The following is a 57671-nucleotide window of genomic DNA, read 5'->3' on the forward strand; positions in this document are numbered from 1 at the left end:
GTGACATAATAAACGATCGATACGATAGTTGCAATTAGAAAGACGACACAAATCGAAGTGTAAATACGACCGATCCAGTCCTCAATCCGGTGTTTTTCGAGTGGCAGTCTGCGACGCTGCGCTTCTCTTGGCGTAACCTTGGAATGCTCCATAAATAAAAAACCTCTTTTCTACAAAGCGTTAAAATCCGTTTTTTTATCATTTTTCTTCATTATTACCGAGTCTATATCTGTATGTGTAGGAACAGGGAGAATAGACGTCTTACCAGGAAGTATGTTGTGCTAACGTGAAAAGAGAGGCGGAATGTCCGCCTCTTTGTGCTGCGGTTCACCGACAGCTCATTCTTTTCACTCGTTCTATTGGAAAACAAGACTTATTTTTGAGTTACTTTGCCAGCTTCGTCACGTTCTACTTTCATGCCCGAAATTGGGATGTAGCCCAGTTGTGTTACATCGTTCTTTTGTACGTCATCGCTCATCATGTAGTCGAGGAATGCTTTAGTAGATGCATCCGGCTCGCCTTTTGTATACATATGCTCGTAAGCCCATACTGGATATTTACCGTCTTCTACGTTTTGTACCGTTGGTTCTACGCCGTCATAAGCAATTTCAGCTACAGTGTCATCCAGGTAAGACAGTGCCAGATAACCGATAGCGCCAGGTGTTTCAGCGATCAGCTTTTTAACCGTACCGGAGGAATCCTGTTGGATCGAACCTGGAAGGTCTTCTGTTTTTACGCCAAGTGCGTATTTCTCGAAAGTTGCACGCGTACCGGAGCTGCTTGGACGGTTGATAATAACGATCTTTTGGTCAGCGCCGCCAACTTGTTTCCAGTTGGTTACTTTGCCAGTGAAGATATCAACGAGTTGTTGCTTGGTCAAGCTTTTTACGTTAGCATCTTTGTTAGCAACCGTTGCCATAGCGACAACCGCTACCTTGTGGTCAACGAGTGTAGCTGCTTGAGCAGCATCCAGCTTTTCAGCAGCGAATACATCGGAGTTACCGATCGTTGCTTGACCTGCGGCTACTTGAGTCAGACCAGTACCGCTACCACCACCTTGTACTTGTACAGAGATGTTGGAATATTTGGAGTCTGCCATGAACTTTTGTGCGACTTGATCAACCAATGGTTGCAGTGCAGTGGAACCTACAGCGAGAATTGAAGCACTTGCGGAAGTGTTGGTGGAACCCGCTTCTTCCGAGCTACCGGAACCGGATGAACCTGAACCTGTAGTAGTGGTGCCGCTGTTCGAAGATCCGCAGGCTGCAAGCACCAGGATCATAGTCAGCGTGATAAGCATGAGTGGCAGTTTTTTAAACATTGGTAAAGTCTCCTCCCCCTAATTAAAGGCGCAATACTTGTATGTTTTTGTTGATCACAAAACCTAGTTTAGGATTCCAGTGTTAGCTTTAAGTCGTAGTTTTGTAAACTCTGTATTAAAATTTTCAGAGAATGTTTACGTTGTGTAAGCAGAAATCGCTGTTTCTTCTTTATAAAAAAGTTAGCATCCTATTCGTACAGCATACGTGTTATGATGCAAAAAACGTTTGAGGTGAAGTGGGTGAAAAAGGCAATCCGCCTGCGTTTGCAGACGACGATCACATTGCTCGTCTGCCTTGTCGTTGCTGTTGCACTGCTCTGTGTGTATGTGCTGTACAGCATCGAAGTGTCCGGACAAACCCGCGCAGCGTTGGAACAGCGGGCGATCGCCATCGCGCGTACGGTTGCATATACGCCGCTTGTGTATGAAGCGCTGGATGGGCAGGTCGATCCTCGGCAAGTGCAGACGTATGCAGAGCATGTACGGCGTACTAATGGAGTGGAGTTTGTCGTAGTGATGAATATGCAAGCTATTCGGTTGTCCCATCCTGATCCTACGCAAATCGGCAAGCATTTTCGCGGTGGGGATGAGGTGTCAGCGCTGCATGGGCATGAATCGATTTCGATCGCCGTCGGCTCGCTTGGACGTTCGATCCGGGCATTTGAGCCGATCTTTGACGTGAAAGGGAAACAGGTCGGTGCGGTAGCTGTCGGCGTATCGATCGGTACATTGTTGACGGCGGTGAATGAGAACAAATGGATTTTATACTGGGGCATTGCGCTTGGTGCGCTGCTCGGTACGATTGGTGCTGTGCTGCTCGCTCGTCAATTTAAACGATTGATGTTTGGCATGGAGCCGGAGCAGATCGCCCGTCTGCTAGAAGAACGAAGCGCGATGCTGCAATCCGCCAAAGAAGGCATTTTATCGGTCGATCAGCGGTTTCAGATTACGCTTGCCAATGCCGAAGCGAGCCGGTTGATCGGAGCGGCTGGTGACAGCGATGCCGATGAGCGGCGCTTTCGCGAGTTTTTGCGGGCGTTGCAGATGGAGCGTGCGCTCGCAGGTGAACCGCTCAAAGATGTGGAAATCGCTACAAACGGGCACACGTTGCTCGTCAATGTGGAGCCGATTCGAGTGAACGGACAGACCGAAGGCGCGATTGCAACATTCCGCGATATGACTGAGATTAGCAGGCTGATGGAACGTCTGTCTGGCATTTCGCTATATGCCGAGACGCTGCGCGCGCAGACGCATGAATTTATGAATAAGCTGCATATTATGATGGGATTGCTGCACATGAAACAATATGAGCGGTTGGAAGACTATTTGCGCACGGTCGTGCCCAACTTACAACTGGAAGCGGGTACGGTACGTCAGCAAATTAAAGACCCTGTCGTGGCAGGTTTTTTAATCGGCAAATTAAGCCGTGCGCGCGAGTTACAAGTACGTTTGACACTGCGCGATGATACGTTGTTGCCGGAAGCTGCTGATCCGCATGTCGCTCATGAACTCGTAACGATCGTTGGCAATTTGCTGGAAAATGCGCTGGAAGCGTCGCGTCAGGCAACAGCGCCAGCGATCGAGCTGGGATTTGATTACAATGACGAGGAACTGGCGGTGACGGTAAGCGATAACGGCACCGGCATTCCGACAGCCGTGTTGGAGCGAATGTATGAGCAAGGCTTTTCTACAAAAGGCGATGATCGTGGAATCGGATTGTATTTAGTACGTCGCGGTGTCGACAAACTTGGCGGCGATATTAATGTCACCAGCAGCGAGGTGGAAGGTACGATGTTTGAATTGACAATTCCTTATTTTATCAAGCGTGGTGATTAGATGATTAATGTACTGATCGTAGAGGACGATCCGATGGTGGCGGAGATGAACAAATTTTATCTCGGTCAAGTAGCTGGTTTTCGCTGTCGTGGCTGGGCAAGTTCAACCATACAGGCGCTGGAGTGGCTACAACAGCCGGAACATAGTATCGATCTCGTATTGCTCGATATTTACATGAAGGAACAAAGCGGTCTTGATCTGCTTGCCGACATTCGCCGTGCCCGCATCGAAGTCGATGTAATCATTATTTCGGCGGCAAGCGATAAGACGAGCATCCGTTATGCGCTGCAAAATGGAGCGGTTGACTATTTGATCAAGCCGTTTGAGTTTGACCGATTGCGAGCCGCATTGTCCGCTTATCGGGAACGGCATTCGCTGCTGCACGATCATACGAGTCTGGCACAGTCTGAGCTTGATTTGCTCACTCAACCGAGTCACAGTATGGAAAAAACAGCGCTTGGCAAAGGGCTGACCCGGGTTACGATGCGGCTCATTTGGGAGGCGATTGGCATGCATAAAAGCCCAGGCTTTTCTAGCGAGGAAATCGCTGGGCAGACCGGATTGTCCCGTGTATCGGTAGGGAAATATTTGACGGCGATGGAGGAACTGGGCGTGCTGGAACTGGAGACGACGTATGGCACTATTGGACGCCCGGTCAAACGTTATCATATTGTCTCCGGTGCGGAGGCAATGATCAGCAAGTATATTTGAGTCGTGTTTATCGAGATGTGTCCGCTTCCGCTTATCGCTTGCGCGAACAGCCAGTCGTTGCCGGAACGTATTCAATTGCGTCCCGATCTAGTTTGAACATCAAATAGCTATTGTAAACAAGCGCCTGCATACGCTGTATGGCGCTCGTTGTGATCGGTTGTTCACAAAAAAGAGCAGCGTACCATTTTGCAAACGTCCACTTGAATTCACTTTAAAAAGTTTAAAAAAGATATCTATAATTAGAAAAATATTAAAGCGCTTTCAAGCCAATTAAGATAAGGAGGTAACGAGCAAGCAGATCATATACAAAGAACGCTTGCTTGATGAAGGAGGTAAACAAAAGATGGAAAAGTCAATCCAGCATCCGGTTCACACTCATGTGGAGCAAACACAGGTGGCAGCTAACAAAGGCAAGCTTCCAGCCTGGCTCACACAGCTTAGACAGATTCGAATCGGAGCGATTCCGCTACCGTTATATGCACTGCTGGCAGTGATCGTTTTTGCCGCAGCAGAACTGGGCAGTCTGCCCAACGATATGATCGGTGGGCTTGCGGTCATTATGGTGATGGGCGTACTGCTCAGTGAGCTTGGCTTTAAAATGCCGCTGCTCAAACATATCGGCGGTCCGGCGATTTTGTCGCTGATGATTCCTTCGTTTCTCGTCTTCTGGCATGTGCTGAACCCACCGGTCATCGACTCGGTGAAAACGCTGATGAAGACATCCAACTTTTTGTACTTATATATATCCTGTCTCGTAGCAGGCAGCATTACCGGGATGAATCGCAAAACATTAATTCACGGCTTTGTCCGCATTTTCATTCCGATGATCGCAGGCACGTTAGCAGCAGTTGCGGCGGGTTTGGCTGTTGCGTTGCTGTTTGGTTATACCGCTTATCATGCTTTTTTCTATATTATCGTGCCGATCATTGCAGGCGGTGTAGGTGAAGGTATTTTGCCGCTGTCACTTGCATTTTCGCAAATTCTCGGTGGCGAGTCGGCAGGCTATGTGGCACAGATGATTCCGGCGGCGGTGATCGGCAATGTGTTCGCGATTATCGGTGCAGGTGTTTTGAAAAAAATGGCTGACAAAAACAGTTCCATTACTGGCAATGGTGTACTTGTGCGGGAGAAAGACGGCAAAACGATGAGCGGTAGCGTGTATGACGGGCTGAAGCCTGATTTTGCGCTGATGGGTGCAGGGTTGTTGTTTGCTTGCGGTTTGTTTATTACCGGGCATCTGTTGTCGCCGTTTGTCGGCATTCCGGGTCCGATTTTGATGATCTTCGGTGCGGCACTGCTCAAAGTAACGAATTTGCTGCCTAAGCAAATTGAGCAGGGTGCCTACCAGCTTTACAAATTTGTCTCCGGTACGCTGACATGGCCGATTATGGTCGGGTTAGGCATTTTGTACATCCCGCTTGGCGATGTAGCGGCGATTTTGTCACTGCCGTACATTCTCGTCTGCGCTTCCGTCATTATGGCGATGATCGTTAGCGGTTATATGGTCGGCAAATGGGTGCGCATGTACCCGGTTGAAGCAGCGATTGTGACCGGTTGCCGCGGCGGTCTGGGCGGAACGGGTGACGTAGCGATTTTGTCCGCTTCCGGACGGATGGAACTGATGCCATTTGCGCAAATTTCGACCCGTATTGGCGGTGCGTTAACCGTCGTGATCGCTACATTGCTGCTGTCGATATGGGGAGGGTAATGGAGCGTCAGTGATCGTTTAGAGCGTCTATGAACATTCAGAATAACCTATTCATTTGCGGAGGCAATAATCATGGGAATACTCGGGGATATCATTGAACTGCAACAAGGCGGCAAAATGGAGACGTTGCTCAAGCATCCGCTCGCTACTAAAGACGATTTCGCTAAAGTGTACACGCCAGGAGTAGCGCAAGTATGCGAAGAAATTGCCCGTAACCAGCATAAAGCGTACGAACGGATGGCAAAAAGCAACACGGTTGCTGTCGTATCAGAAGGTACGTTGGTCGTCGGCTGTGGCAATATTCATTTTTCCGGAGGCGGCGATGCCAGCTATGCAGGGCAAAGCGATATTGTTTAAAAGGTTGGCGGGATGAAACGGGAAAATATGGCGTCCCTGCACTGCTTTAAGTTGGAGGCTCGTCTGCACATCTTAGTAAACGTAGCCATAATCTATGAATAAAAACATAATACAAAAAGCAGCCGCGTTCCCAGCATATATCAAATGCTGAGCATGCGGCTGCTTCTTTGTGAATCCGTTTGGTGACTGGATTCATATCGTTACACGGCATTATCAATAAGCTATCGCCTATCGTTTACCGTGATACGATAAGCGCTATCTAAGCATACAAAGTACGGAGCACTGAAGCAGCGTACACTATCGTATGGATCGCCCGCTTATTTGCTTAATGTGCCGACATTAATAATGCTTGGTGCTTGTTCTGCGCGAGAGTGCATAATGTCCGGTGCCGGTTTCAAAATCGGAGCCTGTCCGTATGCTTTTGGTTGTTGTACATATTCAAATGTACCTGTACCGTCCATCGATGGGCCGCTTGCCCAGCGTCCGGCTGCGCTTTCCTCACCGCGCGAGAAATTCATAAACTGATGCACAACTTCGCGTTTTTCCAATTCTGGCGGGAAGGAAGCCGGTGTAATCGTACCTTGCTTCGCTTCAATTTCGGAAATGGCAGCAAGCCACTGGTTCTGGTGCATTGTATCGCGTGCGATCATAAATGATAACAGATCGCGTACACCTGGATCGGTCGTCTGCTCATACAGACGGATCACCTGCAAGCGTCCTTGTGATTCGGCATTTAGATTAGCACGGAAGTCGGATAGCAGATCGCCGCTGGCGACGATATAACGCGAATTCCACGGATAGCCTACGCTATCGGACGGCAGCGCCCCGAGGCTGGATACGATCGCATGTTGCGGGTTCATACCGCCAAGCACCGCGCCAATCGCCGGGTCTTTGGCAGCCGCTTCCACTTGGTCGAGTGGAGCATCGTCGAGCAGTTGTGCAATCATCGTAGCTAGCATTTCGACATGACCGATCTCCTCGGTGCCGATGTCGAGCAGCATATCACGGTATTTACCGTCTGCGCGTGTATTCCAGCCCTGGAACAAATATTGCATCATCACGGACATTTCACCATATTGTCCACCAAGTACTTCTTGTAGCTTACGTGCATAGACGGGATCAGGGCGATCCGGTTTGGCTGTGTATTGCAATTCTTTAATGTGAAAGAACATCATGTAACGCCTCCTTATACTGGATGATGTCGCTTGAAGTTAGGTTAGGATTTGTACTTTTGTTGCGGTTTCACTTAAAGTTCGCTTTGTGTTAGCGGTCGTAGTGTTGGCGGCATAACATGATGACTTTGATCTATTATGTTCACGGAACTTGTCCGTCTTTGTCATAGCACGATGGAACTGAATAAAAAAGCGCGCTATTAACAGAGAAAATAACAGAGAAAAGATCAAACGACACAAGCTGCCAGCTAAGCCAACACAGACTGCCTAACTTATATGTTATTTTTAAAATTGCAGTTTAAGCGTATATCCACAACAATGCTTTCCACGGAAAGACTCGTCACGATGGCCATCGCATAACCCTATTAACCATATCATTTCTGAGATAACCGCATATTTGCTACAAAATTACATTTTATAGTAAAAAATAGGGTAAGCACGCTTTTAGCCGAAGCGAACATAAAATACCGAAGTGACAATGAGCTAGCTCGGTCACTTCGGTATCGGTATAGATCGTAAATTGCTGATTAAAATATCGACTATCAAACGTTTAGCCGCTCACTATTAGCATACATTGTATGTCAATGGCTAGATTAGCGATGCTAATAAACAGCATATGATCATCTGTTCATCGTATGGCAACAGATGTTGCTCAGCTACTGTAGTTCACTGCTTACCTTTTGTTTTAAATACATACGGTACAAATGCACGATGCTAATTTTGGCTGCCATATAAATCGGAATGACGAGCAGCATGCCAAGAATACCGCCCATATCGCCGCCGACAAGCAACAATACGATAATCGTAAACGGATGGATATCGAGCTGATTACCGAAAATGATCGGCTCCAACAGATTGTTTTGGATCAATTGCGCCACAATAACGATAACGATCGACCATACACCCATCATTGGCGACTCGATCAAACCGACAATCGCCACCGGTACAGCCGATAAAATCGCCCCGATATACGGAATAAAATTCAGGAAAAAGGCGAGAAACACAAGCAGCAACGAGTACGGCAGATCAATGATCAAAAACCCGATATATAGCAGCACACAGAGCGCAAAATTGACAAGCACACGACCCGCAATAAAGCTGCTCAGCGCATCATCGATTTCATCCAACATCAGTTTGCCGTCTTCGCGGTATTTGCCTGGGAACAATTGCTGCAAACGAGTAGCGAGCTTGCGATCGTCTTTGAGCAAATAATATAGCATAATCGGAACGGTAGCGACGACGAGCACAAAGTTCGATACAAATGAGAACATACCGGAAATGTGCACAGACAGCCAATCAAACACCGTATTCAAATACTCGGTTAACTTTTGCAGCATTTCCGAGCTGTCGCCATTGCTGCCAGCAGGCATAAACTGTTGCACAAACGGTTTCTGTTCCAGTAGTTGCACTTGAGCGATAATGCTGCGCGTAAAATCTGGCGCGCTCGTAATAAAGCTTTTCACTTGGTCACGCAGCGTCGGCCAGCCAATAATGCTGAATATGACCAAAATGACAATGACGAGTAAATACAGCAGCAAAATCGACCAGGAACGCCGCAGCTTTTTCTTTTCCAAATAATTAACGAGCGGGCGTAAAGGATAATACAAAAACGCTGTAATTAACAGCGGTACAATCGTCAAGCTAATGAGCGAGCGAATCGGCACAAAAATAAAATCGACCAATGTGCCCAAATAAATAATGAGTAAAACGAGCGCAACCCCTGCGCCAAGACGAAAAAAACGGTTCTGCAGCATGCGAAAAATCCCCCTTGAATGAAGTAAGGTGTACGAATAGTTGAGGCTAATAAAGGAATAGTTAAAACGATACAATAGTTACCAATACGTTCGCAGACATGACAAATAGTATGGAACTTAGTCGATTAGACGCTGTTATATATGGTGTCGTCTTAACCTATACCACTATACATATAGAGAGGCATCGTATATCGCATGCTATGCAAGCTGTGGTAGTGATCTGTTAGATTACGCAACTGGCATACATATTCATTGATCTGATCATGCAACAAAGGCAATTCAATCGTTTCCAAGCTTCAGTAACATATGCTTATATACATATAAACACAAGCATCGCTTGCCTAATCGCCACCAGCCGCTCTACAATGAGAAACAAGAAACAATAGTTGCTGTAAGCGTATACTTACTTCGATTAGCTTGTCTTATGTGCAGTCGGTCGATCTAGCCATCGCTTGCTGATGAATACGTTAAGGTATACATGCTAGTATGATGCGAGCAGTGCTTACATCTGCAACTAATTTAATTACATATATAGGAGGGAAAAGCAATGACAATGAACTACAGAAGACTCGGTGGCAGCGGACTCAAAGTAAGCGAGATTAGTCTCGGAAGCTGGCTGACATATGGCGGTTACGTTGAGCGCGACAATGCGGTGCAATCGATCCGTCGTGCGTATGAACTGGGCATTAACTTTTTCGATACTGCTAATGTGTACGAGCGTGGCGAAGCGGAAAAGGTCGTTGGTGCAACACTGCGTGAATATCCACGCGAATCGTATGTGCTCGCGACAAAAGTGTTTGGCAATATGGGCGAAGGGCCTAATGACCGCGGGCTGTCACGCAAGCATATTGTGGAACAATGTCATGCAAGCCTGAAACGACTCGGACATGAGTACATCGATCTGTACTACTGCCATCGCTTCTCTCCGGAAAGTCCAATCGAAGAAACATTGCGCGCGCTGGACGATCTGGTGCGTCAAGGTAAAGTATTGTATGTAGGCGTAAGTCAATGGACAGCCGTGCAAATGCAGGCGGCGATCGGTGTGGCGGATCGTTATTTACTCGACCGCATCGTTGTGAACCAGCCGGTATACAATATGTTCGACCGCTATATTGAAAATGAAGTGATTCCACTCGGTGAAAAATACGGTATCGGTCAAGTCGTCTACTCCCCGTTGGCACAAGGTCTGCTGACTGGCAAATACACGTCCACCACCGACATCCCGGCAGACAGCCGCGCCGCCAAACTCGGCTGGGACGACAAACGCATCGACGCATCCCGATTGGAACGAGTACGCCAGTTACAACATATTGCCGACGAAGCAAGCCTGTCACTCACACACCTCGCCCTCGCCTGGATTTTGCGGCAGGATAATGTTGCCAGTGCACTTGTTGGCGCAAGTCGCCCGGAACAGGTCGAGCAAAATGCAGCTGCATCAGGAGTGAAGTTGAGCGGTGATGTGGTGGCGGCGGTGGAGCAGGTGTTGAGTGGGGAATAACGTTAATAGTTGGACGTAGATTCGGATAAGATGAACTGGATCGTTTATCCATTTGGCTCTATGCTAAATCTCATCCATATACTGTTTTGAAAAAGAGCTTGAACTGTTTGCTTTAACAATCAGTCCAAGCTCTTTTTATCATGCCCATTATGTAGTTACATATTTTATAAAATGGATGAACGATGTAGGATAAGCAAGTAGCAACCTTATAGTTTTTAAACGGAGGAGGTGAGTACCATGCTTAATACAATATGCTCAATAATAGAGATGAAAAAAACACCTTCAACAACGATCCTTTGCGCATCTAGACAAAGGTTCATATCGTTGAAGGTGTACTTATTTAGTTCACTTCCACCTCAGCTCCAACCTCCCCATCCGGCACCGGCACACCAAAATCCGGTGTACCATCTTCTTTCCAGCGAATGACCTGTGCACGTGTATGGCGGTTCGGGTCATATAGCGGGTCACCCTCAATTTCCTTATAGTTCCGTGCATGATAGATTAGAATATCGGTTTTACCGTCAGGTGATACGGTGAAGCTGTTATGTCCGGGGCCGTATTGACTGTTCGTTTCGTTCGTTGCAAAGACAGGCGTCGCCGATTTTGTCCAGCTTGCCGGGTCGAGTGGGTTAGCGTCTTCGTCTGCGGTGAGCAAACCCATGCAGTAATGATGATCGGTAGCGCTGGCGGAATAGCTAATAAATAGCTTGCCATTGCGGTGCAGCACAGCGGCGCCTTCATTGACTTTAAAGCCGATAATTTCCCACTCGTATTCCGGCGTGGCGATCATAACCTGTTCCCCACGCAGTGTCCACGGATTTTCCATTTCAGCGATGTACAGATTGGAATTGCCGACGATATCCGGGTCTTTTTGCGCCCAGACGAGGTAACGGATGCCTTTGTGTTGAAACGTAGTCGCATCCAGTGCGAATGTTTCCCATTGGGTACGAATTTGTCCTTTTTCCAGCCATGTGCCTTCCAGCGGGTTAGCGGAATCGTTCTCGAGTACGTACATACGGTGGTCGAACAAGCCGTCGTTCGTTTCGGTCGTCCAGGCGGCAGCGTAGTAAATATACCATTTGCCATCGATATAATGAATTTCTGGTGCCCAGATGTTGGCGCGGTTCGGTGGCTTTGTCCATGCGGTTACCGGCTCGGCTGTACGCAGTTGTTCCAACGTCTCGGCACGGCGAATTTCAATGCGATCGTATTCAGGCACAGAGGCGGAAAAGTAATAGTAACCATCTGTATGACGGTACACCCACGGATCGGCACGCTGCTCCAAAATAGGATTGTTAAAGTGGATCGAACTCGAGTTGCTCATCAAAGAAGTCCCCTTTCAAAATGAGTGTAAATAGCCATGCTGGGCTTACTTGCTCGCCGCCTTAATTTGCTTGCCCCAAACGGCAATACCATGATCGTTCATGCCTGTCATCACTAGCGCGGGCTGGCTGCGTTCCCAATCCCAAGCGGGTAGCAGCTTCATTTGTGCGGTCGAAGCGCCGCCCCACGGACTTTCAGTCCATGTCATTGTAATCGTCTGCTTGCCGTCAAATGTCCAGCTGCCGGAGCCGTTGTCAGCTTGCAGCTTGCCGTTATTCGTTATCGTGTAGGGCACAGACTGTATTTGTCCGTTGACAGACGGATCGATGGTCATGCCTTCCCATGTACCGGCAAGCATCGCTTTGGGGATCGGCTGCTCTTGTTCGCCAGCATAACGTTCCGGCGAGACGACAGGCCAGCCGTCATTTGTCCACAACATTTTGCGCACATGTAAGTAAGGCCAATTTTTGTCGGTTTCGCCGCGGGCATGGTGCACGATGTAATAGTTGTCGCCGTCTTGCAGCACCGAATTATGACCGGGAGCAATCCAGCCTTCGCCTTCGCTGAACCGGTAACCACCGAGTATTTTGGTGCCAACTTCATATTGTGGCAAATGTTCTGTAGCGAGCATATTCATGCCGTTGACGTCGGTATAAGGGCCGGTAATGGAGTCTGCCCGTGCAACACGTACGTTGTAATCTTCAAACAATGAATCATAGGAGACGAACAGATAATATTTGTTGAAGGTCGGATTGTATATGATGTATGGGCCTTCTACCGCACCGTCTGCGGTAGCGCGATCGCGGGCGGCGATGCGTGTACCGTAGCCGTCCTGCGCCAATTTGCCAGTGTCCGCATCAAGTGGAGCGATATAGATGCCGTCAAAAAACGATCCATACACGATCCACATCTTGCCATCAGCAGCGACGACCGGGTTGGCATCGATCGCGTTCAGACGATCTTTTTCCTGTCCGGCGGTTTTTACGACTAATCCTTGATCCGTCCACGGGCCTTCCGGCGACGGCGATGTTTGCAAGCCGATTGCCGACTGGGTGCTACCAAAGCTGGAAGCCGAATAATACATCCGGTATGTATTGCCGACTTTGATCACATCCGGTGCCCATAAATTAACGGCATTTGTCCAATGCAGTGCTGCCTGCGGAATACCTGCCAGCGCCTGCCCTACCCATGTCCAGTTGATCAGGTCATTCGATTTGCGTACCATTACGCCTGGTTTCGGTTCGCCGGCGACACGCACATCGGTAGAATAGACATAATAGCCTTGATCGGTTTTAATAATGGCGGGATCATGAGCGTTGTTAACCGTCCATTTGGATTCATCGTTCAAAATGGACGTGTCGTACAACTTTGTATCTGATGGAGCTTCTGGAAATGAAGGTTTGCGTACAGGTTGTTCATCATTGGCACAGCCTGTCGTGCCGACGAACAATAACAGCACCATCGCCGCCAAACTTTGATAACGGTTCATACGCATTTATCCTTTCACACCGGAAATTGCCACCGACTCGATAATTTGTTTTTGGAACACTAGAAAGACGATCAGCACCGGCAACAGTGCGACGATCGATGCCGCCATAATGAGCGGATAATCGGTCTGAATCGCATAGGTGGCGTTAAAATTAGCGATCACGAGCTGCAATGTTTGTACTTCCGGTGAATTCAAATAAATAATCGGTGCCAAATAATCGTTCCAGATGCCCATAAACCAGAGGATTAGCTGTGCCGCTACCGCAGGCTTGATTAGCGGGAACGTAATGCTGGAGTACAGACGGAAGTAGGAGCTGCCGTCGATTTTGGCGGCTTCGATAATCGCATCCGGTACGCTCGTCAAATATTGGCGCAGGAAGAAGATCATAATGATGTTGCCGAACAGGCCGGGGACGATCAACGGCAGCAGCGTATCGACCCAACCGAGCTTGGAAAACATCATAAACTGCGGAATCATTACCGTTGGATATGGAATCATAATCGCGCTTAGCAACAGCAAAAACAGTTTACTTTTATACGGAAATCTTAATTTGGCAAACGCAAACGCCGCCAGACTGGACGTGAATGTACCGACAATGGTCACACTGATCGCTACGATCAGACTGTTTTCAATACCGCTAAGTAATGGGCCTGCTTCCCAAATCGCTTTATAATTTTCGAATTGAAATACTTTAGGAATCCATACAGGAGGAAGGGCAAATACATCCTGCTTTTCTTTTAACGATGTCGATAACATCCAAACTAACGGGGCGATCATCGCAATAGCACCAATCGAAAGGATTGTGAATATAATCGAATTGGTTAACTTTTTTTGGAAACTATAGGACATGTTGAGTATGCTCCTTTCCTGGTTGCTTAATCTCCATCGTAGGCAGATCGTTCGTTGATTTTAAATTGAATCAAAGTGATGATAAAGATGAAGATACCAAGAATTAATGCCATTGCGGAGGCATATCCCATTTGCAGATTGCCAAATGCTTTTTGCCAAATGTAAAACACAATGGATGCTGAAGAATATTCAGGCCCACCTGTAGGGGTCATAATGTTCATTTCGGTAAAAATCTGGGAGCCGCCGATAATATTCGTTACGATAATGAAAAAGGTTACCGGTTGTACCATCGGCCACGTAATATGGCGGAAAATTTGCCAGCCGTTCGCTCCATCCAATTCGGCTGCTTCATAATAAGTGCGCGATACACTTTGCAGTGCAGCCAAGTACAACAGCATCGTATAACCAAGACCTTTCCAGATCGTCATTAAGATGAGCGCAGGTTTGACCGTTTCTTTATTAGCGAGCCAGTTCGGGCCATTAATGCCAAACAAAGCTAGAAACTGATTGACCAATCCATAATCGCCGTTGTACGCCCAGTTCCACATAATCGATACCGCAGCGAGCGAGGAGATGACCGGAATGTAATAAATGACGCGAAATGTAGTCGTGCCCGGAATTTTACGATTTAGACCGAGCGCTAGCAGCAAGGCAAGCACCAAGCCGATCGGAATGCCGAGCATCAGAAAAAACGTATTGTACATCGCTTTGTAAAACAGATCGTCAGTCAGCAAATCTTTGTAGTTTTCCAGACCGATAAAGTTCATTTGTCCCAATCCATCCCAATCTGTAAACGAACCATAAAACGAATACAGAAACGGAAGCAATACAAAGATGACAAAGCCGACTACCGGAGGCAAAATAAACAAATATCCGTACAGCTTTTCTTTGCGGTACAAACTAGATTTAGTATGCATGTTGGTCACCCCTGTTTGTAATATGAGCAGGTGGGCGATATGGAGCTTTCCAATGCTCGTATCAATTTTGACAAAACAGGCGCCAGTAGCAAAAGTAGCCGCTGCTGGCACCTATCGCTTATTTGCTTTGGGAACGTTGTTCTTGTTCGATCGCTTGATCAAGCAGTTTTTGCATTTTGGGCTGTTCTTGTGCAACATAGTCGCTGGCGGTCATTTTGCCGTCAAGTACCGGTTGAATATCGGTGAAGAACAGGTCATACCATTCGGAATTGTACGTATAGTTAGGTGGCAATGCGCGTCCGTAGTCTTCGATAATATCAAGGAACTCTTGTTTGTTGGCAGGTTTGGTTTTGGTATCTTTTGCCCATGTTTTCGCCATATCGATCAAATTCGGAATTTGTACTTTGGCATCAACAAGTTGTTGCATGCCTTCTTTGGAAGCGGTCAGATAAGCAACGAGTTCAGCCGCTTCGGTTGGATATTTGGTTTTGGAAGAAACACCGATTCCGAGTGAACCGACCCATGTTGCCGGTTTGCCAGTCGAGCCTACCGGGAAAGGAATCAAATCATAATCGAATGGCAATTTCTCAAATGTACTCATATCCCACGGGCCGACAGGGAAAAATGCCATCTCACCTTTCATCCAGCGCTGGTACGTATCCAATGTTTGTGCTTCTGTGATCGAAGGAGTGATTTTATATTTGTTTTGCATATCTGCGAAAAATTGCAGTGCTTGCGCAAATTTCGGATCATCGATCGTTACTTTTGTTTTTGTTTTGTCTAGCCAGTCCGCACCATTGCTCCATACAAACGGTTGCAGTGTCCATTGCACGTTGAAGCCGGTTCCAAACACATCAGGTTTGCCATCTCCGTTCGTATCCCGGGTTGCTTGCTGACATATTTTAATAAATTGTTCCCAAGTGTACGGCTTGTTCGGATCAGGTAAAGGCAATCCTTCTTTTTCGAACAATGTTTTGTTATAGCCGAGTGCAAAAGGACCTAAATCTTTAGGCATTCCGTACAGATCGCCTTCACCGACCATTTGACCGTTATAACGATACAGATCAACGCCATATTTCCAAATATCGTTTAAGTTCACATCTTTATTTTTTTCGATATATGGTGTCAAATTGAGCAGCACTTTACTGTTTACATACGCTTTCATATCGCCTGGTCCAAAATAAAATACGTCAGGCACACGGTTGCCGGTAATCGCTGCTCGCAGCTTAGTTGAATATTGGTCTGGCGTAGTGACGATAATTTTTACTTGAACATCCGGGTGTTTAGCTTCGAATGATTTGACGACGCTCTCATACGCTTTTTGTTCATCGGTTCCGCCACGGAACATAAACGTTAGTTCTTTTTTACCGTTGGCGGAACTTCCGCTGCCGCAGCCTGACAGCGCTAATGCACTAATGAGCATGAGTGCGATACAAATGAGCCAGCTTTTTTTGTGAACCATTTTGTTAAACATCATATGACCTCCTGAGTCTGTATATGTAACCGTATGCCATCGATCGTTATCAACAATATAAACGGGATCAAAATTGCATCATACATGATAATTAGGCTACAATTTTGATCCCGCAGCTTACTTAATAGGTAGGCCAGCCTTGCGAATCCCAATATAGATCATTAATTAGCAATTTGGGATTGCCATTATCTTTAGCATCATAGGCATGACGGGCGATAATATTGCCATTGTAAATGTCTTCGCCGCCTGGACCTTTCCATCTGTCATTGCCTGCATCAAACAGCGTATAACCGCCATCCAACATGCGCACCCCATTTTTGTCTACATATGGGCCTGTAATGTTAGTGGAACGTCCATAAACGATTTTGTAAGTGCTGTTCACGCCTTTGCAGCAAGAATCGATCGAAGCAAACAGATAATAGTAACCGTTATGGTACGTAATGCTTGCGCCTTCAATCGCTCCATTATTATTCGGACGCGCCGCGATCGAGATAATCTGTCCGTCCGGTTTCATGGTGCTTTTGTTCAGTTTTACAATTTTGAGACCGCTCCAAAACGAACCAAATGCAAGCCACGGATTGCCTGATTGATCAATGACAAGATTCGGATCGATCGCATTGTAGTTGTTAGATGACGTACTTTGAATTACCAATCCTTCGTCTTTCCATTGTCCAGCGCCAATGCTGCTCGCACTCGCCAGACCGATTGCGGATGTATTATCGCCAAATGAGGAGATGGAGTAATACAGCCACACTTTGCCATTGTATTGATGTACGTCCGGTGCCCATACATCGAGCTTTTTATGTTTAGGTACAGCTTGTGCCCACCATGACGGTTCTTCTAGGAAAATTTGCGGTGCACGATACCAAGAAGTACCATTGTCTGATTTTAACACTTGTAAACCTTGACCGGTGGAAAAAGTGTACCAGGAATTGCCTTCTTTAATAATCGACGGATCATGTACACCAGTATCGCCAGACAAATTCCAAAATGCTGCGTTTACTTGTGACTGACCGACAACTAACAGGGTAATTGCAAGGACGAGCGGCAATGCAGTGCGAATCAATCGAAACGCTTTGCGATTACGCAGTTTTTTCAAATAGAACGCCACCTCTCGGATAAAATATTTTCATTTAGATAAATATAAAACAGTTTAGGTATACACATATTATAAAAGCGTTTTCATTAGATTTCAATGGTATATTTTAAATTTATTTAAATTATTGTTCCTACTGGCTATTCGCTTGTTTAAACGAACAATCATACCGTACTTTGCAGCGAAGTATGAATATCCGTTCTCGATATCAATCTGCTTAAAGACGATTGCAGCAACGTATAATCGATATAATCTACCGTAAACATCGATTGCAACAAACTCGCTTGTCATTTTGTAGAAACGATACAAACAGTTTCTTTTTGCTGTTATTTAGTATTTCTTTCTCGTTCATGATATTTTATAATTATTTAAAATAAAGCAAACTGTATTGCCCATATAAAAGGTGAAGAAGGGATACAATCTATGATATATATTAAAGATTTGATGTCAGGCGTTAATATTTTTAAGGCACTCAGTTCGGAAATTCGGATTCAAATTATCGAATTGCTGGCTCAAAATCAAAGTTTAAATTTAAATGATCTTGCGACAAAGCTAGGGCTAAGCAATGGTGCGATTACGATGCACATTAAAAAGCTGGAGGAAAGCGGACTGATCGAAATTAATACTGCCGTCGGCAAGCATGGGATTCAGAAAATCTGTTATTTGAACGAAGAAAAGTTAATGGTCGATCTGCGGACGAAAGAAATTCACAATCGGTATGAGGTCGATATTCAGGTTGGTCATTACAGCGATTATCAGGCGGCACCTACTTGCGGTCTTGCTACTCGTGACAGCATTATTGGCGAGTTCGATGATCCGCGCTATTTTGCCGATCCGCAGCGTATTGATGCTGAGATGATCTGGCTGAACGAAGGCTATTTGGAGTACCGGATTCCGAATTATTTGAAGCCGAATCAAACGTTTAATGAAATTCAGCTTTCGATGGAACTTTGCTCGGAAGCGCCTGGTTTTTGTGACAATTATCCGTCTGATATTTACTTTTACGTCAATGGCAAACAAATCGGTTTTTGGACAAGCCCCGGCGATTTTGGCGATACCCGCGGTACGTTCAATCCGGACTGGTGGCCGCCGCATCTGAATCAATACGGAATGCTCAAACTGATCCGCATTACACAGGAAGGCAGTTATATTGATGGTTGCCGTATCTCGGATGTGACGCTAAGCGATATCGAACTGGATTACAAAAGCAATATTCATTTCCGCATCGCCGTAACGGATGGGCCTGCCAATAAGCGCGGGCTAACGATTTTTGGTAAAAATTTCGGCAATTACGGGCAAAATTTGCTGGCACGGGTGCTGTACAATGTACAGGATGAGTAGTTGTAATCATCATGTTCTCGCTGGAGCCTACAAGTCTGTTTTGAGTATTATAGGTGCAGTGTGAGTAGTTGTGATCATCATGTATCGCATTTTGAATGCACGTAGACAATACAGTCACATACTGTTCGATAGGAAACGATATAGGGTAAATAGAACATGTAAAAGGAGTGCGATGCAGCGCTCCTTTTGGTTTAAAATGTGATCTGGAAATGGGACGGAACATTGTGCTGCTATACAAATATGTAAAAATTGCGTGCATGATCCTCAAACGATTTGAAAATGCAAGCACGGATGCAATTGGGAAGTGGATCGTACACTTAAATTCCTGAGAACGATTATCACTTTAATTTGTAAAGCTATTGACCCGGATTTGAAATGGATTTATACTTATTCTAAAATCAAATTAAGGGAATGATCCATGTGAAAACCATCAATCTGACGACACAGCGTAAAGCTGTATATGATATCGTCTATCATGCTGATGATCACCCGACTGCCGCTGACGTCATGAATCGGTTGGTAGAGCGTGGTCATAATTTCGCTTATGGGACGGTATATAATTCACTTCGATACTTGACTGACAATGGATTAATTCGTGAATTAAAGCTTGGTGAAGCAGCTAGCCGTTACGACGGTAAAATGGATGATCACCAGCATATTGTGTGTGAATTATGTGGTCGTGTCGATGAAGTCATGACCGGAGCACCGCTTCAATGGTATGCAGATGTAGCGGAGGAGACAGGGTACGATGTTCACCATGCACATGTTGTATTTAAAGGAGTGTGTACTGAATGCAAAAACAAATCGAAAAAGTAATTGAGAATGATTATCTTTCTAGTTCTCGTTCTACGCTGAACTGGGGAACAGTTACTGATGAAGTGACCGCAGAATCGATGGCGCTTGCTTGTCCGGTTACACGCCGCGTCGTAATCATTAGCCCGGCTCCAAGCCGTGTGCATGAGTTGACCCGTACATTATCGGACAGCTGCTTTGATGTGATGGTATTTCATCGCTGGGAAAATAGCGGTTCCGGTGCGATCAGTGCAGACCTTTACATTTTCGACATGATCTCATCAGCAGGCAGCAGCGACATTGAGCTTGCCAAGTCACGTATTAATGAGAATGATTCTCATGTACCTGCGATTTTTCTCGTACGTGAGGAGATGCTTGCATTAGGTATGAAAGAATGGACGGAAGAAGAACTGCTCGTCTGGCCGATGCGTCCGCAAGAAGGGCTATACCATGTCGAGCGTGTCATTCGCTCCAGTGCTAGTCGTCCAGTCGCGCCGGCAGCCGATGATGCGCAGCATCGCATCGTATTCAAAGACCTGTGGATCGATCGCAAAAAAATGACGGTGTATCGTGGTCAACGCCGGATCGATTTGACTAAGACGGAATATGATCTGCTGCAAATGTTAGTTGAAAGCGAAGGCGGCGTATTATCGCGTGAGCAATTGATGAGCGAAATTTGGGGCACGCAATTTTTTGGCGGTAGCAATGTGGTCGATGTGCACGTCAAAAGCTTGCGCAAAAAGATTGGTGACAATGCGTCAGCACCGCAATACATTGCCACCGTGCGCGGCGTAGGTTACCGTTTGGCTGATTGATGATAGGTTGAATGAAGCAGACGGGCTGTAGTTTGCGGTCATTCCGAGCTTGTTTGCATGTGACGGCATTGCCCTATGTTGTTCATTGGATGCTGTATGATATATCGTATTATAAATCGCTCTGTCTTCGGGATGTACCCGTCTAGAAGACAGGGCGATTTTATTTTTATTTTGGCATGTCAATCGATTGACATAGGTTGTGTCAACCGGTTATCATAAAGCTGTATTTTGAATGTAAGCGTATTCATAATTAAAGGGGGTTGTAACATGTTTAAAAAAGTTGCGCCGTGGATCGCTATACTGTTGGTCATCATGCTGCTGGTTGCTTGTTCACAGGGCAAAGGCAGCAATGCAGGACAGAGCGAAGCATCATCCGCTGGGAATGGTGAAGTGAAGCTGACGTTTTTTAATACATCCGCAGAGGTGAACAGTGTATTTGAGAAGCTGTTTGAAAAGTATCATGAGCTGAATCCGAAGGTGACGATCGATCTGATTCCGACACCGATCGGTGGGGCGCAACTGGAAAAGTTCCAGTCTTTGCTCGCTTCAAACAACCCGCCAACGATATCTAATCTCGATCCAGGCACAATTTTGCAATACAAAGATAAGTTTCTCGATCTCGATTCCGAGAAATCCAAATATGAGGAGCTGACCAAACCGGGTGCAGTGGACAATGCACTTCTGGATGGCAAATTTCTAGGCATTCCGTGGACGGCGCAAGGATATGGTTTACTGTACAACAAACGTGCGGTGGAAGAAGCGATTGGCGGTACATTTGATCCGACAACGATTAAAACGCGTGCTGATTTGGAAGCTTTATTTCAAAAAATCCAGGCAGCCGGTAAAGCGCCGGTTATGATTCATGGCGCAGATTGGTCGCTCGGGGCGCATTATTTGGGACTCGTTTATGCGTTGCAGTCCAAAGATGTACAAACCGATCTTAAGTTTGTGAAAGGGTTGGAAGACGGTACACAGTCATTGGCGAATAACGCTGTGTTCAATGGATTGATGGATACATTTGATGTGTTGAAAAAATACAATGCACGCAGCAAAGACCCGCTGACCAATGATTACAATAAGGACAGTGCCGATTTTGCGAAAGGAAACGCGGCTTTTTATTTTATGGGCGATTGGACATGGTCGGTGATCGGTTCATTACAAGGGCGTGATCAGGAGTTTGGCATCATTCCGGTGCCGATTAGCAACAATCCGGCGGATTACGGCAATACGCAGATTGCTTACAGCGAACCGAAGCTAATGGCGATCGACAATTCCGGTTCTTCACCGGAACAGCAGGCAGCGGCGAAGAAATTTATCGAATGGCTCGTCACTAGCGATGAAGGACAAAAAGCGATCGTAGCGGATATGGGGCTTGCACTGCCTTACAAAAACGTAAAGGTACAAAGCACGAATGCGATCTCCAATGCAGTTAGCAAATATGTGGATGAAGGCAAAACGATCAATATCGGTGTCATTAATTATTTGCCGCAAGATTATTGGGCGAAAACGGGTGCGTCCATGCAAAAGTATCTGGTGAACGTCATTAACCGTCAAGGGCTGATTGACGAGGTACAAGCATACTGGAAATCGCAAGCAGGCAAATAAGTGCAGTAGTACGGTTAAGGGCGGAAAGTGGATTTGATGTTTTCCGCTCTTGACCGGTAAGCTGGCAAAATGACTGCTGAAAGAGAGGTCAACATGACGAGAAAACAATGGATGCGCAATATGGGCACATTTCTGCTATTTGGCGGGCCGTCGGTATTTGCTTTTATGGCGGTAGTGATCATTCCGTTTGTGGTCGGTTTGTATTTGACGTTTACGAACTGGGATGTGAATACCGGTGACAGTTCGTTTATTGGACTTGCCAATTATAAGCAGGTGTGGCTGGATACGGTGTTTTGGCAGCAGCTTTGGTTCACGTTGAAGTATGTATTTTGTACGGTTGTGCTGGCAAATGTGGCAGCGTTTTTTGTGGCGCTGGCATTAACGGGTGGCAGACGTGGAGAGCAATGGCTGCGAACCGGCTTTTTTACGCCCAATTTAATTGGCGGGATTGTGCTTGGTTATTTGTGGCAGACGTTGTTTTCGCAAGTGTTGCCATATCTCGGTGATAAGTATAGTTGGTCGCTGTTTGCTACTTCATGGTTGACGAATACGGACACCGCATTTTGGGCGCTGGTGATCGTTACGGCGTGGCAGTTAATCGGTTATTTGATGATCATTTATATCGCAGGTTTTGCCGGTGTTCCGGGCGATGTGCTGGAAGCTGCCAATATGGATGGTGCGAGCCGAATGGCGGTCATTCGCAAAATTATGTTGCCGCTGACGGTGCCGGCGATTGTGATCTGTATTTTTGTGTCGCTGTCGCGTTCGTTTCTGACGTATGATATCAATTTGGCGCTGACGAAGGGCGGGCCGTTTAACTCGACCGAGTTGGCTACATTTCATATTGTGCAAAAGGCGTTTTTGTCTAATGAATATGGTGTCGGACAGGCGGAAGCGGTCGTGCTGTTTGCGGTGGTAGCGATTGTAGCGCTTACGCAATCGTATTTGCTGAAACGGTTGGAGGTGGAGTCTTGATGACTGCACAGCGCTCGCTTCATTCGCTGAAAACGCTATTGTTGTACGTGCTACTGCTCGTCTTTTTAACGCCATTTCTGATCATTATTATGAACTCGTTCAAAACGACCGAACAATTTGTAGACAATCCGCTGTCGTTGCCGCAACAATGGACACTCGACAATTACATCAGCGCATGGGACAGTATGGACTTTGGGAACGGGTTGATGAATTCGTTGACGATAACGGTCTGGTCGGTGTTTGTTATTTTGCTGTTTTCGTCGATGACCGGGTATTTGTTTGTACGGTTTAAATGGCGGGTGAATGGGTGGATTTTTTTTGCGATGCTCGCTTCGTTGGCATTGCCGTTTCAGGTGCTGATGATTCCGTTGGTGATGCTGTATGGCAATTTGGAGCTGCTTGATTCCAAGACCATCCTCGTATTTATGTATGCCGGCTTTGGCGTTCCGTTTGGTGTGTTTACGTTTCATGGCTTTATTAAAGGCATTCCGTATGAGCTGGAGGAATCGGCTTTTATGGAAGGTAGCTCGCGTGCACATACGTTTTTTTGGATCGTCATGCCGCTGCTCAAACCGGTGTTTGTAACGTTAATCGTGCTGGATGTATTATGGATTTGGAACGACTATTTGCTGCCGAGTCTAGTGTTGCTGTCCCCGGATTATCGAACATTGCCACTGTCGACATATAATTTCTTTTCCTCTTATTCGGTCGACTTTTCGCCGCTGATGGCAGGCTTGATGATGACGATTATTCCGGTGCTGGTCATGTATTTATTTTTGCAAAAGCAGATCATTAAAGGCATTACCGAAGGTGCGCTTAAATAAAGCGTCACCACCGTTATACTGTATAACAGGCACTAACGGTTTATAATGAAGGTAAACAGCAAGGTGGTCTGAAACGGATGCCCAAAATCGAAGATGTGGCAAAACATGCAGGCGTATCGGTGACGACGGTATCTCGTGTATTGAACGATCGTGGCTATATTAGTCAGAAAACACGAGATAACGTCCATCGTGCGATGCAGGAACTGAATTATCAGCCAAATGAGATGGCTCGTGCATTGTTCCGAAAAAAATCGCATATGATCGGCTTGATTGTGCCGGATGTGTCGCATCCTTTTTTTAGCGAGCTAGCGTATTATGTAGAATTGGCGGCAGATCGGCATGGGTACAAGCTGCTGTTATGCAATTCCAAGCGAGCGATTGCGAAGGAAAAACAATATATCGATATGCTGAGAAAAAACAAAGTTGATGGCATCATTATGGGTAGCTCCGTGCTGGATGTTGATCATTATTTGCATTTGGAGCTGCCGATCATTTCGCTTGATCGACAATTGTCGGCGGATATCCCGGTCGTCACTTCGGACAATGTGCTGGGCGGGCAGCTTGCTGCGCAGCGATTGTTGGAGAAAGGATGCCAATATCCGGCTTATGTGTATCGCGGACTAGGCGGGCCTCATCATGATGCGATGCTGGCAAGTGGGCGTGTGCAAGGATATGGCTCGGTGCTGGAAGCTGCTGGTATTCAGCCTTTGCATGTGCAGCTTGATGCGACCGTGTCGCAAGAGCAGAGTGTCAATTTGGAGCTGGTTCGGTTTTTACAGGAGCACCCGGAAGTGGATGGCATATTCGCCAGCAGTGATGTGATTGCCGCTGAGGTGATTCAAGCTTGTCATCATTGCGGTATACAGGTGCCGGAACGACTAGGTGTGATCGGTTATGACGATGTAAACATCGCTTCGCTTGTGACACCGCGTCTTACGACGATCAGGCAGCCGATTGAAGAAATGGCGACATGTCTGATTGAGATGTTGCTGCGTCATATCGTCGGAGATCGTATTCCACATGAAACGGTGCTGCCTGTATCGCTAATTGAGCGCGCAACGACTTGATTCGCTGTAGCTCTATATGATGATACCGATGCGAGTGTAAAAGATGTTTAACTGCACCGTGTACTTATGTTTTACTAAACGTTCTGTAACGATGGCAACGCAATCATATCCTTCCTATGAAGTGTTGAATGAATCCGGTTGTTGTGCAGGATGAAGCTGGAGGGATACATCTAATTTCATTGTAAAGGATGAAACGATATGGACAATGTACAATTTGAGCGGGCACTTCATCCGGAGATCAAGGATAGCCTTGCCCTGTTTCCGGAACTCCATTTGCCTGAGCAGCTGGACATGGCAAGGCAGTTTGAATGGCCTGCGGCTGAGCCGAATGAACGAGTCATGATTCATGAATATGAGATTCAAGGTGGAGCCGATCAGCCGCTGCGTGTGCGTGTGTATATGCCTGCCCAACAAGTGGAAACAGCATCGTCTCTGCCTGGAATATTGTGGACGCATGGCGGTGGGCATGTGCTTGGCTCACCGGAAGGAGAAGACAAGTTATGTATGCTAATCGTCGAAACGGTTGGCTGTGTGATCGTCTCGCCGGATTATCGGCTAGCGCCTGAACATCCCTATCCGGCGGATGTGGAGGATGCTTTTGCTGCATTATGCTGGATGATGTCTGACACATGCCCGTTTTCCGTTCGTGCTGACCGGCTTGCTGTAGGCGGAGCGAGTGCCGGCGGTGGACTGGCAGCAGCGCTCGCTTTGCTGGCACGTGACCGGAAAGGCCCGCCGCTTTGTTTTCAGTTGTTATTATATCCGATGCTTGATCACCGTAATGATACGCCATCCAGCCATGAGATTCATTATCCGAAAGTATGGAATCGTGAAAGCAATCTGGCGGCATGGCGCATGTACTTGGGTAGTAAAGCAGCAGATTTGTACGCATCGCCAAGTTTGGCGACCGACTTGACAGGGCTGCCACCGGCTTATTTATGTGTCGGGCAGCTTGATCCGTTTCGTGACGAGACGATCGCTTACGCAGCTAAGCTTGCGCAAGCCGGAATTGAGGCGGAATTGCACGTACAGCCTGGCTGTTATCATGGCTTTGAAAACGTAGCACCTGAAGCTGCACCAAGCCGCCGTTTTCGAGATGCGTATGTACAGGCGCTGTATAGAGCGTTAAATGTTAGCGAATAAATCAATACCTAAGCAACAGCATGAATTACCAAACAACAATAACAACTACAATACAATAGCTTATTTTGATCAAATAAAGTTTGCCCGTATTCATTGTGTTGAAATGAGTTGCCGATGCGACGAATTGGATCAAAATAAGCTATTGATGTGTTAAGGCAATATAATTTCATCATGTGCGGTTGTTAATATGTAAATTTATGTGTATTTCTGTTGCAATATGTAGTGGAGCAACAAGTGTATGGAGGGGGAAATATTGCTGCCGATACCGATCCATATGGATGAAATTCCAAGTGAGATCATGGAATACGTAAATCGTATCGTTTCTATACGTTATCCGCGTCAAGGTCATACATCTCATGTAGCGATAATTGAAAGTGACCAAGGGATTTTTGCGCTTAAAAGAACAAAAGGGAAACTATTTAATTACATGGTACACCAAGAAGTGTCGATCTTAAATAGCTTACACGAAACGACACAATTACCCGTGCCTCGTGTCAAAAAATTCATACAACAACATCAGCATGCACAATACTGGTCACTTATGGACTTTATAGAAGGGCAAACGATTAGAGCAGCGTTATGGAATGAGCATAACAATGAAAGACGACAAGAGATTATTTTTCAGTTTGGAGCCATATTGTCTACGATTCATGCAACACCGTGTCCTAGTGAATGGATGACAAATGAACAAGCTTGGCTTGACTATATGTTAAATCAAGCAACTTATAATTTGAACAATGACGAGGTAGATGGCACCGCAGCTTTGTTGAGCAAATTGATCATGAATAAACCAAAGCAGTATAAACAAACGTTTATTCATGGAGACTATACGATCGATAATGTTATCGTTTCGAATGGGATTATTACAGGTGTGATCGATTGGAGCAGTGGAGCTTATGGTGATCCGCGATATGATGCTTCTTTGGCGATTCGACCTAAACCGAATGCATTTATCGATAAAATCGATCAGCAAATTTTCTTTGAAGGCTATGGAGAGCGGATTATAAATAACGATGAATATGATTATTTTGCTAACGGATTATACGAGTTTTTTTAATGATGCTCGTTCTGAACTTGTTCGCCAAAAAGGTCGTTTAGCCTGTCGTATACGTATATCCCATCACATCGTGATCGTTGCTATTTATTACATCTGTTCTTCATCTAAGCCTCATCTAAGTCTCATGCTTCGCTCATGAACCGGGAATGTGACGATGATAGAATGAGTTTACATTCAAATTTTGAAATCAGTCTAAATGCAAGTCTGATTTATACCTAATATCGTACGGTCATAGCAGGTATGAATGAGATCGAGCAGGTCATGATTTCCGCTTCGAAAGGATGATTGTAACGATGGATAACCGTTTGACGACCAACCAGGGGGCTCCGGTAGGAGACAACCAAAATTCCCGTACTGCCGGACGCCGAGGACCTACGCTGCTGGAAGATTACCATCTGCTTGAGAAAATTGCGCATTTTGACCGTGAACGTATTCCGGAACGTGTTGTACATGCAAGAGGTGCGGGTGCACATGGTGTATTTCGCGTTGAGAACAGTATGAAACAGTATACAAAGGCTGCTTTCCTGCAAGAAGTGGGCGCGGAGACGCCGGTATTTGTCCGTTTTTCGACCGTTATTCACGGTGTCGGTTCACCGGAGACAGCGCGTGATCCACGCGGTTTTGCGACTAAGTTTTATACACAAGAAGGCAACTATGATCTGGTCGGTAATCATCTGCCTGTATTTTTTATCCGCGATGCGATCAAATTTCCAGATATGGTACACTCGCTCAAACCTGATCCGCAAACGAATATCCAAAATCCGGGTCGTTACTGGGACTTTATGACATTGACGCCGGAATCGACGCATATGATGACATGGTTGTTTTCCGATCATGGTACACCAGCGAATTACCGTGAAATGGACGGCTTTAGCGTGCATGCGTTCAAATGGATTAATGCTGAAGGCAAAGTGACGTATGTTAAATATAAATGGGAATCAAAGCAAGGTGTGCGCACATTCTCAGCGGCGGAAGTGGAAAAGCAGCAGGGCAAAGACTTTAACCATGCTACACGCGACCTGTTTGATCATATCGAGCAAAGTAAATTCCCAGAGTGGCAACTTAAAGTACAATTTATCGAGCCGGCGGATATCGATAACTATTCGTTTGATCCACTTGATCCGACTAAAGTATGGCCTGAAGAACAGTTCCCGTTCCATGTGATCGGTACGATGACATTAAACAAAAATCCGGAAAATTTCTTTGCTGAAGTCGAGCAAGTAGCATTTTCGCCAAGTGCGCTCGTACCGGGAATTGAGCCGTCCGAGGACAAGCTGCTGCAAGGTCGTCTGTTCTCCTACCCGGACACACAGCGTCATCGTCTCGGACCGAACTATTTGCAAATTCCGGTTAACTGCCCGTACGCGCCGGTACGCAACCATCAGCGTGATGGATTGATGAATGTCAATCAAGATACAAGCCGTTACAACTATGAGCCAAACAGTTATACCGACGGCCCGGTCGAAGATTCAGCTTATGTGGACACTGAAGTGGAACTGCAAGGTCACGTTACCCGTCAAAAAATCGAAAAAACGGATGATTTTGCTCAGGCAGGTGCACAATATCGTTCGTATACTGCGGAAGAAAAAGATAATTTACTGTCCAATCTGGTTAATGATTTACAAGGAGTGAAAAAGGATATTCAGTTGCGAGCGATTTGCAACTTTATCCGTGCAGACCGTGAATACGGAATGCGTCTTGCGCAAGGACTTGGCGTTGATATTAGCGAATTTATGTCCCAACTTCACTCTTGATTGATGAACCATTGAGCAGTACGATACGTATATAAGGTTAGAAGGTCTTGCTTGCGGCAATGCAAATAGGGCCTTCTTGCCATTAGGTTCGTGTTTCATGGAGATTGGTGTGATCCAGCGTCCGACTTTTGACCATACAAGGGGTAGCCCGTAAACGGTTATAGTCGGGTGCTTTTATATACAGCCTGTTGAATCGCTCCTTAACAAATAAGCACAGTCTAAGTAGAAGCAGAGGATACGGAGCTGTTCGACAAGCCCACAGCAACGCTGTCTGCGGCGCTTGAAACCGGGTATTGCGGAGCATGGATGAGGCGTCATCATCATCCGGTTGCCGCCTGAACCCGTAAGCCGCAGCGGACAAGGCCATTTGGCCATCATATAGATGTACTGGCAGGGGGAAGCGTAGCATAATCAGTTGGCGCTTCCCCCTGTTTGTTTCTCTTACCGTAAGGTCTGTTGGTCGTTCAATGCCGATTCAGCACAACATGAATGCAGGCTTTTGATTTGCGATGGAACAGTAAAGGAGAGATATGCCATGAATAAATGGACGGTTCGGATTATGGTTAGTCTGCTGGTAGCGGTATTTCTCGCGGGCGCAGTTGCTGTTCAGCCTGTTATGGCTAGTGCGGCAAGCGTTGCAGCCCAGCGCGTTGTGGAGCGCACAGACGGTGGCGGTCTGCCGTCCAATTTCCCCATTCCCGATGACGCGATCGTGATTACGGCGGCGCGCAGCGATAACAGTCATGATCATTTTGTACGGTTAACATTACGTACGATGCTAAGTATGGAGCTGCTTGCCAAAACATATAGTGAATATTTCCGCAGCGTCGATATGCCTGATGCGCTCAAAAAGGTGAGTGAGCAGCGTTTGCTTATTGAAGGCGATAATGCTCAAACCGGGGAAAATTGGATTTTGACAGCGAGTCCAGTTGATCCGCACGTACTGAATGGACAGGTGGAGATGACGCTGATTTGGAACGATGCGCGGTAAATGTAATCATTTTAATGATAAGATCATGAAGGTTGCGATGTGCATTGTATACGGTGTTCATATCCGTATTCGCAGCGTGCGTTTACCATTTACAAATGAATGAGCAGTACGCTGCGGGTCGGATATGAGAACGGTAATGAAAGAAGACAGAGGCTTGATAGAGACAGCAGACGGTTTTGTACGACTTTTACGCTAGTGGAAGTTCATTCTATACAGCTTAACGAGCGTTCCGGTAAAACGGTAGTGTAAATAAGTTAAAGATACAGAGCGATCGAAGCAAAAGCTAAAAATAGCATAGCTAGCAAAAGGAAGCGAGCGAATGCCGTAATGGTGAGCCATTGGGATAATTGTTAACGCAGTGTAAAATTGCTGTTATATGAATGGAATTTATTGTTGAAACACATTTATTTCCAAAAAATAAATTAAGAAACTAACGAAAAGTATAGACTGATACACAAAATGTGTTAATATACAATTAACTATAAGGGTTTGACTTGCTCTAAATGTCAGCACTACAATAAGTAGTGTGAGGTGGCGAGCAGCAATGAAAATCAAAAAATTTAATGTAGGCACGACAGGCATGGATCGTTTTTTTGGCCCGCTGGAAGCAAAAATTATGGATGTGTTATGGGATGCTGAGCATCCGCTTACGATCAAAGAAGTACAGCATCTGTTGGATCAAGTCAAGCCGCTTAGCTTTAATACAGTAATGACGGTCATGAATCGACTGGTGGAAAAAGGGGCGCTGCACAAGCAAATGGAAGGTAAAAGCTTTCATTATGCGCCTGCGGAAAGCCGGGCGGACTTTCTTGATCATCAATCCAGAGAATTGACCCATGAACTGATGGAGGAATTCGGCTCGCTAGCTGTCAACCATATGGTGGATGTGCTGGAGGAAGTTGATCCCAAACTTATTCAAGCCCTGGAGGACAAAATCAGACAATGGAAAAACAACGGCTAGAATGGTGGATACGACGTTCCCATCGTCTGCTGGGCATGGGAATCGGCATCACGGCGTTTACGCTTGCGCTGATGGGCATGTATACGATGCATATGTTGTTTGGCTGGAATATCCCGTTTGATGTGTTGCGCATTTGCAATATGTGGATGCAGGCGCATGGGTGGTTTTCAGTCAGTCATTTGCTGGCAGGGCTGGTCATCTGTACGTTTGTGCTGTTCATCGGTTATGCGCTAGATCAATGTTACGGTTCATACCGTGCAGCACGGCGCTGTAATGAGCTGGAACAGCGCGCGTTGTCTGACCAATTTAACGAATATTACCGACCGGAGGGCAAACGTACGTTTATGATTGTACGTCATGCCGAGCCGCTTGCGCTGACGATGGGCATTGTGCACAGACGGATCATTTTGTCGGAAGGATTGCTGCAATTGTTAGATCATGAGGAACTGGAAGCGGTTGTGCATCATGAGCTGTTTCATTATGACCGACGTGATCCGCTCAAAACGTTTCTATTGACACAGGCGGCGTTTGCATTATGGTTTTTGCCGATGTTGCGCGGTATGGCTACCCATTACAAAATATCGCGTGAGGTGCTTGCCGATCATGCTGCGATCCAGCAGCTCGGAACACCGGCAGGCATTGGCGGTGCGTTGCTCAAGCTGGTCAATCGCTCACGTACACGCATGCAGCTTCCGTCGCGGATGATCTATTCTTCCTTTGCAGAAACATCGCTGAATTACCGGATTCATCGTATTATCGAGCCTGAGAGCCGGCATTCACCACAGCTTGCTTTATGGTCGGTAGTGATCTCGTTGCCGGTGTTAATAATGCTTAGCCTATTGTTGTTATGGTCGCTCATCTAAACGATAGGGGCGGCTGTTCATAAATTAACACTACAATCTGTAGTGTATCGACTAAGGAGGAATTTATAATGAATTTATGGAAACGAAATGTGGAGCTTGGTCTGTTGATCGTCCGCGTGCTGACGGGTATTATTTTCCTCGTGCATGGAATTTCCAAGTTTCAAGGCGGGATTGCGGGTACACAGGGCTTTTTCCAAAGTGTGGGCATTCCGACTTTTCTGGCACCAATCGTCGGTGGACTGGAGATCGTCGGCGGCATCGCCCTCATTCTCGGCCTGTTCACCCGTATTGCTGGTGTGGTGCTGGCAGTTGTTATTGTTGGCGCATTGCTCACCGCCAAAATGGGGCAGCCGTTTATGATGGGGACGGAATTTGATTATTTGGTACTGTTCAGCAGCTTGCAAATGGCGCTTGCGGGCAGTGCGTTGCTGTCGCTTGATCATGTGATTTTTGGTAAAAAAGCACGTAGTGAGAGCAGACGGTTTGCTCAAAATTCGTAGACGCAGTAGCAAGTATCCGCTCGTTGGAGCAAGCTACTTATAAAAAGATAACGGGATGATATTTTGTCGTGAAAAGGGTAAATGAATAAGATTATAGAAGCGGGATATGGTGGAATAACCATACTCCCGCTTTTTGTATGCAGACCAGGTAGGGCATATAACCTATCGTAAAGTAGCCAATGTGATTACGATCAAATTAAGCTAGTATCTTGATCGAGATTAGTTTGAGCATTGAGTCTGTTTTAAAAGCGCATTTATTAGAATTTTAGCACATGATCAAAATTAACATTTAACTTGGTCGGCATACACGCTTTAGCACATAACAAAAATCAATATGTAATCTGGTCAAAGTATTAGAATGGTATTTATATAAAATAGCAGGATAGAAGCGACAAAAACAAATAGGCAAAAAGTTAATAGGTAAGCCGAAATAGATAATTTTGACGTTACAGAAGCAAAGGTTAGAAAGACGGTCGGAAATAAGATAAACGCTGTCCAATGGCAGTGCTGCTTGGTGTAAACTGTTGTGTTAATGACATGGGAAAATCCAATTGGACACAAAATTTCTTATATTTCTGCAAAATTTGCATTCGATGTTAGTTGTGTCTAAATAAATGGGAGCTTGAAGGCGATATATACAGTAACCGTCCATATTCATATCGTTGCATTATCAACTACTACTGCATGTCTAAAGGGAAAGAGTGTGATTCAAATGAAAAAAGCGTTAAAAAAGCCTGCTATTCGCTGGACGATCCGGTATCAGCTTATTACGGCTTTTCTCATTATTTTGCTTGTTCCAAGTCTGGCGATCAGTCTTACTTTGTATGAGAAAGCGAAAGCTCAAGTACGTGATCAATTGCTGACTAGTGCGGAGCAGAGTGTAACTACGGCGGATAATTTTGTGCAAAATTCATTGCAGGTAAAAATTGCCGATGTGAATTATTTGTCTAAACGATTTAATGCTTCGATGATACAAGGCCGTTTCAGTCCTGAAATTGTACGCGTTCTTGCACAGTATAAAGGACTGCATCCTGATGCGGTCGATGCGTTTGTCGGTACGCCGGATGGCACGATGATTCGTGCGATTCCAAAAGCCAATGAGAATGGCTATGATCCTCGTAAGCGTGAGTGGTACAAAAAGGCGATCGCAGCGCCAGGTACAACGGTGATGACAGACGTTATGCTTAATTCGAGCAACGAGGCAGTTATAGTCATTGCCCGTACACTGCCCGATAATTCGGGTGTATTAGGGGTATCGCTAAATTTAGCCAATATCGCCAAACTGGTAGATATTCCGGTTGGGCATGAAGGATATGTGATTATTCTCGATCGAGATCGTAACTATGTTGTAAGTCGTAATGGCACACCTGGCACTCCGGCGCAAGGGAACTATGTGAATCAAATGTATGCAAACGATAGCGGTCAAATTGACTATACATTTGAAGGGCGTGCCAAAAAGATGGTTTTCCTGACCGACAAATTGACAGGTTGGAAAATTGCCGGCACGCTGTACACAAGTGAAATCGACGATGCGGTCGCTCCGATTCGGCAGACGGCAACATGGATTGTAATTATCTCGCTAGTGGTCGCACTTGGTATTGTCGCGTTTAGTATCCGGATGATTATGAAGCCGATTCAGGCGCTACGCCGTACGACACAACAGATCAGCCAGGGTGATCTGAGCGTGGTGATCGATCAGAGCAAAAATAACGAAATTGGCGATTTGGCGCGTGATTTTGCGCTGATGGTCGGCAATTTGCGCGATATGATCGAACGTGTGCGCGATACGACCGACAATGTATCGGCAGCTTCTGAACAACTATCTGCCGGAGCTGAAGAAACGAGCCGTTCGGTCGAGCATGTGACGCTGGCGATTCAGGAAATGGCGACAGGCAGTGAGCGGCAGGTAAACAGTGTAAATGAAGGGGCAACAGCGATTCACCGCATGTCGGAGCGGGTGGCGGACATTTCCACTCATGTAGGTGAAGTGACGCAAAGGCTGGATGATGCATCCAAAGCGGCGGCACGCGGTAACGAATCGGTCATCGATGTCGTGCAAAAAATTTATGATATTCAGATGACAGTTGAACATTTGAGCACAGTAATTAATCAGATGAGTGTGCGCTCAGCGGAGATTGATGACATCGTTGTATTAATTCGCAATATTGCCAAACAAACGAATTTGCTGGCGCTGAATGCTTCGATTGAAGCGGCACGGGCAGGCGAACATGGCAAAGGCTTTGCGGTCGTTGCCGAGGAAGTGCGCAAGCTTGCTTCTGAATCTTCGGATTCGGCGCAGCGGATCGGTGATCTGATCGTCGGTATGCAAGGTGTTGTATCCCAGTCGCTCGAAGTGATGGATCAGGCGAAGCAAAATGTCGAAGGCGGTATTATCGCGGTCGATACATCAGGTCGCTCATTCTCAAAAATCAATCGTGCCATCAAAGCTGTAGCGCGTAAAATGGACGATATGACAAGTGTAACCGAGCAGTTGACCCATGATGCGGACGCGGTCGTAGCTGAAATTGAAAATATCGCCAACATCTCGGACGAAGCCGCAGGCAATACTGAAACGATTTCCGCTGCAGCGGAACAACAGCTTGCTTCGATGGAAGAAGTGTCCAGTGCGGCAACCGATCTGACCCGTCTGTCAGAGCAGTTGCAGGAGTTGGTGGCACGTTTCCGGCTGTAAGTGAACGCATGACAGCGACGTATTGGCGGCAAGTGATGGCTACTTTTTGCTGGCGCTGAAGCGTAATATGGTGATATGTGGCATAAGCTGTATTTCGCCCTGCATTGTGTTCATTATTATATGTGATAGGCTCCAACGGAGAGCGACTGTTATTGAGCTGGTCGCTCCCTAATGGAGCGGGATTTCCATCCACGCGCTCGTACGGAAAGCGATGATTCGATTCCAGCGTTACCGCGTAGCGGACGATTTGCTCAAAACTCGGCAACGTATTTGTCGACGTATCATTGATGGCAAATTTGGAAAATAAATCTACTGCAACGTAGGCAACATATAGATACGCATGAATGAGTCGTCGATCGGGATGATTTATGTTCATATAACTGTTTGATCGGCAAGCCGCTGCTCCATATATGTAATGGGGCAGCGGTTTTGTTTTGGCGTCCTATCATCGTTCAATCGTATGTAGCCAGGATCGTAGTATAGTGGATCATACGAATGGCGATGATCGGTTTGCCAGAACAGAGCAGCAGCAAGTATAATACATTATATTCGTTAGTTTGTTACATTTATTTAGTTGTATGGATCGTAGGTTGTGTAACGCTAGTAATAGCTAGTGTATGCCCTATTTGGATGTATCGCTATTTTATTCGATTTTAAGGAGGCTATCCGTATATGATTCAGGTGTATCCTGCAGGCGAACGGTTTCATTTTGACCGTGAATGGTTGCGTGGCAGTCACAGCTTTTCGTTTGGTGAGTATCAGGACCCGAACAATATGAGTTTTGGGCCGCTGCGTGTGTTTAATGATGATATTATTGCCCCATCGTACGGCTTTGGCGCTCATCCGCACAGTGATATGGAAATTGTGTCGATTATTTTGCAAGGTCAGCTACGGCATGAAGATAATATCGGCAATGTGGCGGTTAGTTCGTTTGGTGGTATTCAGCGTATGTCGGCAGGCACAGGTGTTATTCATACCGAGCATAATGCGTCCAAAGAAACGGACTGCAATTTGCTACAGCTTTGGTTTGAGCCTGAAGTGCGCGGGCTGACACCTTCGTATATGACGTCTTCGTTTAATCCCGCTTCGCTAAACGGCAAGCTTGTGCCGGTTGTGAGCCGTCAGGGAGGCGAGCATCAGGCGACGATTCATCAGGATTTGACGATTTATTTGAGCCGTCTGGAACAAGGCGAGCAGGTCGAATTTGTGCAACAGCCGCATCGTCGTACGTATGTGTTTGTGATTAATGGTGCGCTGCGCATCGGAAATGGTGACGTGTTGTCTGCACGCGATGCGGCGCGGATTGAGCAGGAAAGCCGGCTAGAGCTGACGGCGGAGCAGCCGGTATTTTGGATGCTGATTGATTTGCCTTGAGCATAGGGGGGATAACGATGAAAGAAACGGTTATGGTCAAACATGCGGTCACAGGACGCGAATTTTTGAATAACAATCGGCAGCCGTTTAGCTATCAATTTTCCGAGTTGCCTGAGGGACGATATCGATTGGAATTTACGGGGATTGAGTCGGAGCTGGCAGGCGATATTGTGCGGTTTCGCCAGGAACTGAATATGTTTCGTTTTGAAATTCCGGAGGACGGCGCACAGATTAAACATTGGTATTATGTAAGTCCAGAGCATGTTCAATTCGATGCCGAGCAAGGACGGTTGACGATTGAAGCGGATTCGCAAATTCGTTATTTGCCAACTGACTACTGGGCATAATTCGGTCTTTGTGCGTATCGTATATAAAGCTAATGTAAAAATAAGCCAGTTGCCCTAGGTGACTGGCTTTTTGTTATTGAAAATAAGTGTGAATTGTATTAACATAATTTGTAATTCCACTTTAGTAGATTAGTTATGTAGTTGATCCCCTCATCATGACGATTTTACATCCACGCAGTGTAATTTCATAGCTGCACAGATTGCAAAGAATGGCTTCGTATCAAGCTTTGCACTACCTTTGTCGGTACACTCGGCGTTTTCTTTCCACATCAAGGCATTTTACATAATGTTTTGCCACTCTGACGATATAATATTCATTTTCCCGCACGAAATAATCTTTTTTTGTATAGGATATTACTTTTTTGAGAACGGCAATCGATCGGTATGATGAAATGGATCAAACCGTAGTTGCAAAAAATATGCATGTCCAAATAACTAGTAAATAGATATCCATTTGCCGCTCTAAACGAGCTGGCTAGAGCCGGTACGGTATTGGGACTGATGATACGATCACGTGCATACGTGTGTTTTGTGATAGAGCATACTTTGACACGACGTTTCCTGACCATAGTATATGGAGCGTATTGATCCATATGGAATGTAATGCTGCGATCTTTTGCAAACTGCCCGGTTAGGGTTCAATCATTCGGCGTATAGATTGTTGGCTTGTTATGTGTAACTAGACGTTCGTTTAAATCAGTGATCGAAATGAGGGACAGTTATGGACATAACGGGTTACGGGCAACCCTCCATTCTAACGCAACAGACGGATGGAGAGGGGACGAGAGCGTTTCGACATAGTTTGGAGCATCTCGGTCAGGAGCTTCGACGTGCCGAGCTGATCGTACGAGCGGCATTGCTGCGTTATCCACCGCAGCTGGCGGCAGAGCTTGAGCAGTATAAAGGGCTGTTCATTAGCGATGAAGAAGTCGAACTACTGTTGGCTGGACGCAGATCGCCGGAAGATCATGCACGATTGCAGCAGCTGGATGGAGAGCTGGCTGCGCTTGAACAGCAGATTGCGCAGCGGCTGAGCGAAAGCGATATTCGGCAGCTACCACTCGCCTTGCTGCGTGAACGATTACGGCTGGAACGTGAGGAATATATTAGTGTCATTATGTTGCTGGCGATCGAGTTAGAGCGACGGTACGAGAAATTATATGCCTATTTGCAGGATGATATTACATGCAAATATGTGACACCTGATCTGCTGCTTAAGCTGGTGGCGACCGATGCGGAATCGGAAATGCGGTTGTTGCGGGCACTGCATCCGGCAGGTACGCTTAGTCGGCTGCTATTAAAGCGTGGCACGATCGGTGAGCAACAGCATTTTTTAAGCAGACCGTTCGTGTTGGAGCCGCAGGTGCTGCGGTTTGTGCTTGGAGAAACAGAGCGTTATCGTCCATTGCAGAGCTGGATGACGATTCAGCGACCGGATGATGCGCCAGAGCAGCCGCTTGTGCAGCACGATGTACAGGAGCAGTTACATCGCATTGTGACAACGTTAAGCTCGGATAGGGATGAAGCGCATTATTATGGGCTGTACGGACGTACCGGCAGCGGACGCAAACATCAATTGTATTATGTGTATGGCACATTCGGACGGGAGCTGGTCATTGCCGATCTGAATCGTATGGATACGGCAGGGTTGGATGAATCGGTGCGTGCTGCGGTGCGTGAAGCGCTGCTGCGCGGTGCTGATCTAGTGCTGGAAGGCTGGGATGACTGGGCGTTGCAGCGTGAACGCGAGTTGCAGCTTGTGCGCGGTACATTGCGCGAATATACCGGTATCATCTGGCTGCTCGGTGAGGAGGGAACAGAGCGCGCGGAAGCGTCAAGACGAACGCTTAAGGATGAAGTGACGATTCCGCTGCCAAGCCGTGAGGAGGCGCAGCGATTGTGGCAGCATTACGCACAGCGGCTGTTGCCACCGTCGGTGGAACTTGATGTTGGCAATTTGGCTGCCACATTCCAGATGACACCTGGGCAAATTCGGCTGGCGTTACAATCGCTGGCGGCAGTTTGTGCGGAGCTGGCTGACCAGCTCGAAGCGCAGCAACTGCGCGAGCTGCTGCATACGGCATGTTATCGGCAAATTCATACACGGCTCGATAATAAGGCGACACGGCTAGCAGGGGGATGGACATGGGAGCAGCTTATTTTACCTGAATCGCAAAAGCGGCAGCTACGTTATGCTTGCGATCAGGTGAAGCATCGGAGCAAAGTGTATGACGAATGGGGTCTTGGCAAACGGTTGCCGTACGGTAAAGGGCTAAGTTTGCTGTTCACCGGGCCGCCTGGTACGGGCAAAACGATGTCAGCGCGCATTATTGCGGGTGAATTGCAAATGCAGCTGTATCAGATCAATCTGTCGCAAGTTGTGAGCAAATATATTGGCGAGACGGAAAAGCATTTGCAGGAAGTGTTTGATGAGGCGCGTTACAGTAGCAGCATTTTATTTTTCGATGAAGCGGATGCATTGTTTGGCAAACGATCCGAGGTGAGTGATTCGCATGATCGGTTTGCCAATATGGAAACATCGTTTCTGTTGCAACAGATGGAGTCGTATGAAGGCATTACCGTACTCGCCACGAATTATCGTCAAAATCTGGATGATGCGTTTATGAGACGGATTAGCTTTATCGTGCGGTTTCCGTTTCCCGATGAGGTGAGCCGCAAGCAAATTTGGCTGTCGATGCTGCCGGCAACGCTGCCGCTGGAACCGGGATTGGATTGGGACTTTCTGGCACGCACATTTGAAATCTCTGGCGGTCAAATTAAAAATATTATCGTTGCCGCCGCATTTATCGCCGCCGCGCAGGGGCAGGCGCTTTCGATGGACATGCTGCTCACCGCTGTGCGGTTAGAGCTAGAAAAGGGCGGTCTGCTGTTATCACCGGATACGCTTGGCATGTATGCCGATCTATGGTGAAGGTTGTGGACACCACGTATCGTTATCTGTATTTGTCTGTACATAGCAGTAATGCACGGTTGGAAAGGGGGACAACGTTATCGGAAATGCCAATGTAATTGTCGATACCGGAATGACGATTGTCGGATTGTTGCGGCAGCAACTTGTGCCGGATACGATCGCACATGCGGAAAGTATCGGACTCGCTTCACCGCTAGAGGAAGGGGAACTGGCGGTCAGTGTGTATTTGTTCGACATTCGGCAAAGTCGGGATTACCAAATGAACGAGATGATCGTACAAAATCGCGGTACTTTACGTTATCCGCCACTCTGTTTGGAGCTATACTACCTGATTACGGTACATTCGCGTGCCGATTTGCCAGTGCGTGCTTTGGACAGCAATCGCATCATGGGCGGTGTGTTGCAAACGCTTCATGATTATGCGAGCGTAGGCGGTGCCGAACTGGTCGGAACGTTGAAGGAAAACAATGAGGAACTGCGATTGATATTAGACGATCTGCCGTCCGAGCGGCTAAGTCAAATTTTCTCGCAAAAGCCCTATCGGTTGTCGGTTGCATGCCGCGCTGGTCCGGTCATGCTGGAATCGCTGCGGACGAAAAAAGTCAGCCGTGTGCTGGATGCGAATCTGGCGGCAGAGCATCGGAATGGAGACGGTGTATGAGTATTCGTTATCGCTGCTCCGTCGCGCTGCGGCTAATCGATTCGGTTACCGGCGGTGTTCCGGCGGTACGCGGCTTAAAGCTGACTTTGGGCTTGTTGGATGAGCTAGGACAGACGACGACTGCTCGTCCGCTTCCGCCTATGAATGGCAGAGGGTTACTGCCCAAAGGCGGCGGTTATTATGCCGCCAGCGAGCTGGAACCGGGGCATTATGTGCTAACTGTGCAATCGCCGGATTATATGCCTGCCCGGTTAGAGTGGACGATTGAGCCGCAGTCGTCTATTCCATTTCAAGTCGATCTGCGGTTGCTGCCCGCTCCCGCCTATCCGTATGCGCAGCGCTTCACGCGGGTGTACTGTCGTTGTATCGATGAACAGGGACATCCGCTGGCAGGGATCGATCTGTTTCTACGCGGCAGTCAGACTGCGGCAGCGCGTGCCAGACTACGGCGCGAAGCAACTGCCGGAACGGACGAACTGTATGTGCGGGCGACCGGAGCAGAGCCTGTAATCGGTGAGCAGATGGTGTTGCTGTGCGAGCCGTCATCATCCGATGATCCGGCGATAGCTTCAGCGTCTGCTGAACCGATTCGGATTGCCAACAGTGCGGACGATGAACCTGTTGCTCCGGTGCAGACGGCAGGGGAGCGCTGTTGGAAGCTTGCACAGCCGCTGCAACGCGATTATCCGGCAGGAACATCACTGCTTGCGGTCGTGCAAGGACGCAGTGACAGACGAGGCGAGGCGTTGCTAGTATTAACATCTTTGCCTGGCGGTGCGACCGATTACGAGCTATCGACAGGTGCTGACGAGACGTTGTTCCGAACCCATTTAACTTTGAAAGAAGGTGAGGCGCTGCGGGTGGAGCTGAATAGGGCAAGTGGGCAAGTTCGCGTCCGTACTATGTAATCATAATCGCATCGATCGCCGTATATGCAATAAGCCGTTGCCGAAGTTTGGCTGATGGAGGTAGTCCAAGTTTAATGATGAGAGGGGAAAAGCACCATGCCTGAATATTTATCGCCCGGAGTGTATGTGGAGGAGTTTGACAGTGGTCCTGTACCGATGCAAGGGGTTAGCACTAGCACCGCCGGTTTTCTCGGCTTAGCTGAGCGTGGGCCTGTAGAAGGTTTACCTGTACTCATTACCGGTATGGCGGATTTCCAGCGTAATTTTGGTGGCTATTTGTCCGAAAATGCGTTTGGCGTGTATCGCTATTTGGCGTATGCGGTGGAGCATTTCTTTGGCAATGGCGGTTCGCGTTGTTATGTGATGCGTGTCGCACCGCCAGGCGCATTGCCTGCTGCCAATGTGGAGCTTGACAAAGTGGATGATAAAAAGCCGGGTTTACGCATTATCGCCCGCAATCCGGGGCAGTGGGGAAACCGGATTACCGTGACACTGCGTCCGACAAGCAAAGCGAAAACGCAAGTGTCGGAAGTGTTGGACGGCGGCAAATATCGGGTGAAAAGTAGCTCCGGTTTTCGTGCGGGTGATGTGATCGCCTATACCGATGCCTCCGAGGCGGATAAAGAACCTACAAGCTCATACCATCGCGTCGTGTCCGCACTGGACAATGTGCTGGAAATTGCCCCTCCGCTCGATGGTAGCGTGGAGGATACGAACCTTGTACCGGTCAAAACGTTAACTACGCGTGAGTTCAATCTGGAAGTCAATTACGGCAGCGAAGCGGAAGTGTTTGAAAATGCGTCGCTTAATGCGGCAGCGCCTAACTATATCGGCATCGTCGCTTCCCGTTCGGCACTTGTGCAGGTGAATTGGCATGAAGGCGAACCGGATGCGGCGGCAGCGGACAGCGTATTGTCTCCGTTTGAAGTGATTAGCGGTGCCGCTGAAAGTACGGGACGTTATCAATTGACATTGTCCGGCGGTAGCGATGGCAGTGTGGACAGCATTACGCCAGACGCTTTTATGGGCGCAGACTTCGGTCCTGGCAAACGGACGGGCATTAAGGCGTTTATCGACAATGATGAAGTTAGCCTGATGGCGGTGCCGGGTATTACCGATCCGAACGTACAGCTTGCACTGACGGGGCATTGTGAAAATGCGACAAATCGATTTGCGATTTTGGACGCGCCGCGTGACAGCACCAAAGTGCCGGATATTAAGGCGCACCGCAATTATTTTGACACATCGTATGCAGCGCTATATTCGCCGTGGTTGCTCGTATTTGATCCGTTTGAAAAGCGCAGTGTGGCGATTCCGCCTTCCGGCTCGATGGCAGGCATCTATGCGCGCTCAGACAATACGCGCGGCGTGCATAAAGCGCCAGCTAACGAAGTCGTGCGCGGCGTAACCGGGCTATATTGCCAGTACAATACAGGTGAACAGGATATTCTGAACCCGCTCGGCATCAATCTGATTCGGCAGTTTACCGGGCAAGGCATTCGTGTATGGGGTGCTCGTACATGCTCGTCTAACGGATTATGGAAATATATCAACGTACGGCGTCTGTTTATTTTTGTCGAGGAATCGATTCGCCGCAATACGAACTGGGTCGTGTTTGAACCGAATGATGCACCGCTGTGGGCACGGGTACAACGTACGATCGATTCGTTCCTGACGACGGTATGGCGTGATGGTGCACTGCAAGGCGCAAGCCCTGGCGAAGCGTTTTATGTAGATATTGGCCCGAATACGATGACACAGGACGATATCGACAATGGACGACTAATTTGTGTGATCGGGATCGCAGCGGTGAAACCAGCCGAGTTTGTTATTTTCCGCATTACGCAGAAGACGGCAACTGAATAACCGGTAGCACAGGCGGCATGTACGGCGACGATGATTTCATTTCGGGAGAGGGGATACATGTATGAGTGAACGCAAAGACCCATACCGTAATTTTAGGTTCAAAATGGAAGTGGGCAATATTACGCAAGCCGGTTTTACGGAAGTGTCCGGTTATGATTCCACCGTTGAGGTTGTGGAATATCGTGAAGGCAATGAGGCGACGACTCCGCGTAAGCTGACAGGTCTGACCAAATACGGCAATATTACGCTCAAATGGGGCGTGACCGATTCGATGGACTTGTACAAATGGCTGGAAGATTGCAGCGCTGGTAAAATTACCCGTCAAAATGTAACGATTACGGCGATCGATGAGACGGGCGCGGACAAAGCGGCATGGCAGATCATTCAGGCGTGGCCGACCAAGTATACGGCGCCAAGCTTTAACGGTTCCGGTAAAGAGGTAGCGATCGAGACGATCGAGCTGGCGCATGAAGGGATGAAGCGGACGAAATAAGCGTAATGGCGACCGACGCTAACAAAGTTCATAATGCGTTTAGCCTGGTCAGCATTATGAAGCGGACGAAGTACACGCGTTGCCATCGGTCGCTACAAACGGCAGCGAATGAGTTTGGGGCAACGTATGAAACGGACGGATGAGCTATACGGTTGGCGTCGGACGCATGTTCATACCTGTATTCAAAATCAGCATCGATTTAAACGGTAATTATACATCGGCTTGATGTCAGCCGGATGAATGGGGCGTTTCGTACGCTTGCCTGCTCATCCGGCGGCAACGTGCCGGAATGGGGGACAGCAGATGTTAACAACAGAACATGCATTTGAATTGCCGCGAGGTTATGTGGATCGGGAAGGGAATTTACATCGTCGTGGTGTGATGCGGTTAGCGACGGCGAGCGATGAGATTTTGCCGATGCGTGATCCGCGTGTGCAGCAAAACCCGAGTTATTTGACGATTATTTTGCTTGCCCGTGTCATTACGAAGTTGGGTGATTTGCCGATGATCGATACGCATACGGTGGAGGGATTTTTTACCGCTGATCTGGCGTATTTGCAAGAGTTTTACCGCAGCATTAATGAGATGCAGCTAACGACGATTCCGACCGTTTGCCCGCGCTGTGGTCATGAGCATGAGGTGGCGATGAATTTTTTGGATCAGAGTCTGGTCTGAGTTTGCACTATCCGGTGGACAAGCTGTACGAAGAAATGGGCTTTATCGCGTACTATTTCCACTGGTCGCATGAGGAGCTGATGCGGATGGAACATCGCGAACGCCAGCGATGGTGTGATGAGATTAACCGGATTAATCGGCGTCTGAATGAGGATGGCTCAGAACAGCCTGAAAATCTGTTTGATGTATTCGGAAAGGGGTGAGCGCGCTGGCAACGTCATCAAGCAACAAAAATATGAACAATGTCGATCCGCTCGGCGGCTTTCGTTTTCTCGTACAGATCGAGCAGTTGCAAATTGGCGGCTTCTCTGAAATAAGCGGTTTGCAGGCGGAAACGAAGTTCGAAACGTACGAGGAAGGCGGGCAAAATGGATTTATCCATCGTTTCCCGACCCGGCGCGAGTATCCGCCGCTTGTGCTCAAGCGCGGTGTGTTGCTGTCGCTCGGTCTATGGGATTGGTATAACAGCTTTACGGTCGGCAAAATGACGCCGCGTGACGGCTCGATTATGATGGCGAGCGATGATTACAGCCAGCTGCTAATCTGGAATTTTATCGGGGCATATCCGGTTAAATGGATCGGGCCGCAGCTCAATGCCGGTCAAGGTAGTCTGGCGGTCGAATCGCTGGAATTAGTGCATCAAGGGCTGTCGCTTAGTAGGCGCAGCAATACGAGTCGATAGTGTATGGAACAGACCGATCCGGCTGGATGAGCAGCAAGCATGAGTAAAGGGGCGATTCATCAATGAAATACTGGCTTTTGCGTCGTCCGTTTACTCCGGTTGCCGCTATTCCGGCAGCTACGGCTTTTGCGCGTCAGTTAGCAGAGCGGCATAAGCCGACAGCGATGTCGTCAGCTATGCCAGGTGCAGCGCTCGTGCATCGCCGTATTGCCGCCCGCGATCACGCCGGAACGTATGAGGAAATTCACCACCATCATCACCAGCGAATCGAATGGAAGCCGCTCACTCAGGTGTCGATTACACAGCCATTGCTTGTACGCAATTATTATTTTTGGCGGCTGCTGGCGCTGGAAGGGCAAAGTTCAATTGCTGCATTGCCGCGAAATGAAGTGGAGCGCGGCAATGCAGGTTCGTTGAGCACAGAGGGTGTGACGGCTGGTAGCGGGGGCGCTTGGGGCGCGGTACCGCCGGCGTTATGGCAGATGTTGTGGCAAGGTGGTGCCGGACGCTTGCCGCCTGAAATATGGTTGGAGGCGCACAGTGAGCAGGCTGGGGCGGCAACAGGGCAGTCGTTACCGTTATCGCTGCGTGTGCTGGGCAGTTTGCCACAGCTTATTTTCCGGCAAATGGCAGGTGGGATGGGCAGCATACTTACCGGCGGGATGTCTGGCGATACCGCCTTTATCCAGCCGTATGAATGGACGCTTGATACACGCTCATTCTCACACATACAGGGAACCGGTTCATGGAGCAGACGCAATATAAGGGAATTGTCGCGGCTCGTTCCGCTATTGGAACAAAGCGGTGGACGTGCCGCTCGTATCGGCGCGCTTGCAGGCAGCTCGTTGGCGCCACGGCTGCGCTGGTTACCGCCGGTGCGGTTGACGATTCCGGTGCGATCGCCATCCGGCAGCATTCGTCCGGAGGGCGATCGTCAGATTCGTCGTCTGTCCGATCTTTTTCAGGTGTCACGTTTGAGCGAGCTGGACAGTGTGCTTGGCGGTACGTACACGGTGCAATTGCTGAATGTGTTGCCTTCGCCGGAGCAGACGGCAGCCGCTTTGCCGTATCCGTCGTGGCAACCGCTGCGGCAGGAGCCTGCACGTGAGCCGGAAGATTGGCTGTATCATATTGTGCGCCTGTTTAATCCGCATGAGCGGCGGGCGGTTATCGAGCATAATATTCGCCGGTTGTATCAGCGTGCGGCAGAGCGTTCTTTTCACCAGCAGGCAGGCAAATGGAGCCGGATGGTAATGACGGCTGTGCGGCAGGAATGGCGGCGGCAAAGCCCGGCAGGGACACCGGTAGCAGGGATGCCGGAGCAGTTGATTCGTCGTCAGGGCAATCGCTGGCTCTGGAATCAGGCGGCACTGGCGGGCGGTGCGCAGTGGAAACAGGCGAGCCAGCGTTTGCGGGAATGGTGGCCGTGGCTTAATTTGCCGTGGTTGCAGTCGGATAGTGCGGATGAAGCGCTGCGGCGCGAGCTGTATCATCCGTTGCTGCTGCGCCGTTATTTGGGCGATGAGGAGCTGGCTAGTACAGGTGCCACTGCCGACACACGCCTGTTACAAGGTAATATTTATGAAACGCTAGGTCGATATATCGAGCGTGAGACGCTGCGTTTATCGCCGGAACGGTTTATGATGCTGTTGCCGCTTGCGGCGGCGTTACCAGGTCAAACGCAAAGCACATCGCTGCGTCAGTTAGCGCGTGAGCGTGCACGTGCACCGCAGCGAATGACATGGGCAAGCCCGTTGCTGTTGCCGATGTGGTCTGTGAACGGACAAGGCATGCGCGGGGAAGCAGGGATTACGACAACCGTAAGCACGCTTATCCAGCGTATTACCGGACGCGAGTTATCTGGAGAATTACTGCGTCCGGGTTCAGCGAGCCGAGCGCTGGCATTGCGCTTTGCCGGGCAAGCCGGAGCAGCGGCAAGCGGTCGCCGCAGTACGGGCGATTTGCAGTTGGAAGCAAGTCGCTGGCTTATGCAGGCGCTGCAAGCCGAGCAGCGTAGCGCGGCGGCACCGCTACGTGCCGATGGGGGATTGTCACCGGAGCGGATGCTGCTTGCCTTCAGGCGCAGTGAGTCTAATCCTTCTAGCGCCGACACAGTTGCCGAGTCTGACGCTTATGCTGCTTATACGACCAGTGATAGCAGCACACGTCGCAGCGGTGTACCACTGCTTGCCAGTACGGGCGGCAGGGGGATAGGCTTGCCGCTAAGCGGAGCGGCAGAGCCGGCAATGCTGGAAATGCTACGACGCCGGATACAGCAGTTACCGGAGCGAATGCTAACAGGGGAGCAGGGGCAAGCGGAAGCTAGCGGCACCGACCAGCGTTCGCCGCAGGGCACATTCGTGCCGGAATGGAGACGTACGGCACCAGCCGTATCCGCATCGTCGTCACTATCTTCAACAGGTGAAGACGCATCAGCACGGCAGGGGAATCGTGCAGCCGCCACGACGACTGGCACCATTAATGCTGCTATGTCCGATTCCGAATCGGCGCTAGCAGCGGCAAGGCAACCTGTACGCCTCGGTTCCAATGAGCTGGAGCAGATTGTGCAACGTGTATATCGCGAGTTGCAGCGCCGCTTGAAGTCGGATTATCAGCGGCGCGGAATGTAATGCTGTGCTGGCACAGAGGGGGAAGGACAATTGACAACGAGTAAAGCGCTAATCATTCCGCAGGGGAAAACGAAAAGCAATACCGGAGATATTTTCACCGTAATGTTTAATCCGTCCGAATATACGGTCGTACAGCAAGGGAACTGGAATGCGGGCACTAATGAATCCAAACCGCTGCAAACGATCGGTAATGTGGCAGGCAGTCTGAGCCTGAGTCTGTTTTTTGACACATCGATGCAAGGAAGCGATGTGCGCGAATATGCGGGTAAGTTGCTGTCGATGATACAGGAGGATATGAGCAGTGCGAAGCCGCGCACGTATACGTTTGCTTGGGGCACATTTGAATATGAAGGACGTATGGAGATCAAGGAGCAGAAATATACGTTATTTATGGAAAATGGCGTTCCACTGCGGCTGCGCATGAACATTACGCTATATCGGGAAAAATCGCTCGACCAGAAGGTAACCGCCAAAACGCTAAGCGAGACCGACCGCCAGGTGACCTCACAGCAAGGGGAATCATTGCCGGAAACGGCGCAGAAATTTTACGGCGATGCTTCCAAATGGCGACAAATTGCCGATGCGAGCGGCATTGATGATCCGCTGAATCCAGGCCCTGTATCGACGCTGACTGTACCGGGAAAGGGCTGAACACGAGATGGCAGACATTTCATTACCGACTTCAAGCGTCGACTATGCGAATCTAAGCAGCACGTATAATGATTTTGCCGCACCGGTATTCAAAATCAGTTGTAGCGGGCAGTCGTATACGCCGGACAATCTAGTGCTGGGACAATTGACCGTACATACGACAGTGGAGCCGCTGGCGGACTATGCTTCATTTCAGATCAAAGAGGCGTTCGATCCGCAGGCAAAGGAGTTTATCGTGCCGGACGGTATGACGCTTGGTGGAACGATCGATATCGAGCTAGGCTATGGGACAAAACTCAAGGCGGTATTTACCGGTTATATTACAGCGATCAGCTATGAAGCACGTGACGATGAAGCCGCTTATGTGACGATCGGCTGTATGGATATGACCGTATTAATGATGAAAACCTATAGCGAAAAAGTATGGCAAAAAAAGAAATACAGCGATGTGGCACGCGAGCTGGCTTCTGCGTATGCAGGTAGTCTCAAAGTGGACGCTACGACCGAAACGATCGAAAATATCGCCCAGTATCGGCAGGATGATTATCACTTTTTGCAGGAGCTGGCATTTCGCAGTAATCGCGAATTGTTGGTAGTCGGCAAAGCGGTTTATTTTCGCAAAATGGCGGCTTCGACGACGCCGTATTTGAAGCTTAGCTGGGGGGCAGGCTTGATCTCGCTGCGATTGGAACACAATATCGCTTCCCAGTGGAGCGGCATCAAAGTACAGAGCTGGGACCCGTTGAATCGCGAGTTATTGTCTTCCTCCGCACCGACGGTCGTCAAAATCGGTGACGGCACGAAGACCGGTAGCGCGCTGATCGGTGCGCTGGGCACGTATGAGGCGTACCACGATCTGGACGCTGAAACGGTGCAAGATGTGCAAAATGCTGCCGATTCGCTAATGCAGACGCGCTCGATGGAACTCGTTAACGGTAGCGGTGAATGTATAGGCATACCGGAGCTGCGTGCTGGGGTGTATGTCGCTTTTGCCGGACTGGGGACAACGGTTGGACGCACCTGTTATTTGACCGGAGCGGTGCATGTGCTGGATGAACAAGGGTATGTGATTCAATTTGAAGTGAAGGGGAATGCGATATGATACTGCCGGATTCGTATTATGATGCACGCCGCAAGCCGGAAACGCGCATTGCCGGTGTCGCGATTGGCAAAGTGACGAGCAATAAAGACCCGGACAATCTGGCACGTGTGAAGTTGATGCTGCAAATGCAACAAGGCGAACACGAGACCGATTGGGTACGTGTCACAGCGGCGATGGCAGGCAGCGCTCGCGGCAGTCTGTTTGTGCCAGAGGTGGATGATGAGGTGCTGGTCGCTTTTCATCTCGGTGATATTACGCGTCCGTATGTGATCGGTCTGTTATGGAGCAATACGGCAAAGCCGGAGCCGCCGCCCGAAAAAAACACGCTCAAAAAGATGAAAACGACCGCAGGGCACCAGATTATTTTTGATGAAGCGGACAATGCTGCCAAAATGACATTTCAAAGCGCCAAAGGTCATTCGCTGACGATGGATGATGGCGGCGACAAAGTGGAATTTAAAGATGCAGGCGGTACGCATAGCCTATTGCTGACCGGAGGCGGTTCGGGTTCGGTGACGATCACAAGCGGTAGCACTAAGATCGTGCTGAACGATCAGGGCGATATTACGCTGACGAGCAACAAAGCCGTTTCGGTCGAATCGACCCAAATTTCGTTGCAGGCGAAAGGTACGCTTGATCTGAAATCGAGCGGCCCGTTGTCGATTCAGTCGGACGCGCTCGTCACGATCAAAGGAACGATGGTCAAAATTAACTGATGCGCTGGGCAGGGCGATCCGGAGTCTGCCGTCTGTGCCGGCATGGGGAAGCGGGCAGAGATGACAGCAGGCAAGCGTCATAACAGTGAGGCTGGCACGGTGAAAATAGGCAAATCAAGGAGGCGACTATCATGTCCCAGCGTTCATTTCTCGGCAGAGGTTGGAGCTTTCCGGTGCAGGTCGATCCGGCGACAGGACGCATCGGCATGTCGGAATACAGTGAAGATATTCGGGAAGCGATCCGCATTCTGATCGGTACGATGCCAGGAGAGCGAGTAATGAATCCGGAGTTTGGGTGCCGGATTCGGCAGTATCAGTTTGAAACGCTAGATGTGACAACGATGAATCTGATGGCGAAAAGTGTGCGCGAGGCGATTGCCCGCTGGGAGCCGCGTGTGACCGAGGTGGAAGTCGCCACACATCAGGATGACCCGGAGCAAGGAACGGTACGCATCGAGGTGCGTTACCGCGAACGAGCGACGAATCATGTGTCCAATCAAGTGTATCCATTTTATTTGTATGGCGGCTGAGCATGAAATAAATCGACTACAGAGGTAGAAAGGAGAATGAACGATGACCCGGCTGAATTGGGAGCAGATTGCCCGCCTAGCTTCCCCGCCGCTGGATACACGTCAGCTGGGGGACATGATGCAAGAAATGTCGGCATTGGTGCCGTATTATACACCGGAATGGCGCTTTACGCCGGATGATCCGGATGCAGGCACCGCTTTATTTTATATTGTGGCGGATATGCTGCTGGAAAATTGGCGACGACTGAATCAGGCACCGCTTAACAATTATTTATCCTTTCTAAGTCTGATCGGCGTGGAGCCGATGCCGGCGCGTGCGGCGACGACGGCACTGACATTTCGGCTGAGTGAAGGCGCGACACGTCCGGTGCTCATTCCGGCAGGCACGCCGGTATCAGCGGCTACAGCGACTGGTGAAATTGTGTTTGAAACGAAGGCAGCATTGCTCGTTACACCTGCGCGCATTACCGATTTGTATATAGCGGATGGACGTACCGATCAGCTGATCCAATTGCCTGTTGCTGGCTCCGCTGAAGCGGCAGACGGCAAAAAGGCTGCTGTAGAGCTGCCACAGGCTGGACTGGCTGAAGGTGAGCTGCCCGTTACAGACAGCGCCACTGCACAGACGCAAGCGACACGTCTATTCGATGCCGGACAACGGCAGTCTTTGCAGCAGCATGTGCTGTATACGAACTGCCCGGAACTGGAACATCTGGCAGGCGAAGTACGGCTGGAGTGGATACCAGAGCTGGAGCCGACCCATCTTGCCCAGCTCTGGATTCGTTTGCTGAGTAATCCACAATATGCGCGCTGGTCATACTGTACAGGCGGCAAATGGCGCGAGTTTGATTATGTGCGTGCCGGTACAGGACGGTTCTATTTATTCAAGGCGGCAGGCAATATGCCGGAACCGTCGGTTGTTAATGAACAGCAAGGGGTATGGTTGCGTTGCCGGTTGATTTTCCCATTGACGGCAGAAGCGTCGAATCATCAGATCGAGCAGTTTGCGGAAATGCTGTCAACGGTGCGGCTTGGCAATGTGTCCGTTTTACCAGCAATCTCGGCTCCACCTAGTGCTGCCACAATGAGTGAGACCGTATTAGCGGAGTTTGCATCCACTGCCTCCAAAGCGGTGCAGCCAAGCATCGGCATCGTGCCAGAGCGTCTATTACAGGACGATCTGGAATTGGAGGCAGGACGACAATATCCGTTTGGTACATTGTTTTATACATACGGTTGCTTTTATTTACATTCGTCCGAAGTGTTTAGCCGTAAAGGTAGTGTGATCACATTGAACTGCCGGATCGGATATAGCGAGCATCAATTGATGGCAACGCCGGAAAATGAACCGCGCTGGCGACCGGTGATGCGGGCGTCCGAATTTGACCCAAAACGCCAGGATTATGCTTATATTCGGCAAGTAAGCTGGGAATACTGGAATGGACAAGCATGGGTTAGACTGCATTCCGCCGATTCCGGCACACTACAATTTGTACCATCGCAGGCAGAACGGAGCGCGATGACAAGCCCGTTGACGGCGGAGGACGGTACGCCCATCGCAGCGCGCCTAAATGAGACCGCCGGGCAAATGCACGCATGGAGCTTTTACTGTCCAAACGATCTGGAAGCTTATCCGGTCAACGGGATTGATGGACACTGGATTCGCGCACGGATTGTGGAGTTGGACAATGCGTACGCGCCGTATGTGATCTATCGTTCCCCGTGGCTAGAAGATGTCACATTGACGTATGAATATCGGCAGCCGATTACTACGCGTGGCTGGGCAGCACTGAATGGGGGCGAATATATCGGTTATGGTGCAGCATATGGGCGACAGCCGCAGCCGCCGTTTCATATGCTGGAACATGGCAGTGCGGTCTGTTATATCGCATTGGATCAGCCGCCGACAGGCGGACCGCTCTATGTGTATGCAGAGCTGGAATATCAGCCGCTTGGTGGGCTGGCTGATCCGGCACGCATCGATTGGGAATACTGGCGCAGCGACAGCAGCAGTGGCAATTGGTCGACGCTAGAAGTGTATGACACGACCGAAAGTATGACGGTCAGCGGGCATATACAGTGGGCGGGACCGCCGGATTTTGGACGTGTTCGTCGGTTTGGACGGGAGGCGTACTGGATTCGGCTCGTCGATCGGCATCGGCGTTTTGGCAGGGATGGTTTGCCGTATCCGCTGCTGCGCCAACTGCACTGGAATACGGTGCCTGCGATCCAGCAGCAAAGTGTGCAGGACGAAAAGCCGGATGTGTTACGCGATCGGCACGGTCTTTATTTTCGCTTGCTGCGCGCACCGGTGCAAGATGAGCAAATCTGGGTGGACGAAACGGATACAGCCGATCCGGTTAAATGGCTGCAAGAGCAGCAGCGACATCCCGATAGTTTGCGCCGTGAAACATTACCGACTGGTGTGGAGCGTTTGTGGAGACGATGGACAGCGGTAGCTAATCTGGAGCACTCCAATCCGGACGATCATCATTATCGGATTGATCGGCAGGAAGGAATTGTACGTTTTGGTGATGGGCGAACCGGACGTATTCCATCTGCGACTGGAATCGGACGTGTACGGGTCGATTATCGACTGTCCGAGGGCGAGCAGGGCAATGTAGATGCACATAGCGTAACACAGCCGCGCTATGCACGTGCTTTTATCCAAGATGTGTTTAATCCGGTTCCGGCGTTTGGCGGGCATAATCGTGAGAAAGTAGCGGAGGCAGCTGTGCGGGGACCGAGGCAGCTTCGTCACCGTGAGCGTGCCGTAACCGCTGAAGATTATGAACATCTGGCACGTGCAGCGGACGCGCATGTTGCACGTGTACGCTGTTTTTCCGGTTATAACGGTCAAATGGAGCGCGAAGCGGGCAGTGTGACACTCGTCGTGATGGCGCGGGATGAAGGGGCGGGTAAACGATATTTTCCCGAGCTATCCCTACGCATCAGGCAGTATTTGCATCCGCGTATGTCGGGCATGATTTTCCCTGAGCAGCTATATGTGATCGAGCCGGTACGACTTGAAGTGGATATCGCTGGCACGATTATCGTGCGTGCGCTGGAAGATTTGGTACCGGTGGAGGAGCAGTGTGAGGAACGGCTGCGTCGTTTTCTTAATCCGGTGACCGGCAAAGCGGACGGGCAAGGCTGGCAAATCGGTGAGCAACCGCTGGCGGAAATGTTTTATCCGTTACTGCAATCTGTGTCTGGTGTACGGTACATTCAGAAGCTAACGATGGAAATTTTCATGAGCGAGCGGGACGGAAGGCGAGAGCTGACACCAGAGCAAGCTGCATCGCTTCGCCATTGTATAGTCAGCGGAGGACAACAGTCACTAAAGGTGCGCACGAATTGGGATTAACAGCTTCATCTTGCATCCATCTGCTGAAAGGAGAGAACAAACATGTTGCCCAATCTAAATTTGGATGATCGTACCTATGCGCAAATTATGGAGCGCGCCAGACAAGCGATTCACCGTTACAGCCCCGAATGGACCGATGAAAATGAACATGATCCGGGCATCACGATGTTGGAAATGTTCTCCTGGCTAACCGAGGCGCAGCAATATTATATCAACCGCGTGACCGCTCGCAATGAGCTGAAGTTTTTGCAATTGCTCGGTGTGGAGCCACAGCAAGCCACTTGTGCGGAAACGGACGTGCAGTTTACCGGGGTTAAACAGCAACGTTTGCTGCCTACAGGCACACGGCTGCGTGCGGATACGATCGTATTTGAAACGCAGTCTCCATTATGGCTACTGCCGCATCAGATTGAGCGTGTAGTCGTGCAGCATGACAATACATCGGTAATGCATGCATGGGAAGGGCTGCGTTCACCGGAGTTTGCCCTATTTGGCGCAGATGGCAAAGCAGGTAACTGCTTTTGCATCGGATTCGATATGCCGCTGCCGGTTAATCAGCCGTTACATCTGACGTTTGATTTGGTAAGCAAAAACCGTTTTCCGCGCAATCCGATCGATCCGCAAGCAGTACACACGCCGCTCGCTGTGCTGAAGTGGGAATTTTATAGAGACGGGCAATGGCAGGAGATTGAGCTGCGGCAAGATACGACGTTTGAGCTAACATTTGATGGTGATTTGCGGATGACGATTCCGGGTGTAATGACTCCATATGCGCTCTATCCGGCAACTGATCGTCCGCGCTGTTGGCTGCGCTGCACGCTCGTTGAATCCGGATATGAAACGCCACCGGTGCTGCGGCATTTGCTGCTCAATACGGTACGCGCGCGCGAAGGGAACGGTACGGTCGTATGCACACAGACGAATTGGGACGGTGAAGGGATACCGGTGCTTTATTGGTCGCATCAGCTTGCTCATCCAGGCATGATGGAGGTGCGTGTGTATGAGCAGGATGGATGGTACATGTGGCAAGCGGTAGATGACCTGGCATTATGCGGCCCGAATGATCGCTGCTATGTGCTGACCGAATATCCAGCTGAATCGAAAGTGTCGGTTTATTTTGGTGATGGACGGCATGGGCGCTCATTGCCTGCTGGTACGAACCATATCCTGTTTGTAGCATGGGAACAGGGCTGGCAGCAGCGACGTTATGCGGGCACTGGCACAGGGATGCCGGATCAGCGTTACCGAGTGGCGACGCCGGAGGAATCGCTCTGTCTGTTGCGTATACAGACCGCTACCGCCGATACGGACGGCAAGCTGGTCAAATGGCATGAATGGACACGGGTTGCGAACTTTGATAGCTCCGGTCCAGATGATCGGCATTTTTATTATGATGAGCGTACTGGTGAAATCGTGTTTGGCGATAATCGACATGGTCGAGCAGCAGAGCGTGCGAACCGTCCGAATATCGTCATGATCGCGCGCACATCCGGGGGCGGTGAGCGTGGTAATGTGCGCAGCGGTGTGTTGCGACTGGAGGAGGATGACGCACAATCGCCATCGCTGCGTGCCTCCAACTACACGCACGGACGGGGCGGTCATGGCACCGAAACGCTGGCGGCGGCGAAGCGCAGACTGGCGGGCAATTTGCATGAGGTAGAGCGTGCGGTCACGGCGGAAGATTACGAGACGATTGCGCTGCGGACACCTGGACTGCGCGTCGGACGGGTGAAGGCGTTACCGCTGTATGTGAGCGGGCTTGGCGGGTATCCGCAACGCAAAGCGCCCGGACAGATGACACTAGTCGTCGTGCCTTATACCGAGCAGCGTAAGCTTGATCCATCACCGCTTTTTTTGCAGGCGGTACGGCGTTATATGGATCGTTATCGCATGCTGGGCACAGAGCTGCATGTGATCGGCCCACAATATATACAGGCGAATGTGCAGGCACGTATTGTAGTGGAGCCGCAGTTAAAAGGCAGAGAATCGATCTTTTTGAAGGCGCTAAATGACTATTTTGACCCGCTCGGTCGTGAACGCGAATTTGGCAAAACGATCCGCAGTGGTGATCTGCACAATTGGCTAGCACATATTCCGGGTGTGCTGTACGTATCCGATCTGTGGGTTACTGCCGAAGGCAGCGGTACAGTGCGTGACGAAAGCGGCAATATTCGCATTTTGCCGCATGCGCTGACGTATGCTGGCGAGCATGAGGTACAGCTGTTCACGGCGTCTGAAATCCGCTGAATGCAAGTACGATGCGAGAGAAAGGAGGAATGGATCATGAGAATACCGGGCATTGCTTTTAACAAGCCGTCTGATTGGGTGACAGGTAAAGCGATCAATCTCGATATTGGCGAACAGGGCATTACGCTGCGTCGTGAAATGAAGTACAGTGCTTCAGGACGTTTTCCCGTCATCGCTCCCGGTGTACCTATTCATACGATAGCAGCCGAGCGCAACGGCAAGCTTTATATGATGGATAACAGAGGAGCGGTATTCCTGCTTGATCCTGCTTATCCGGCACCAGAGCTACTGTTAGCCGCTACCTATCGCGAACATATGTCCGAATCGTTGCTGCTGGGAACGACCGAGCGGTTTGCGATCCTGCCTTTGCATCCACGGCAGGCGATGATTAGCGTATATGCGGCGATCAATGGGCAATGTCTATGGCAAGTGAACGTGAGTGTAGTGGATGGCGAGAGCATACAGACACTTGCCGCCGCGCACGAAAGTGAGCAACTGCACCTGTTGCAGCGACGACGAACGATTCCGCTGCAAGAGGATGAAGCAGAGTCGGATGGGCAACCGAGATGGAACTATGAGCTGCACAGCTATAATTGGAATGGACGTTTGTTACGCAGTCGCTCATTGCCGAATCATTTGGCAAACGCTAAAGGTAATGCGGATCATCCAGCTCGTGATCGTGATCGCTGGAAAATGGCGGTGTATGGCGAAACCGTTTATGTGGCTGCTCCGAATAGCAGTACGATTTGGAGCTGGAATGAAGCGGGTGAGCCGAGCGGATTTTCGTTAGTCGGTTATCGGCTGGAAGGGGATATGAGCGAAGGGCCGGACGGTGCTATTTATGCAGGTGTTCACGATTTGCGCAGCGCAAACGAGATGGCGGCGTATCTGATCGTCATATCGCCACAAGGCGACTGGGAACGGGTGCCTGGTTATACCGGACGTGTAGATGAGTTGCTGCGCAGCGGTGAACAATTGCTCGTTCATGATGCGTCCGCTGCCATTATGACCATTTTCAGGCGCAATCGTATGATCCGCTCGCCGCTGGAAACGGATGGCTTGCCGCGTGGGCATCTGTTACTGCCGTCGGCAGACAGCGGTACAGAGGGCAATATGTGGCATAATTTACGCATCGATGCCGATGTGCCGCCGGAAACGAGATTGATCGTCCATTATTATGCCGCTGATCATATGCAGATACAGTGGCGTAATCGGGTGTATACGATTGACGAATGGCTGCATGCACCGGAGATTGGCAATCGGCAGCGGCTCCATTATATTCATGAGCATTGGCAAGCATTGCCGCTTAATCCGCTTAATGCTCTTTTTCCCGAAGCGCGTGGACGCTATCTATGGGTTGCGCTCGAATTGTCGGGTAGCTGGACACAGGCGCCATTGGTACGCGAATTGGAACTGTTTTATCCGCGTACGTCGCTGTTGCATTATTTGCCAGAGCTGTATCAGGAGCAGGGAGAGCAGTCGTTTCTAGGACGATTTCTCGCATTGTTCGGTCACTTTTTCCGTGAGCTACATCAACAGATCGATGAGATGCCGTATCGGTTTGATCCGGAATTGATCGAAGGCGACTTTTTGCGTTGGATGGCA

The 57671-nt window shown here is 48.8% G+C and carries 48 protein-coding genes (2 of these 48 only partly in view); 38 read left to right on the plus strand and 10 right to left on the minus strand.

The annotated features are described in order from the left end of the window. Together pstC and U1I11_RS12030 are read right to left on the minus strand one after the other, a co-directional pair. Window positions 1-152, minus strand: partial view of a phosphate ABC transporter permease subunit PstC gene (gene pstC / locus U1I11_RS12025; RefSeq protein ID WP_322906373.1) — the beginning only. It extends 775 nt beyond the left edge of the window; only the first 152 of its 927 coding nucleotides appear in the window; its start codon is at window positions 150-152; the stop codon falls past the left edge of the window. 221 nt (window positions 153-373) lie between these two features. After that, entirely contained in the window at window positions 374-1321 is a 948-nt protein-coding gene (locus U1I11_RS12030) for a phosphate ABC transporter substrate-binding protein (protein WP_322906374.1), read from the minus strand. 240 nt (window positions 1322-1561) lie between these two features. Between U1I11_RS12030 and dcuS the strand changes: the two genes are divergently transcribed. The 4 genes from dcuS to U1I11_RS12050 all read left to right on the plus strand — a co-directional run bounded on the left by dcuS (window position 1562) and on the right by U1I11_RS12050 (window position 5933). Beyond that, complete coding sequence (gene dcuS / locus U1I11_RS12035) at window positions 1562-3157, plus strand: DcuS/MalK family sensor histidine kinase (protein ID WP_322906375.1); 1596 nt, start codon at window positions 1562-1564, stop codon at window positions 3155-3157. Further along, entirely contained in the window at window positions 3158-3868 is a 711-nt protein-coding gene (locus tag U1I11_RS12040) for a response regulator (RefSeq protein WP_322906376.1), read from the plus strand. Window positions 3869-4211: 343 nt separating this feature from the next. Beyond that, window positions 4212-5576, plus strand: coding sequence for a 2-hydroxycarboxylate transporter family protein (locus U1I11_RS12045; protein WP_322906377.1), 1365 nt, complete (start codon window positions 4212-4214; stop codon window positions 5574-5576). A gap of 72 nt (window positions 5577-5648) precedes the next feature. Further along, window positions 5649-5933 (plus strand): hypothetical protein, encoded by a 285-nt coding sequence (locus U1I11_RS12050; protein ID WP_322906378.1) that lies wholly within the window; start codon window positions 5649-5651, stop codon window positions 5931-5933. A gap of 317 nt (window positions 5934-6250) precedes the next feature. On the opposite strand, the gene U1I11_RS12055 is transcribed toward U1I11_RS12050, so the two are convergent. Further along, window positions 6251-7105, minus strand: coding sequence for a manganese catalase (locus U1I11_RS12055; RefSeq protein WP_322906602.1), 855 nt, complete (start codon window positions 7103-7105; stop codon window positions 6251-6253). 656 nt (window positions 7106-7761) lie between these two features. Continuing rightward, entirely contained in the window at window positions 7762-8859 is a 1098-nt protein-coding gene (locus U1I11_RS12060; protein WP_322906379.1) for an AI-2E family transporter, read from the minus strand. A gap of 553 nt (window positions 8860-9412) precedes the next feature. On the opposite strand from U1I11_RS12060, the gene U1I11_RS12065 reads away from it, so the two are divergent. Beyond that, window positions 9413-10357 carry an aldo/keto reductase family protein gene (locus tag U1I11_RS12065; RefSeq protein ID WP_322906603.1) on the plus strand — a complete coding sequence of 315 codons (945 nt, stop codon included), beginning with the start codon at window positions 9413-9415 and terminating at the stop codon, window positions 10355-10357. Between the two features lie 340 nt (window positions 10358-10697). Here U1I11_RS12065 and U1I11_RS12070 read toward each other — a convergent pair whose 3' ends face one another. The 6 genes from U1I11_RS12070 to U1I11_RS12095 form a co-directional block, all read right to left on the minus strand. Beyond that, the gene (locus tag U1I11_RS12070) at window positions 10698-11681 is read right to left on the minus strand and encodes a glycoside hydrolase family 43 protein (RefSeq protein ID WP_322906380.1); all 984 of its coding nucleotides are present in this window, start codon (window positions 11679-11681) and stop codon (window positions 10698-10700) included. Between the two features lie 45 nt (window positions 11682-11726). Beyond that, window positions 11727-13142, minus strand: coding sequence for an arabinan endo-1,5-alpha-L-arabinosidase (locus U1I11_RS12075; protein ID WP_322906604.1), 1416 nt, complete (start codon window positions 13140-13142; stop codon window positions 11727-11729). A 33-nt stretch (window positions 13143-13175) separates the two neighbouring features. Beyond that, window positions 13176-14018: a carbohydrate ABC transporter permease gene (locus U1I11_RS12080; protein ID WP_322906381.1), complete on the minus strand. Its 843-nt coding sequence runs from the start codon at window positions 14016-14018 to the stop codon at window positions 13176-13178. A 26-nt stretch (window positions 14019-14044) separates the two neighbouring features. Continuing rightward, the gene (locus U1I11_RS12085) at window positions 14045-14935 is read right to left on the minus strand and encodes a carbohydrate ABC transporter permease (RefSeq protein WP_322906382.1); all 891 of its coding nucleotides are present in this window, start codon (window positions 14933-14935) and stop codon (window positions 14045-14047) included. Window positions 14936-15053: 118 nt separating this feature from the next. After that, a complete protein-coding gene (locus U1I11_RS12090; protein WP_322906605.1) occupies window positions 15054-16397 on the minus strand; it encodes an ABC transporter substrate-binding protein in 1344 nt (447 codons plus the stop codon). Between the two features lie 133 nt (window positions 16398-16530). Then, window positions 16531-17460: an arabinan endo-1,5-alpha-L-arabinosidase AbnA gene (locus U1I11_RS12095; protein WP_322906606.1), complete on the minus strand. Its 930-nt coding sequence runs from the start codon at window positions 17458-17460 to the stop codon at window positions 16531-16533. A gap of 468 nt (window positions 17461-17928) precedes the next feature. Here U1I11_RS12095 and U1I11_RS12100 point away from each other — a divergent pair, with 468 nt between their 5' ends. The 33 genes from U1I11_RS12100 to U1I11_RS12260 all read left to right on the plus strand — a co-directional run. Further along, a complete protein-coding gene (locus U1I11_RS12100; RefSeq protein ID WP_322906383.1) occupies window positions 17929-18846 on the plus strand; it encodes an ArsR/SmtB family transcription factor in 918 nt (305 codons plus the stop codon). Window positions 18847-19266: 420 nt separating this feature from the next. Then, window positions 19267-19662 carry a Fur family transcriptional regulator gene (locus tag U1I11_RS12105; protein ID WP_322906384.1) on the plus strand — a complete coding sequence of 132 codons (396 nt, stop codon included), beginning with the start codon at window positions 19267-19269 and terminating at the stop codon, window positions 19660-19662. Continuing rightward, a complete protein-coding gene (locus tag U1I11_RS12110; protein ID WP_322906385.1) occupies window positions 19638-20453 on the plus strand; it encodes a winged helix-turn-helix transcriptional regulator in 816 nt (271 codons plus the stop codon). The genes U1I11_RS12105 and U1I11_RS12110 overlap by 25 nt, the downstream gene beginning before the upstream one ends. A 267-nt stretch (window positions 20454-20720) precedes the next feature. Further along, the gene (locus U1I11_RS12115) at window positions 20721-22058 is read left to right on the plus strand and encodes an ABC transporter substrate-binding protein (RefSeq protein ID WP_322906386.1); all 1338 of its coding nucleotides are present in this window, start codon (window positions 20721-20723) and stop codon (window positions 22056-22058) included. Between the two features lie 93 nt (window positions 22059-22151). Further along, window positions 22152-23033 carry a carbohydrate ABC transporter permease gene (locus tag U1I11_RS12120; protein ID WP_322906387.1) on the plus strand — a complete coding sequence of 294 codons (882 nt, stop codon included), beginning with the start codon at window positions 22152-22154 and terminating at the stop codon, window positions 23031-23033. After that, complete coding sequence (locus U1I11_RS12125; protein ID WP_322906607.1) at window positions 23033-23857, plus strand: carbohydrate ABC transporter permease; 825 nt, start codon at window positions 23033-23035, stop codon at window positions 23855-23857. The genes U1I11_RS12120 and U1I11_RS12125 overlap by 1 nt, the downstream gene beginning before the upstream one ends. Before the next feature lie 77 nt (window positions 23858-23934). Continuing rightward, entirely contained in the window at window positions 23935-24924 is a 990-nt protein-coding gene (locus tag U1I11_RS12130) for a LacI family DNA-binding transcriptional regulator (protein WP_322906388.1), read from the plus strand. A 198-nt stretch (window positions 24925-25122) separates the two neighbouring features. After that, window positions 25123-26067 (plus strand): alpha/beta hydrolase, encoded by a 945-nt coding sequence (locus U1I11_RS12135; protein WP_322906389.1) that lies wholly within the window; start codon window positions 25123-25125, stop codon window positions 26065-26067. A 238-nt stretch (window positions 26068-26305) separates the two neighbouring features. Continuing rightward, entirely contained in the window at window positions 26306-27124 is an 819-nt protein-coding gene (locus U1I11_RS12140) for a phosphotransferase family protein (protein WP_322906390.1), read from the plus strand. 293 nt (window positions 27125-27417) lie between these two features. Continuing rightward, on the plus strand, window positions 27418-28878 hold the full coding sequence (locus tag U1I11_RS12145) for a catalase (RefSeq protein ID WP_322906391.1): 1461 nt from the start codon (window positions 27418-27420) through the stop codon (window positions 28876-28878). Between the two features lie 535 nt (window positions 28879-29413). Next, window positions 29414-29869, plus strand: a complete 456-nt coding sequence (locus U1I11_RS12150) for a hypothetical protein (protein WP_322906392.1) — start codon at window positions 29414-29416, stop codon at window positions 29867-29869. A 544-nt stretch (window positions 29870-30413) separates the two neighbouring features. After that, a complete protein-coding gene (locus U1I11_RS12155) occupies window positions 30414-30830 on the plus strand; it encodes a BlaI/MecI/CopY family transcriptional regulator (RefSeq protein WP_322906393.1) in 417 nt (138 codons plus the stop codon). Continuing rightward, the gene (locus tag U1I11_RS12160) at window positions 30812-31693 is read left to right on the plus strand and encodes a M56 family metallopeptidase (RefSeq protein WP_322906394.1); all 882 of its coding nucleotides are present in this window, start codon (window positions 30812-30814) and stop codon (window positions 31691-31693) included. Before U1I11_RS12155 ends, U1I11_RS12160 begins: the two co-directional genes overlap by 19 nt. 68 nt (window positions 31694-31761) lie before the next feature. After that, window positions 31762-32193, plus strand: coding sequence for a DoxX family protein (locus tag U1I11_RS12165; protein ID WP_322906395.1), 432 nt, complete (start codon window positions 31762-31764; stop codon window positions 32191-32193). Window positions 32194-32905: 712 nt separating this feature from the next. Beyond that, window positions 32906-34885: a methyl-accepting chemotaxis protein gene (locus U1I11_RS12170; protein WP_322906396.1), complete on the plus strand. Its 1980-nt coding sequence runs from the start codon at window positions 32906-32908 to the stop codon at window positions 34883-34885. A 672-nt stretch (window positions 34886-35557) separates the two neighbouring features. Further along, the gene (locus U1I11_RS12175; RefSeq protein ID WP_322906397.1) at window positions 35558-36259 is read left to right on the plus strand and encodes a pirin family protein; all 702 of its coding nucleotides are present in this window, start codon (window positions 35558-35560) and stop codon (window positions 36257-36259) included. A 17-nt stretch (window positions 36260-36276) separates the two neighbouring features. Next, a complete protein-coding gene (locus tag U1I11_RS12180) occupies window positions 36277-36606 on the plus strand; it encodes a hypothetical protein (RefSeq protein WP_322906398.1) in 330 nt (109 codons plus the stop codon). 721 nt (window positions 36607-37327) lie between these two features. Further along, a complete protein-coding gene (locus U1I11_RS12185) occupies window positions 37328-39538 on the plus strand; it encodes an ATP-binding protein (protein WP_322906399.1) in 2211 nt (736 codons plus the stop codon). A 112-nt stretch (window positions 39539-39650) separates the two neighbouring features. Continuing rightward, window positions 39651-40199, plus strand: a complete 549-nt coding sequence (locus U1I11_RS12190) for a Pvc16 family protein (RefSeq protein WP_322906400.1) — start codon at window positions 39651-39653, stop codon at window positions 40197-40199. Further along, the gene (locus U1I11_RS12195) at window positions 40196-41107 is read left to right on the plus strand and encodes a hypothetical protein (protein ID WP_322906401.1); all 912 of its coding nucleotides are present in this window, start codon (window positions 40196-40198) and stop codon (window positions 41105-41107) included. The genes U1I11_RS12190 and U1I11_RS12195 overlap by 4 nt, the downstream gene beginning before the upstream one ends. Before the next feature lie 96 nt (window positions 41108-41203). Next, a complete protein-coding gene (locus U1I11_RS12200; protein WP_322906402.1) occupies window positions 41204-42973 on the plus strand; it encodes a phage tail sheath family protein in 1770 nt (589 codons plus the stop codon). Window positions 42974-43034: 61 nt separating this feature from the next. Further along, window positions 43035-43466, plus strand: a complete 432-nt coding sequence (locus tag U1I11_RS12205) for a phage tail protein (protein WP_322906403.1) — start codon at window positions 43035-43037, stop codon at window positions 43464-43466. A gap of 303 nt (window positions 43467-43769) precedes the next feature. Further along, on the plus strand, window positions 43770-44141 hold the full coding sequence (locus U1I11_RS12210; RefSeq protein ID WP_322906404.1) for a phage tail assembly protein: 372 nt from the start codon (window positions 43770-43772) through the stop codon (window positions 44139-44141). Window positions 44142-44143: 2 nt separating this feature from the next. Beyond that, complete coding sequence (locus U1I11_RS12215; RefSeq protein WP_322906405.1) at window positions 44144-44344, plus strand: DUF6760 family protein; 201 nt, start codon at window positions 44144-44146, stop codon at window positions 44342-44344. A gap of 32 nt (window positions 44345-44376) precedes the next feature. Then, the gene (locus tag U1I11_RS12220) at window positions 44377-44823 is read left to right on the plus strand and encodes a phage tail protein (RefSeq protein ID WP_322906406.1); all 447 of its coding nucleotides are present in this window, start codon (window positions 44377-44379) and stop codon (window positions 44821-44823) included. A gap of 62 nt (window positions 44824-44885) precedes the next feature. After that, window positions 44886-47453 (plus strand): hypothetical protein, encoded by a 2568-nt coding sequence (locus U1I11_RS12225; protein WP_322906407.1) that lies wholly within the window; start codon window positions 44886-44888, stop codon window positions 47451-47453. A 30-nt stretch (window positions 47454-47483) separates the two neighbouring features. Then, window positions 47484-48104 carry a CIS tube protein gene (locus tag U1I11_RS12230; RefSeq protein WP_322906408.1) on the plus strand — a complete coding sequence of 207 codons (621 nt, stop codon included), beginning with the start codon at window positions 47484-47486 and terminating at the stop codon, window positions 48102-48104. A 7-nt stretch (window positions 48105-48111) separates the two neighbouring features. After that, the gene (locus U1I11_RS12235; protein WP_322906409.1) at window positions 48112-49206 is read left to right on the plus strand and encodes a phage late control D family protein; all 1095 of its coding nucleotides are present in this window, start codon (window positions 48112-48114) and stop codon (window positions 49204-49206) included. Next, entirely contained in the window at window positions 49203-49922 is a 720-nt protein-coding gene (locus U1I11_RS12240; protein ID WP_322906410.1) for a phage baseplate assembly protein V, read from the plus strand. The genes U1I11_RS12235 and U1I11_RS12240 overlap by 4 nt, the downstream gene beginning before the upstream one ends. Window positions 49923-50053: 131 nt before the next feature. Further along, on the plus strand, window positions 50054-50452 hold the full coding sequence (locus U1I11_RS12245) for a GPW/gp25 family protein (RefSeq protein WP_322906411.1): 399 nt from the start codon (window positions 50054-50056) through the stop codon (window positions 50450-50452). Between the two features lie 43 nt (window positions 50453-50495). Beyond that, window positions 50496-53819 (plus strand): putative baseplate assembly protein, encoded by a 3324-nt coding sequence (locus tag U1I11_RS12250; protein WP_322906412.1) that lies wholly within the window; start codon window positions 50496-50498, stop codon window positions 53817-53819. A gap of 42 nt (window positions 53820-53861) precedes the next feature. After that, entirely contained in the window at window positions 53862-56066 is a 2205-nt protein-coding gene (locus tag U1I11_RS12255; protein ID WP_322906413.1) for a putative baseplate assembly protein, read from the plus strand. 36 nt (window positions 56067-56102) lie between these two features. Further along, window positions 56103-57671, plus strand: partial view of a phage tail protein gene (locus U1I11_RS12260; RefSeq protein WP_322906414.1) — the 5' portion only. The gene runs 537 nt beyond the window's last position; only the first 1569 of its 2106 coding nucleotides appear in the window; its start codon is at window positions 56103-56105; its stop codon lies off the right edge, out of view.

The organism is Paenibacillus campi, assembly GCF_034659835.1.
In the GTDB taxonomy this organism is placed as follows: domain Bacteria; phylum Bacillota; class Bacilli; order Paenibacillales; family Paenibacillaceae; genus Saccharibacillus; species Saccharibacillus campi.

What these genes read in the sequence shown, in the direction of transcription:
- U1I11_RS12030 (WP_322906374.1), bottom strand. Translation starts at nt 1,321, where the DNA reads ATGTTTAAAAAACTGCCACTCATGCTTATCACGCTGACTATGATCCTG.
- U1I11_RS12040 (WP_322906376.1), top strand. Translation starts at nt 3,158, where the DNA reads ATGATTAATGTACTGATCGTAGAGGACGATCCGATGGTGGCGGAGATG.
- U1I11_RS12045 (WP_322906377.1), top strand. Translation starts at nt 4,212, where the DNA reads ATGGAAAAGTCAATCCAGCATCCGGTTCACACTCATGTGGAGCAAACA.
- U1I11_RS12050 (WP_322906378.1), top strand. Translation starts at nt 5,649, where the DNA reads ATGGGAATACTCGGGGATATCATTGAACTGCAACAAGGCGGCAAAATG.
- U1I11_RS12055 (WP_322906602.1), bottom strand. Translation starts at nt 7,105, where the DNA reads ATGTTCTTTCACATTAAAGAATTGCAATACACAGCCAAACCGGATCGC.
- U1I11_RS12060 (WP_322906379.1), bottom strand. Translation starts at nt 8,859, where the DNA reads ATGCTGCAGAACCGTTTTTTTCGTCTTGGCGCAGGGGTTGCGCTCGTT.
- U1I11_RS12065 (WP_322906603.1), top strand. Translation starts at nt 9,413, where the DNA reads ATGAACTACAGAAGACTCGGTGGCAGCGGACTCAAAGTAAGCGAGATT.
- U1I11_RS12070 (WP_322906380.1), bottom strand. Translation starts at nt 11,681, where the DNA reads ATGAGCAACTCGAGTTCGATCCACTTTAACAATCCTATTTTGGAGCAG.
- U1I11_RS12075 (WP_322906604.1), bottom strand. Translation starts at nt 13,142, where the DNA reads ATGGTGCTGTTATTGTTCGTCGGCACGACAGGCTGTGCCAATGATGAA.
- U1I11_RS12080 (WP_322906381.1), bottom strand. Translation starts at nt 14,018, where the DNA reads ATGTCCTATAGTTTCCAAAAAAAGTTAACCAATTCGATTATATTCACA.
- U1I11_RS12085 (WP_322906382.1), bottom strand. Translation starts at nt 14,935, where the DNA reads ATGCATACTAAATCTAGTTTGTACCGCAAAGAAAAGCTGTACGGATAT.
- U1I11_RS12090 (WP_322906605.1), bottom strand. Translation starts at nt 16,397, where the DNA reads ATGGTTCACAAAAAAAGCTGGCTCATTTGTATCGCACTCATGCTCATT.
- U1I11_RS12100 (WP_322906383.1), top strand. Translation starts at nt 17,929, where the DNA reads ATGATATATATTAAAGATTTGATGTCAGGCGTTAATATTTTTAAGGCA.
- U1I11_RS12110 (WP_322906385.1), top strand. Translation starts at nt 19,638, where the DNA reads ATGCAAAAACAAATCGAAAAAGTAATTGAGAATGATTATCTTTCTAGT.
- U1I11_RS12115 (WP_322906386.1), top strand. Translation starts at nt 20,721, where the DNA reads ATGTTTAAAAAAGTTGCGCCGTGGATCGCTATACTGTTGGTCATCATG.
- U1I11_RS12120 (WP_322906387.1), top strand. Translation starts at nt 22,152, where the DNA reads ATGACGAGAAAACAATGGATGCGCAATATGGGCACATTTCTGCTATTT.
- U1I11_RS12125 (WP_322906607.1), top strand. Translation starts at nt 23,033, where the DNA reads ATGACTGCACAGCGCTCGCTTCATTCGCTGAAAACGCTATTGTTGTAC.
- U1I11_RS12130 (WP_322906388.1), top strand. Translation starts at nt 23,935, where the DNA reads ATGCCCAAAATCGAAGATGTGGCAAAACATGCAGGCGTATCGGTGACG.
- U1I11_RS12135 (WP_322906389.1), top strand. Translation starts at nt 25,123, where the DNA reads ATGGACAATGTACAATTTGAGCGGGCACTTCATCCGGAGATCAAGGAT.
- U1I11_RS12140 (WP_322906390.1), top strand. Translation starts at nt 26,306, where the DNA reads ATGGAGGGGGAAATATTGCTGCCGATACCGATCCATATGGATGAAATT.
- U1I11_RS12145 (WP_322906391.1), top strand. Translation starts at nt 27,418, where the DNA reads ATGGATAACCGTTTGACGACCAACCAGGGGGCTCCGGTAGGAGACAAC.
- U1I11_RS12150 (WP_322906392.1), top strand. Translation starts at nt 29,414, where the DNA reads ATGAATAAATGGACGGTTCGGATTATGGTTAGTCTGCTGGTAGCGGTA.
- U1I11_RS12155 (WP_322906393.1), top strand. Translation starts at nt 30,414, where the DNA reads ATGAAAATCAAAAAATTTAATGTAGGCACGACAGGCATGGATCGTTTT.
- U1I11_RS12160 (WP_322906394.1), top strand. Translation starts at nt 30,812, where the DNA reads ATGGAAAAACAACGGCTAGAATGGTGGATACGACGTTCCCATCGTCTG.
- U1I11_RS12165 (WP_322906395.1), top strand. Translation starts at nt 31,762, where the DNA reads ATGAATTTATGGAAACGAAATGTGGAGCTTGGTCTGTTGATCGTCCGC.
- U1I11_RS12170 (WP_322906396.1), top strand. Translation starts at nt 32,906, where the DNA reads ATGAAAAAAGCGTTAAAAAAGCCTGCTATTCGCTGGACGATCCGGTAT.
- U1I11_RS12175 (WP_322906397.1), top strand. Translation starts at nt 35,558, where the DNA reads ATGATTCAGGTGTATCCTGCAGGCGAACGGTTTCATTTTGACCGTGAA.
- U1I11_RS12180 (WP_322906398.1), top strand. Translation starts at nt 36,277, where the DNA reads ATGAAAGAAACGGTTATGGTCAAACATGCGGTCACAGGACGCGAATTT.
- U1I11_RS12185 (WP_322906399.1), top strand. Translation starts at nt 37,328, where the DNA reads ATGGACATAACGGGTTACGGGCAACCCTCCATTCTAACGCAACAGACG.
- U1I11_RS12190 (WP_322906400.1), top strand. Translation starts at nt 39,651, where the DNA reads ATGACGATTGTCGGATTGTTGCGGCAGCAACTTGTGCCGGATACGATC.
- U1I11_RS12195 (WP_322906401.1), top strand. Translation starts at nt 40,196, where the DNA reads ATGAGTATTCGTTATCGCTGCTCCGTCGCGCTGCGGCTAATCGATTCG.
- U1I11_RS12200 (WP_322906402.1), top strand. Translation starts at nt 41,204, where the DNA reads ATGCCTGAATATTTATCGCCCGGAGTGTATGTGGAGGAGTTTGACAGT.
- U1I11_RS12205 (WP_322906403.1), top strand. Translation starts at nt 43,035, where the DNA reads ATGAGTGAACGCAAAGACCCATACCGTAATTTTAGGTTCAAAATGGAA.
- U1I11_RS12210 (WP_322906404.1), top strand. Translation starts at nt 43,770, where the DNA reads ATGTTAACAACAGAACATGCATTTGAATTGCCGCGAGGTTATGTGGAT.
- U1I11_RS12220 (WP_322906406.1), top strand. Translation starts at nt 44,377, where the DNA reads ATGAACAATGTCGATCCGCTCGGCGGCTTTCGTTTTCTCGTACAGATC.
- U1I11_RS12225 (WP_322906407.1), top strand. Translation starts at nt 44,886, where the DNA reads ATGAAATACTGGCTTTTGCGTCGTCCGTTTACTCCGGTTGCCGCTATT.
- U1I11_RS12235 (WP_322906409.1), top strand. Translation starts at nt 48,112, where the DNA reads ATGGCAGACATTTCATTACCGACTTCAAGCGTCGACTATGCGAATCTA.
- U1I11_RS12240 (WP_322906410.1), top strand. Translation starts at nt 49,203, where the DNA reads ATGATACTGCCGGATTCGTATTATGATGCACGCCGCAAGCCGGAAACG.
- U1I11_RS12245 (WP_322906411.1), top strand. Translation starts at nt 50,054, where the DNA reads ATGTCCCAGCGTTCATTTCTCGGCAGAGGTTGGAGCTTTCCGGTGCAG.
- U1I11_RS12250 (WP_322906412.1), top strand. Translation starts at nt 50,496, where the DNA reads ATGACCCGGCTGAATTGGGAGCAGATTGCCCGCCTAGCTTCCCCGCCG.
- U1I11_RS12255 (WP_322906413.1), top strand. Translation starts at nt 53,862, where the DNA reads ATGTTGCCCAATCTAAATTTGGATGATCGTACCTATGCGCAAATTATG.